The organism is Bradyrhizobium sp. 153, assembly GCF_023073835.1.
Taxonomy (GTDB): domain Bacteria; phylum Pseudomonadota; class Alphaproteobacteria; order Rhizobiales; family Xanthobacteraceae; genus Bradyrhizobium.
The window spans coordinates 1-54,304 of the sequence record NZ_JADPKH010000028.1 but is presented as its reverse complement, the minus strand read 5'-3'; the positions used below and the strand labels follow the sequence as shown (position 1 = coordinate 54,304).

General features: G+C 64.6%; 59 protein-coding genes and 3 pseudogenes (1 of these 62 cut by a window edge). 31 read left to right on the top strand and 31 right to left on the bottom strand.

Annotated elements, in window-relative coordinates:
• Positions 1-39 carry the 3' end of a hypothetical protein gene (locus tag IVA91_RS07440; protein ID WP_247417684.1) on the top strand. 699 nt of this gene lie to the left of the window's left edge, so only the last 39 of its 738 coding nucleotides appear in the window; its start codon lies beyond the left edge, outside the window; it ends in the stop codon at positions 37-39.
• Positions 40-276: 237 nt separating this feature from the next.
• Here the strand turns inward: IVA91_RS07440 and IVA91_RS07435 are convergent, their stop codons facing one another.
• A complete protein-coding gene (locus tag IVA91_RS07435; RefSeq protein WP_247417687.1) occupies positions 277-1,215 on the bottom strand; it encodes a GlxA family transcriptional regulator in 939 nt (312 codons plus the stop codon).
• Positions 1,216-1,306: 91 nt separating this feature from the next.
• On the opposite strand from IVA91_RS07435, the gene IVA91_RS07430 reads away from it, so the two are divergent.
• Positions 1,307-1,993: a DJ-1/PfpI family protein gene (locus IVA91_RS07430; protein WP_247417688.1), complete on the top strand. Its 687-nt coding sequence runs from the start codon at positions 1,307-1,309 to the stop codon at positions 1,991-1,993.
• 414 nt (positions 1,994-2,407) lie between these two features.
• Here IVA91_RS07430 and IVA91_RS07425 read toward each other — a convergent pair whose 3' ends face one another.
• Positions 2,408-2,818 carry an NADH:ubiquinone oxidoreductase subunit NDUFA12 gene (locus tag IVA91_RS07425; protein WP_247277255.1) on the bottom strand — a complete coding sequence of 137 codons (411 nt, stop codon included), beginning with the start codon at positions 2,816-2,818 and terminating at the stop codon, positions 2,408-2,410.
• A gap of 240 nt (positions 2,819-3,058) precedes the next feature.
• Between IVA91_RS07425 and IVA91_RS07420 the strand changes: the two genes are divergently transcribed.
• Positions 3,059-3,724 carry a BA14K family protein gene (locus IVA91_RS07420; protein ID WP_247417691.1) on the top strand — a complete coding sequence of 222 codons (666 nt, stop codon included), beginning with the start codon at positions 3,059-3,061 and terminating at the stop codon, positions 3,722-3,724.
• 226 nt (positions 3,725-3,950) lie between these two features.
• The gene (locus IVA91_RS07415) at positions 3,951-6,656 is read left to right on the top strand and encodes a response regulator (protein WP_247458501.1); all 2,706 of its coding nucleotides are present in this window, start codon (positions 3,951-3,953) and stop codon (positions 6,654-6,656) included.
• On the opposite strand, the gene IVA91_RS07410 is transcribed toward IVA91_RS07415, so the two are convergent.
• Positions 6,622-7,518, bottom strand: coding sequence for a DMT family transporter (locus IVA91_RS07410; RefSeq protein WP_247297152.1), 897 nt, complete (start codon positions 7,516-7,518; stop codon positions 6,622-6,624). The two genes, IVA91_RS07415 and IVA91_RS07410, sit on opposite strands and share 35 nt — an antisense overlap.
• A 758-nt stretch (positions 7,519-8,276) precedes the next feature.
• On the opposite strand from IVA91_RS07410, the gene IVA91_RS07405 reads away from it, so the two are divergent.
• The 4 genes from IVA91_RS07405 (at position 8,277) to IVA91_RS07390 (ending at position 13,761) form a co-directional block, all read left to right on the top strand.
• Entirely contained in the window at positions 8,277-12,050 is a 3,774-nt protein-coding gene (locus tag IVA91_RS07405) for a vitamin B12-dependent ribonucleotide reductase (protein WP_247417699.1), read from the top strand.
• 218 nt (positions 12,051-12,268) lie between these two features.
• Positions 12,269-12,637, top strand: a complete 369-nt coding sequence (locus IVA91_RS07400; protein WP_247417701.1) for a hypothetical protein — start codon at positions 12,269-12,271, stop codon at positions 12,635-12,637.
• A 37-nt stretch (positions 12,638-12,674) separates the two neighbouring features.
• Positions 12,675-13,109, top strand: coding sequence for a hypothetical protein (locus IVA91_RS07395; RefSeq protein ID WP_247458499.1), 435 nt, complete (start codon positions 12,675-12,677; stop codon positions 13,107-13,109).
• Between the two features lie 136 nt (positions 13,110-13,245).
• Positions 13,246-13,761, top strand: a complete 516-nt coding sequence (locus IVA91_RS07390) for a ParB N-terminal domain-containing protein (protein ID WP_247417705.1) — start codon at positions 13,246-13,248, stop codon at positions 13,759-13,761.
• A gap of 121 nt (positions 13,762-13,882) precedes the next feature.
• Here the strand turns inward: IVA91_RS07390 and IVA91_RS07385 are convergent, their stop codons facing one another.
• Positions 13,883-14,149, bottom strand: a complete 267-nt coding sequence (locus IVA91_RS07385) for a DUF2312 domain-containing protein (RefSeq protein ID WP_025575662.1) — start codon at positions 14,147-14,149, stop codon at positions 13,883-13,885.
• 111 nt (positions 14,150-14,260) lie between these two features.
• Between IVA91_RS07385 and IVA91_RS07380 the strand changes: the two genes are divergently transcribed.
• The 4 genes from IVA91_RS07380 to IVA91_RS07365 all read left to right on the top strand — a co-directional run bounded on the left by IVA91_RS07380 (position 14,261) and on the right by IVA91_RS07365 (position 17,421).
• A complete protein-coding gene (locus tag IVA91_RS07380; protein WP_346015469.1) occupies positions 14,261-14,911 on the top strand; it encodes a class I SAM-dependent methyltransferase in 651 nt (216 codons plus the stop codon).
• Positions 14,794-15,042: a hypothetical protein gene (locus IVA91_RS07375; protein WP_247417800.1), complete on the top strand. Its 249-nt coding sequence runs from the start codon at positions 14,794-14,796 to the stop codon at positions 15,040-15,042. Before IVA91_RS07380 ends, IVA91_RS07375 begins: the two co-directional genes overlap by 118 nt.
• 286 nt (positions 15,043-15,328) lie before the next feature.
• A complete protein-coding gene (locus tag IVA91_RS07370) occupies positions 15,329-16,297 on the top strand; it encodes a hypothetical protein (protein WP_247458530.1) in 969 nt (322 codons plus the stop codon).
• Positions 16,298-16,623: 326 nt separating this feature from the next.
• Entirely contained in the window at positions 16,624-17,421 is a 798-nt protein-coding gene (locus tag IVA91_RS07365; protein WP_247277263.1) for a transglycosylase SLT domain-containing protein, read from the top strand.
• 144 nt (positions 17,422-17,565) lie between these two features.
• Here the strand turns inward: IVA91_RS07365 and IVA91_RS07360 are convergent, their stop codons facing one another.
• The 4 genes from IVA91_RS07360 to IVA91_RS07345 form a co-directional block, all read right to left on the bottom strand.
• The gene (locus tag IVA91_RS07360; protein WP_247277264.1) at positions 17,566-18,072 is read right to left on the bottom strand and encodes a hypothetical protein; all 507 of its coding nucleotides are present in this window, start codon (positions 18,070-18,072) and stop codon (positions 17,566-17,568) included.
• Positions 18,073-18,870: 798 nt separating this feature from the next.
• Entirely contained in the window at positions 18,871-19,506 is a 636-nt protein-coding gene (locus IVA91_RS07355) for a cell envelope biogenesis protein TolA (RefSeq protein WP_247417707.1), read from the bottom strand.
• A gap of 252 nt (positions 19,507-19,758) precedes the next feature.
• Positions 19,759-20,160 (bottom strand): VOC family protein, encoded by a 402-nt coding sequence (locus IVA91_RS07350; RefSeq protein ID WP_247417709.1) that lies wholly within the window; start codon positions 20,158-20,160, stop codon positions 19,759-19,761.
• Positions 20,161-20,273: 113 nt separating this feature from the next.
• Positions 20,274-21,680, bottom strand: a complete 1,407-nt coding sequence (locus IVA91_RS07345; RefSeq protein WP_247417711.1) for an adenylate/guanylate cyclase domain-containing protein — start codon at positions 21,678-21,680, stop codon at positions 20,274-20,276.
• A gap of 289 nt (positions 21,681-21,969) precedes the next feature.
• Between IVA91_RS07345 and IVA91_RS07340 the strand changes: the two are divergent.
• Positions 21,970-22,179: pseudogene (locus IVA91_RS07340) on the top strand (helix-turn-helix domain-containing protein); the annotation flags it as partial.
• An 80-nt stretch (positions 22,180-22,259) separates the two neighbouring features.
• On the opposite strand, the gene IVA91_RS07335 reads toward IVA91_RS07340, so the two are convergent.
• The 3 genes from IVA91_RS07335 to IVA91_RS07325 form a co-directional block, all read right to left on the bottom strand.
• Positions 22,260-22,514, bottom strand: coding sequence for a hypothetical protein (locus tag IVA91_RS07335; protein WP_247417714.1), 255 nt, complete (start codon positions 22,512-22,514; stop codon positions 22,260-22,262).
• 169 nt (positions 22,515-22,683) lie between these two features.
• Positions 22,684-22,890, bottom strand: coding sequence for a hypothetical protein (locus IVA91_RS07330; protein WP_247297183.1), 207 nt, complete (start codon positions 22,888-22,890; stop codon positions 22,684-22,686).
• A gap of 87 nt (positions 22,891-22,977) precedes the next feature.
• Positions 22,978-23,148: a Flp family type IVb pilin gene (locus IVA91_RS07325; protein ID WP_247417717.1), complete on the bottom strand. Its 171-nt coding sequence runs from the start codon at positions 23,146-23,148 to the stop codon at positions 22,978-22,980.
• Positions 23,149-23,493: 345 nt separating this feature from the next.
• On the opposite strand from IVA91_RS07325, the gene IVA91_RS07320 reads away from it, so the two are divergent.
• Positions 23,494-24,795 carry a hypothetical protein gene (locus IVA91_RS07320; protein WP_247458497.1) on the top strand — a complete coding sequence of 434 codons (1,302 nt, stop codon included), beginning with the start codon at positions 23,494-23,496 and terminating at the stop codon, positions 24,793-24,795.
• A gap of 2 nt (positions 24,796-24,797) precedes the next feature.
• Here the strand turns inward: IVA91_RS07320 and pdxY are convergent, their stop codons facing one another.
• Positions 24,798-25,616 carry a pyridoxal kinase gene (gene pdxY / locus IVA91_RS07315; protein ID WP_247417721.1) on the bottom strand — a complete coding sequence of 273 codons (819 nt, stop codon included), beginning with the start codon at positions 25,614-25,616 and terminating at the stop codon, positions 24,798-24,800.
• 111 nt (positions 25,617-25,727) lie between these two features.
• On the bottom strand, positions 25,728-26,360 hold the full coding sequence (locus IVA91_RS07310) for a TetR family transcriptional regulator (RefSeq protein WP_247417724.1): 633 nt from the start codon (positions 26,358-26,360) through the stop codon (positions 25,728-25,730).
• A gap of 97 nt (positions 26,361-26,457) precedes the next feature.
• Here IVA91_RS07310 and IVA91_RS07305 point away from each other — a divergent pair, with 97 nt between their 5' ends.
• Both IVA91_RS07305 and IVA91_RS07300 read left to right on the top strand, forming a co-directional pair.
• Positions 26,458-27,123, top strand: a complete 666-nt coding sequence (locus IVA91_RS07305) for a class I SAM-dependent methyltransferase (RefSeq protein ID WP_247417726.1) — start codon at positions 26,458-26,460, stop codon at positions 27,121-27,123.
• A gap of 205 nt (positions 27,124-27,328) precedes the next feature.
• Positions 27,329-27,673, top strand: a complete 345-nt coding sequence (locus tag IVA91_RS07300; protein WP_247277275.1) for a multidrug efflux SMR transporter — start codon at positions 27,329-27,331, stop codon at positions 27,671-27,673.
• Positions 27,674-27,695: 22 nt separating this feature from the next.
• Here IVA91_RS07300 and IVA91_RS07295 read toward each other — a convergent pair whose 3' ends face one another.
• The 5 genes and pseudogenes from IVA91_RS07295 to IVA91_RS07275 all read right to left on the bottom strand — a co-directional run bounded on the left by IVA91_RS07295 (position 27,696) and on the right by IVA91_RS07275 (position 32,045).
• Positions 27,696-28,016, bottom strand: coding sequence for a hypothetical protein (locus tag IVA91_RS07295; RefSeq protein ID WP_247417797.1), 321 nt, complete (start codon positions 28,014-28,016; stop codon positions 27,696-27,698).
• A gap of 70 nt (positions 28,017-28,086) precedes the next feature.
• Entirely contained in the window at positions 28,087-28,293 is a 207-nt protein-coding gene (locus tag IVA91_RS07290; protein ID WP_346015468.1) for a hypothetical protein, read from the bottom strand.
• 262 nt (positions 28,294-28,555) lie between these two features.
• Positions 28,556-28,834 carry a hypothetical protein gene (locus tag IVA91_RS07285; RefSeq protein ID WP_247277277.1) on the bottom strand — a complete coding sequence of 93 codons (279 nt, stop codon included), beginning with the start codon at positions 28,832-28,834 and terminating at the stop codon, positions 28,556-28,558.
• Positions 28,835-29,003: 169 nt separating this feature from the next.
• Positions 29,004-29,968: pseudogene (locus tag IVA91_RS07280) on the bottom strand (SH3 domain-containing protein).
• Between the two features lie 154 nt (positions 29,969-30,122).
• On the bottom strand, positions 30,123-32,045 hold the full coding sequence (locus tag IVA91_RS07275) for an FAD-binding monooxygenase (RefSeq protein WP_247417730.1): 1,923 nt from the start codon (positions 32,043-32,045) through the stop codon (positions 30,123-30,125).
• Positions 32,046-32,146: 101 nt separating this feature from the next.
• Between IVA91_RS07275 and IVA91_RS07270 the strand changes: the two genes are divergently transcribed.
• Both IVA91_RS07270 and IVA91_RS07265 read left to right on the top strand, forming a co-directional pair.
• Complete coding sequence (locus tag IVA91_RS07270) at positions 32,147-32,611, top strand: MarR family transcriptional regulator (RefSeq protein WP_247277280.1); 465 nt, start codon at positions 32,147-32,149, stop codon at positions 32,609-32,611.
• Positions 32,612-32,729: 118 nt separating this feature from the next.
• Positions 32,730-33,158: a hypothetical protein gene (locus tag IVA91_RS07265; RefSeq protein WP_247417733.1), complete on the top strand. Its 429-nt coding sequence runs from the start codon at positions 32,730-32,732 to the stop codon at positions 33,156-33,158.
• Positions 33,159-33,227: 69 nt separating this feature from the next.
• Here IVA91_RS07265 and IVA91_RS07260 read toward each other — a convergent pair whose 3' ends face one another.
• Positions 33,228-33,881, bottom strand: coding sequence for a L,D-transpeptidase (locus IVA91_RS07260; protein WP_247277282.1), 654 nt, complete (start codon positions 33,879-33,881; stop codon positions 33,228-33,230).
• Between the two features lie 287 nt (positions 33,882-34,168).
• On the opposite strand from IVA91_RS07260, the gene IVA91_RS07255 reads away from it, so the two are divergent.
• Both IVA91_RS07255 and IVA91_RS07250 read left to right on the top strand, forming a co-directional pair.
• On the top strand, positions 34,169-35,191 hold the full coding sequence (locus IVA91_RS07255) for a hypothetical protein (RefSeq protein ID WP_247417739.1): 1,023 nt from the start codon (positions 34,169-34,171) through the stop codon (positions 35,189-35,191).
• A 371-nt stretch (positions 35,192-35,562) separates the two neighbouring features.
• On the top strand, positions 35,563-35,793 hold the full coding sequence (locus IVA91_RS07250; RefSeq protein ID WP_247277284.1) for a hypothetical protein: 231 nt from the start codon (positions 35,563-35,565) through the stop codon (positions 35,791-35,793).
• Here the strand turns inward: IVA91_RS07250 and IVA91_RS07245 are convergent, their stop codons facing one another.
• Positions 35,794-36,579 carry an SDR family oxidoreductase gene (locus IVA91_RS07245; RefSeq protein ID WP_247417741.1) on the bottom strand — a complete coding sequence of 262 codons (786 nt, stop codon included), beginning with the start codon at positions 36,577-36,579 and terminating at the stop codon, positions 35,794-35,796.
• Positions 36,580-36,707: 128 nt separating this feature from the next.
• Here IVA91_RS07245 and IVA91_RS07240 point away from each other — a divergent pair, with 128 nt between their 5' ends.
• Both IVA91_RS07240 and IVA91_RS07235 read left to right on the top strand, forming a co-directional pair.
• Positions 36,708-37,100, top strand: coding sequence for a hypothetical protein (locus IVA91_RS07240; protein WP_247417744.1), 393 nt, complete (start codon positions 36,708-36,710; stop codon positions 37,098-37,100).
• Between the two features lie 113 nt (positions 37,101-37,213).
• Positions 37,214-37,462 carry a hypothetical protein gene (locus tag IVA91_RS07235; protein WP_247417746.1) on the top strand — a complete coding sequence of 83 codons (249 nt, stop codon included), beginning with the start codon at positions 37,214-37,216 and terminating at the stop codon, positions 37,460-37,462.
• Positions 37,463-37,482: 20 nt separating this feature from the next.
• On the opposite strand, the gene IVA91_RS07230 is transcribed toward IVA91_RS07235, so the two are convergent.
• From IVA91_RS07230 to IVA91_RS07210, 5 genes are all read right to left on the bottom strand, one after another.
• Positions 37,483-37,668: a hypothetical protein gene (locus IVA91_RS07230; protein ID WP_247277288.1), complete on the bottom strand. Its 186-nt coding sequence runs from the start codon at positions 37,666-37,668 to the stop codon at positions 37,483-37,485.
• A 172-nt stretch (positions 37,669-37,840) separates the two neighbouring features.
• On the bottom strand, positions 37,841-38,125 hold the full coding sequence (gene minE / locus IVA91_RS07225) for a cell division topological specificity factor MinE (protein ID WP_247297221.1): 285 nt from the start codon (positions 38,123-38,125) through the stop codon (positions 37,841-37,843).
• Entirely contained in the window at positions 38,122-38,937 is an 816-nt protein-coding gene (gene minD / locus IVA91_RS07220; protein WP_247417748.1) for a septum site-determining protein MinD, read from the bottom strand. The genes minE and minD overlap by 4 nt, the downstream gene beginning before the upstream one ends.
• A gap of 19 nt (positions 38,938-38,956) precedes the next feature.
• Positions 38,957-39,655, bottom strand: coding sequence for a septum site-determining protein MinC (gene minC, locus IVA91_RS07215; protein WP_247417751.1), 699 nt, complete (start codon positions 39,653-39,655; stop codon positions 38,957-38,959).
• 265 nt (positions 39,656-39,920) lie between these two features.
• The gene (locus tag IVA91_RS07210; RefSeq protein ID WP_247297234.1) at positions 39,921-40,937 is read right to left on the bottom strand and encodes an ABC transporter substrate-binding protein; all 1,017 of its coding nucleotides are present in this window, start codon (positions 40,935-40,937) and stop codon (positions 39,921-39,923) included.
• Positions 40,938-41,037: 100 nt separating this feature from the next.
• On the opposite strand from IVA91_RS07210, the gene IVA91_RS07205 reads away from it, so the two are divergent.
• From IVA91_RS07205 to IVA91_RS07180, 6 genes are all read left to right on the top strand, one after another.
• Positions 41,038-41,685 (top strand): TetR/AcrR family transcriptional regulator, encoded by a 648-nt coding sequence (locus tag IVA91_RS07205; RefSeq protein ID WP_249797067.1) that lies wholly within the window; start codon positions 41,038-41,040, stop codon positions 41,683-41,685.
• Positions 41,686-41,766: 81 nt separating this feature from the next.
• Complete coding sequence (locus IVA91_RS07200; protein ID WP_247417753.1) at positions 41,767-42,537, top strand: ABC transporter permease; 771 nt, start codon at positions 41,767-41,769, stop codon at positions 42,535-42,537.
• 26 nt (positions 42,538-42,563) lie between these two features.
• The gene (locus IVA91_RS07195; protein ID WP_247417755.1) at positions 42,564-43,601 is read left to right on the top strand and encodes an NAD(P)-dependent oxidoreductase; all 1,038 of its coding nucleotides are present in this window, start codon (positions 42,564-42,566) and stop codon (positions 43,599-43,601) included.
• Positions 43,588-44,409 carry a GNAT family N-acetyltransferase gene (locus IVA91_RS07190; protein ID WP_247417757.1) on the top strand — a complete coding sequence of 274 codons (822 nt, stop codon included), beginning with the start codon at positions 43,588-43,590 and terminating at the stop codon, positions 44,407-44,409. Before IVA91_RS07195 ends, IVA91_RS07190 begins: the two co-directional genes overlap by 14 nt.
• Before the next feature lie 6 nt (positions 44,410-44,415).
• Positions 44,416-45,471, top strand: coding sequence for a dihydrodipicolinate synthase family protein (locus IVA91_RS07185; protein WP_247417759.1), 1,056 nt, complete (start codon positions 44,416-44,418; stop codon positions 45,469-45,471).
• On the top strand, positions 45,459-46,241 hold the full coding sequence (locus tag IVA91_RS07180; protein ID WP_247277298.1) for an ABC transporter ATP-binding protein: 783 nt from the start codon (positions 45,459-45,461) through the stop codon (positions 46,239-46,241). The genes IVA91_RS07185 and IVA91_RS07180 overlap by 13 nt, the downstream gene beginning before the upstream one ends.
• Before the next feature lie 123 nt (positions 46,242-46,364).
• Here the strand turns inward: IVA91_RS07180 and IVA91_RS07175 are convergent, their stop codons facing one another.
• From IVA91_RS07175 to IVA91_RS07165, 3 genes are all read right to left on the bottom strand, one after another.
• Complete coding sequence (locus IVA91_RS07175; RefSeq protein ID WP_247417761.1) at positions 46,365-47,456, bottom strand: substrate-binding domain-containing protein; 1,092 nt, start codon at positions 47,454-47,456, stop codon at positions 46,365-46,367.
• Positions 47,457-47,561: 105 nt separating this feature from the next.
• On the bottom strand, positions 47,562-47,819 hold the full coding sequence (locus IVA91_RS07170; RefSeq protein WP_247417763.1) for a hypothetical protein: 258 nt from the start codon (positions 47,817-47,819) through the stop codon (positions 47,562-47,564).
• A gap of 66 nt (positions 47,820-47,885) precedes the next feature.
• On the bottom strand, positions 47,886-48,836 hold the full coding sequence (locus IVA91_RS07165; RefSeq protein ID WP_247417765.1) for a DUF2778 domain-containing protein: 951 nt from the start codon (positions 48,834-48,836) through the stop codon (positions 47,886-47,888).
• Between the two features lie 212 nt (positions 48,837-49,048).
• Here IVA91_RS07165 and IVA91_RS07160 point away from each other — a divergent pair, with 212 nt between their 5' ends.
• Together IVA91_RS07160 and IVA91_RS07155 are read left to right on the top strand one after the other, a co-directional pair.
• A complete protein-coding gene (locus IVA91_RS07160) occupies positions 49,049-49,489 on the top strand; it encodes a DUF1810 domain-containing protein (protein WP_247277301.1) in 441 nt (146 codons plus the stop codon).
• Positions 49,490-49,582: 93 nt separating this feature from the next.
• Positions 49,583-51,664: a methyl-accepting chemotaxis protein gene (locus IVA91_RS07155; RefSeq protein WP_247417767.1), complete on the top strand. Its 2,082-nt coding sequence runs from the start codon at positions 49,583-49,585 to the stop codon at positions 51,662-51,664.
• A gap of 6 nt (positions 51,665-51,670) precedes the next feature.
• Here IVA91_RS07155 and IVA91_RS07150 read toward each other — a convergent pair whose 3' ends face one another.
• The 3 genes and pseudogenes from IVA91_RS07150 to IVA91_RS07140 all read right to left on the bottom strand — a co-directional run.
• Complete coding sequence (locus IVA91_RS07150) at positions 51,671-52,261, bottom strand: NAD(P)H-dependent oxidoreductase (protein ID WP_247417771.1); 591 nt, start codon at positions 52,259-52,261, stop codon at positions 51,671-51,673.
• Positions 52,262-52,367: 106 nt separating this feature from the next.
• A complete protein-coding gene (locus IVA91_RS07145; protein ID WP_247297264.1) occupies positions 52,368-52,526 on the bottom strand; it encodes a hypothetical protein in 159 nt (52 codons plus the stop codon).
• A 177-nt stretch (positions 52,527-52,703) separates the two neighbouring features.
• Positions 52,704-52,972, bottom strand: a pseudogene (locus IVA91_RS07140) (nitroreductase family protein); the annotation flags it as partial.
• Positions 52,973-53,156: 184 nt separating this feature from the next.
• Here IVA91_RS07140 and IVA91_RS07135 point away from each other — a divergent pair.
• A complete protein-coding gene (locus tag IVA91_RS07135) occupies positions 53,157-54,119 on the top strand; it encodes an alpha/beta hydrolase (protein WP_247417774.1) in 963 nt (320 codons plus the stop codon).
• The last annotated feature ends 185 nt before the right edge of the window (positions 54,120-54,304 follow it).

Here is a 54,304-nt window from a genome sequence, read left to right as displayed (position 1 = left end):
AGCCGCGTGCTGCGCGAAGCGGTGCTGTTGCGCAGTTAACGGAACGAAGCCCTGGCGCCACACCAGGCGGAGGAGCCCCAGTTCGGCGCGGACTGGCGGCTGGCGTGTCGCCTGATCGGCAACTCAATCTCGAGGTCGAGGCAGCGCCGGCGGCGTGACGGCCGCAAACTTTCCGCACGTCTTCGAGAACTCGCGCCGACGTCTCAGGCACGGTATCCGTCGCCTTTCAAATGCCGATGCGTTGGACCGCACGGCGAGGCCTCGTCCTCGCGCGCCCTAACCTGCCCGTGCCGCGCGCCGCAGCGCCTGTGGCGGCTGGCCGAAGGCGCGGATGAAGGCGCGGCGCATTCGCTCGGGGTCGCCGAATCCGGTCACTTCCGCGACGAGCTCGATCGCCTCACGCGAGGACTGCACGCGCTCGCGTGCCGCTTCGAGCCGCAACCGCTCGATCGCCTTGGACGGCGTCGTGCCGGTCTCGGCGGCAAAGGCACGGGCGAAATGTCGCGCGCTCATGCCGGCGCGATCGGCAAGGTCCTCCACCGTCAGCGGCGCGTCGAGATTTTCGCGCGCCCAGGACAACAGTGCGCCGAAGCGGCCGTTCGGCGCCTTCAGCTCCAGCAGCGAGGAGAATTGCGACTGGCCGCCGCTGCGGCGATGATAGAGCACGAGCTGGCGCGCGGTCTGCTGCGCGATCTCTTCGCCGTGGTCCTCGGTGACCATCGCGAGCGCGAGATCAATGCCCGCGGAGATGCCTGCCGAGGTCCAGACATTGCCGTCGCGGGTGAATATCTGGTCCGGCTCGAACTTCACCTTGGGATATCGCGCGACGAAATCGCGCGTCCGCCCCCAATGAGTGGTGGCGCGGCGCCCGTCGAGCAGGCCGGCTTCGGCCAGCACGTAGGCACCCGAGCAGACGCTGGCGACCCGCACGCCCCGCCGCGCCAGCCGCTGCACGAAGGCGCGCGTGACCTCACAGCGCGCGGCGTCCGCGACGCCCGCGCCGCCGGCCACGACCAGGGTCGTGATCGCATTCGCCGACTTGAAATCGCGCGTCATCATCTCGACCCCGGAGGAGCTGCGCACGAGGCCCGCTTTCGCCGCCAGCACGCGAATGCCCGGGGCCATGCCGGTGCAGCGCGCTGCGACCTCGAATGCCGAGATCGGGCCCGCCGCGTCGAGCAACTGAAAATCCGGGAAGATCAAGATGCCGATCATGGTCATGTCCGAAACTGAGGGAATTACGTCATTTCGGACGGAAGGGCACCATGCGATCCTGCCGGCGTCAAGCTCATTCTCGGAGGCTCCCATGTCGTCACCGCTCCAGATCGGACTCCTGGTGTTTCCGCGTGTCACCCAGCTCGACTTCACCGGGCCCTTGCAGGTGTTCGCCATGCTTCCGGGCGCGAGGCTGCACCTGATCTGGAAGCGGATCGAGCCCGTGCCGAGCGATTCCGTGCTGACGCTGACGCCGACCACGACCTTTGCCGACTGCCCGCAACTTGACGTCATCTGTGTGCCCGGCGGCGGCGGCACCAACGACCTGCTCAACGACGAGGAGGTGCTCGATTTCCTGCGCCGGCAGGCCGAAGGCGCCAAATACGTCACCTCGGTCTGCACGGGATCACTGGCGCTTGGCGCCGCCGGCCTGTTGAAGGGCTACCGCGCCGCCACCCATTGGAGCGCGATGGAGATGCTCAGCCAGTTCGGCGCAACGCCGACCAGGACACGCGTCTGCATCGACCGCAACCGCATCACCGGCGGCGGCGTCACCGCCGGCATTGATTTCGCGCTGACCCTGGTCTCGATCCTGGTCGACCGCACCACGGCGGAAGCAATCCAGCTCCAGATGGAATACAATCCCGCCCCGCCGTTCAATTCAGGCTCGCCCGACACCGCGCCTGCCGAGGTGCTGGCCCTGCTCCGCGAACGCGGCGCGCAAAACCAGGCGCGGCGGCTCGAGGCGGTGAAGCGCGCAGCGGAGCGGATGGCGTAGCCTGCGCTCTCGCGTCCCCGACGCGGCCAACATGTAGCGCTGCGCTGCGTCTGGGGCACGTGACCTTCGTGCTGGTCCCCCAAAGAAAAAGGCCGCTCGGTTTCCCAAGCGGCCTTTCCTGTCTTACGGCGGCTGCACATTCCATCGGGCGATTTCGAACTTCCAGACCGGGGGCCTATCTCCGCGATCGAGTCCTGGTCGGCGGCCGCTGCATCTCGGGACAGTCGCGAACTGTTGCCCGAACCGAACGCGATGGTCTCCCATCTCCGTAAGATGGGACCATTGAGCCGCATCGCTGGCGTGAGCGCAACGCCGGCGCAGGCGGCATCCCCGCTGTTCCCGTTGTCCCCAGCGGCGCGAAACGGATGCGCGTGCATCCAATGTCGCGATAAAGATTCGCGTCCGGGCAGACGCTCAGTTGGCCGGGGTCCAGGGCTGATAGTCGCCGGTCGCCTTCGGCCGCCGCCCGCTGGCAAGGGTCGAGCCCGAAGGACGGTAGGCCTTCGGCGTACCGGTGAGATTCGGCTGGTGCGGCTTTTCCCACTCGCGCGGCTGATAGTTGGTCTCGGTCGGCGGCACATCGACGACGTGATGGATCCAGCCGTGCCAGGACGGCGGGATGCGGCTCGCTTCGGCATAGCCGTTATAGACGACCCAGCGCCGCTCGAAGCCGAGCGTCGGATCAATCGCCCCGCCGCGAGTGCGATAATAGAGATTGCCCTGCTCGTCCTGGCCGACCAGCTCGCCGTACCGTTTGGTCCAGAGCTGGGTGCCAAACGTCTGGCCATTCCACCAGGTGAAGAACTTGAGAAAGAATTGTTTCATGCGGCAAGGCCCTGCTTCCTCGGGTCCTGATGCCATCCGAACGGCGAAATGTCCAGTTCGGAGGGTGCGTCGGTGCCTCCGCAGATCCGGCTACCGAGCAAGATCTGCCGCAAAGCGGCCGCGATCCATTCATCCCGGGTACAGCGGCAGCGGCTGAAGCTCTCTTTCGCACGCAAACCGGCGTGATCCCAGGAACCCCAACGCTTTCATAGGGTTTGCTTCCGGGAAAGGAGTTTGACCATGAACAGTCTGAAATACCTGAGTGCTGCCGCGGCGATGGCGTTGGTTCTTCCCTTGGCGAGCCCGAGTTTCGCGCAGAGTCGTGCCGCCGTGGTCGGAGCGGGCGGCGCCCATGTCGGCGGTGGCGGCGGTGGTGGCGGTGCTCATTTCGGCGGAGGCGGTGCACGTATGGGCGGCGGCGGCGCCGCGTTCCATGGCGGTGGCGGCAATTTCGGGGCCGGTGCAGCGGTTCGTCCGAGCGGCGGCAGTTTCGCGGCCGGCACTGCGATGCGTCCCAGCGGTGGCAGTTTCGCGGCCGGCACGGTGAGCCGCCCCGCGATGTCGCCGTCCTTCAGCGGCAGCCGCAGCGTCGCAACCGCGGGCAACTGGCAGGGCGGGAGCAACTGGAGCGGTCGCCACTGGCATCATCGGCGCGGCGGCTTCTGGCCCGGCTTCGCGGCAGGTGCGGCGATCGGCGGCCTCGGCTCGTACGCCTATTACGGCGGCGGCTATGGCTATTATGACGACCCCTATTACTACGACAGCTATTATGATGAGCCGACAGTGGCCGTGGTGCCAGACAGCGGCGGCGACTCGTACGCTTATTGCGCGCAGCGCTACAAGTCGTACGACCCGGCATCGGGTACGTATCTCGGCTATGACGGCCAGCGGCATCCCTGCCCGTAAGCCGATCTGTGGCATTTGAAGCAAAAGGCGTCGCAGCGATGCGGCGCTTTTCTCGTATTGGTCGTGCGCTTCACTTGCTTCGCGCCACTTTCGGATCACGCTTCATTCAAATGGACCTTTATTCACCGCGCCGTGCATATCAATTGCCATCCAATCCAAAATTGACCCGACCCACGATTCGCGGATATCACCATCACAGTGGGGACCTCGATTGCTGGGAAGTGTCATGCCGCGTATTCTCGTGGTTGATGACGATCCGATGGTCGGCGCGACCATCGAAGTCCTCCTCCAACGTCAGGGCTTCGACGTCACGCTGACCGACGGCGGAGAAACGGGATTGGCTGCGCTCGAAACACAGGCTTTCGACGTGATGCTGGTCGACATCTTCATGCCGCACATGCGCGGCTTCGAGTCCATCCGCATCTTTCACGAGCGCGCGCCGGCCACGCCGCTGATCGCGATGTCCGGCTACGCCTTCATCCGCCTCGCCTTCCCCCGACTTTCTCCGCATGGCGCTGGAGCTCGGCGCGACCCGCTGCCTGCGCAAGCCGTTCACCCCGGACGCGCTGCTGACCACGATCCGGGAATGCCTCGCCGGTGCCGCCGAGAGCGCACAGCCGAAGGACAAGAAAGAAGCCCCTTGATCCCAACGCAGCGCGTCATTCTCGGTGCTGGACTTGCCATCCTCCTGATCATCACCGCAGCCTCGATCGCCCTCGACTTCAAGTCGCGGTCCGATGCGGCCTGGGTCAACCACGCCGTCCAGGTGCAGAAGAAGATCTCCGACCTGCGCGTGCTGCTGCGCCGTGCCGAGAGCGCCGCGCGCGGCTACGAGCTCTATCGCAGCGCGGGTTTCAGCGATGAGTTCCAGGCAGTCCGCGCCCGGATCGCGCCGGCCCTCGCCGAGCTCAAGCGCGACGTGCGCGACCATCCGGATCAGGTCGCGCTGCTGGAGGGCACGGAGCCGCTGGCGCTGCGCCGGATCGAGATCGCCGCCGCGGCGATGCGCCTGCGCACTGAGAACGACCAGGCCGGCATTGCCGCACTTAACGGCAAGGCCGAGGGCCGCGGCCTCATGGACACGGTGATGCGCAATCTCGACCATCTGAGCGCCGAGGAAGAACGCCTGCTCACCGCGCGCTCCCAGGATTCGCGCCGCACCGGCATCGTGCTGCTCGGCATCGACGTTGCGGGCGCCGTGCTGATCCTGCTCCTTGTCGCGCTGGTGATGCGCGAGAGCCGGCGGACCACTGTCGCGCTCCAGAGCACGCTGACCGAGACCACGGCCGCCAAGGAGGCGCTCGAGGCAGCGGTGGCCGAGCGCACCGAGCATCTGGTCGCAGCCCATGACGAGCTGCGCCTGTCGGTCAACGTGCTCCAGAGCACGTTTCGCAGCATGGCGGAGGCGGTGCTGGTTATCGATGCCGAGGGCACCGTCCTGCTATCCAATCCGGCCGCCGAGCGCATGTTGTTGCATCGTGCCGGCATGAATTTGCGCAATCTGCGCGCGCTGTCCGATGTGTTTCACGGCGACGGCGTCACGCCGCTGAGGGCCGACGAGCTGCCGTCGACGCGCGTGCTGCGCGGCGAGCAGTTCGAAGAGCTGGAGATGATCGTCCGCCCGCACAGCGACAATTCTCCCCGCCATCTCATGATCAGCGGCCGGCCGATGCGGGATGGGCAAGGTAATATCTCCGGCGCTGTGCTGGTTTATCACGACGCCACCACCTCGCGCGAGACAGAGCGCCAACTCTATCAGTCGCAGAAGCTGGATGCCATCGGCAAGCTGACCGGCGGCGTCGCGCACGACTTCAACAACATGCTGACCGTGATCTCCGGCAACACGGAGACGCTGGTGGCGAGCCTGAAGGACCAGCCCGAGCTCCAGCGCACGGCGCGGCTGATCGACGATGCCGCCGAGCGCTGCGCCGACCTGATCCAGCATCTGCTGGCGTTCGCGCGCAGGCAGCCGCTGCAGCCGCGCAACGTCGAGATCAGCGCCGCGGTCGCGGATATCGCAAAGCTCCTGCGCCCCACTCTCGGGGAGCAGATCCAGATCGAGACCGTGCTGGAACAGGGGCCGATGACGGCGCATATCGATCCGTCCCGGCTCACCAATGCCGTGCTCAACATGGCGATCAACGCTCGTGACGCCATGCCGAACGGCGGCAAGTTGCTGTTCGAGGCCCACCGGGTCGAGCTCGACGAGGCCTATGCGCAGAACAATCCGGACGTCCGGCCCGGCCCTTACGTGATGCTCGCCGTCAGTGACACCGGCACCGGCATGCCGGCCGAGGTCCAGCAGAAGGCATTCGAGCCGTTCTTCACCACCAAGGAAGTCGGCAAGGGCTCGGGCCTTGGGCTGTCCATGGTCTACGGCTTCGTCAAGCAGTCCGGCGGCCATATCAAGATCTACAGCGAAGAAGGCTACGGCACCACGATCAAGCTCTATCTGCCGCCGGGTGAAGGCACGGTTGATGTGGCCACTCCCGTCGCGCCGCAGGCCCAAGGCGGCGCCGAGACCATCTTCGTGGTCGAGGACGACACCTTGGTGCGCAACTTCGTCACCGCGCAGCTGCAGAGCCTCGGCTACAAGACGGTGGCCGCGCCCGACAGCCGGGCCGCGCTGCAATTGATCGAGGCCGGCCAGCCGTTCGATCTGCTCTTCACCGACGTCGTCATTCCCGGCGGCATGAGCGGCCGCGAGCTCGCCGAGGAGGTGGCCAAGCGCCGGCCAGGGCTGAAGGTGCTCTACACCTCCGGCTATACCGACAACGCCATCGTCCACCACGGCAAGCTCGACGACGGCGTGTTGCTGCTGACGAAACCCTACCGCCGTAACCAGCTCGCGGAGATGATCCGGAAGGCGCTGGGCGGCGGGATCGCGGCAACCAAAATTAGCGCGTCGCCAGCACCACGGCGGCCAGCGTGAAGATCAGCGCGGCGATCTGGCCCGCGCCAAGCGGCTCGCCGAGCGCGATCGCCGAGGCGACGACGCCGATGACCGGCACGGCCATGGTGCCGATCGCGGCGACAGAGGCGGGCAGGCGCGCGAGCGCGGCGAACCAGCTGACATAGGCGATGCAGAACTGCACCACGGTCGAATAGACCAAGAGCCACCAGCCGAGCGGCGTCACCCGCGACAGATGCGTGGTCTCGACCAGGAGGCCGATGATCGAGATCGGCAGGCAGCCGATGCCGATCTGCCAGGCCGCCGCCGTGATCGGCGGCAGGCGGATCGGGTACTTTTTCGAGAACACCGTGCCGACGGCAAAGCCGAACGCGCCGCACAGCGCCATGATGATGCCCGGCAGCTTTTCCGCGCTGGCGGCAATGCCATTGCCGCCCATGATCGAGGCAAGACCGGCAAAGGCCATTGCCAGCCCCAGCGTGCGCAAGAGGGTCGGCCGCTCCCCCAGCACCGGCCAGGCGATGATCGAGGCCCAGACCGGCATGGTGTAGGCGATCAGCGCCGCCTCGCTCGCCGGCAGCCAGAGCAGCGCCAGACCCATCAGCACCATCCAGCCGGTGACGTTGAGCACCGCGGCGGTAAGTAAGCGCGGCCAGACCGCGCCCTCGACCCGCAGGCTCTGCCGTCGCACGACCGCGAGCAGCGCCAGCAGCACCGCGCCGAGCACGCCGGTGACCCCGCGCAGCGTCAGCGGCGGCAGCTCGGCGAGCAGGAATTTCGTCACCGGCCAGTTGAAGCCCCAGCCGATCGAGGTGATCGCGAGGAACATCAGTCCGGCCGGGGCGATGCGCGGCCGCGCATCCCGGCGGGTCGAATCATGCATGGGGTTGGTCCGGCAAAATCGAAGGTCAGCTTGGCGCGGATTCGCTGCGCAAACCACCACCTCGGGGGGCATGCCTGCCCTCACCTTCCGTAGGGCTACGTGAGTCCCGCTGACGCAATCCCATCGGCCAAAAATATACCTGCCCTGTGAACAGCGGGATGAAGAGTTGCGAACAGTGCGGCATGCAAATTTTTTTGGTTGGGAATCCCTGAGGACTCACTGATACTTGGCTCCACAGCAGGCGCGGCCGAGACCCCTGTTATCCCCCACAATCCACCATATTTAGTATTTGATTCAGGAACTCGCACTAGTTCTTGACGGGCGCAACGGAGAGTCCTAGCTTTCGGTCCGTTCGGCGCGAGTGAGTTTGCGTCCCGCCGGCACTCCCCCAAAGGGTCTCGCAAATCAACACTCCGCCCGCCAGCCAAAGGCAGCGGATGAGGGCTTGTCTGCCCTTTGATGGAGGACGTTTCGGGCGCCAGAACGGGCCGGCAACAGGCTCGCATGGCAACGGTTGAAGTGACGGCGGGGCGTTGAACGCATGTCGGGCTCATTCCCTTGGGGGCGGATGGGCCTGGACATGCCGGCGGATGTGAGGTGCGCGCACCGAACAATCGCGTCGGGAGAACAAGGGCCGGGTTCACCGGCTGAACTGCGATGCCCGAGGCCGAACGGCCAAAAGGACTCGCGAAGCGAAATGTCGACCGGAACGCCTGAACGGAGGCGGTTCGGTCAAAGATTAAGGACGGGGCAAGACCATGCGGATTGAGCGGCGCCACACCACTTCGGGACAGTCACCTTATGCGGGAATCGATTTCCGGCTGACCACGTCGGAGATTCGCAATCCCGACGGCTCGGTCGTGTTCAAGCTGGAGAACGTCGAGGTGCCGACCGAATGGTCGCAGGTCGCCTCCGACGTCCTCGCCCAGAAATATTTCCGCAAGGCCGGCGTCGCCGCGCGCCTGAAGAAGGTCGAAGAGGAATCCGTCCCCTCCTTCCTGTGGCGCTCCGTGCCCGACACCGAGGCGCTTTCTGTCCTGCCTGAGAAAGAGCGCTATGTCAGCGAGCTCAGCGCAAAACAGGTGTTCGATCGCCTCGCCGGCTGCTGGACCTATTGGGGCTGGAAGGGCAAGTATTTCTCGACCGAGGAAGATGCCCAGGCCTTCTTCGACGAGCTCCGCTACATGCTCGCCATGCAGATGGTCGCGCCGAACTCGCCGCAATGGTTCAACACCGGCCTGCACTGGGCCTATGGCATCGACGGCCCCGGCCAGGGCCATTATTACGTCGACCCCTTCACCGGCAAGCTGACCAAGTCCAAGTCGGCCTATGAGCACCCGCAGCCGCACGCCTGCTTCATCCAGGGCGTCGGTGACGACCTCGTCAACGAGGGCGGCATCATGGACCTCTGGGTCCGCGAGGCGCGCCTGTTCAAATACGGCTCCGGCACCGGCTCCAATTTTTCGCGCCTGCGCGGCGAAGGCGAAAAGCTCTCCGGCGGCGGCCGCTCGAGCGGCCTGATGAGCTTCCTCAAGATCGGCGACCGCGCCGCCGGCGCCATCAAGAGCGGCGGCACCACGCGCCGCGCCGCCAAGATGGTCGTGGTCGACGTCGATCACCCCGACATCGAGACCTATATCGACTGGAAGGTGAAGGAGGAGCAGAAGGTCGCCGCCCTCGTCACGGGATCCAAGATCAACCAGAAGCACCTGAAAGCGGTGCTGAAGGCCTGCGTCAATTGCGAAGGCTCGGGCGACGATTGCTTCGACCCCGAGAAGAACCCTGCCTTGCGCCGCGAGATCAAGCTCGCGCGCCGCAGCCTGGTGCCTGACAATTACATCAAGCGCGTCATCCAGTTTGCCAAGCAAGGCTACAAGGACATCCAGTTCGACACCTACGACACCGACTGGGATTCGGAAGCCTACCTCACCGTCTCCGGCCAGAACTCCAACAACTCGGTCTCGCTGAAGGACGATTTTCTGCGCGCCGTGGAAACTGACGGCGACTGGAATCTGACGGCTCGCACCTCCAAGAAGGTGACGAAGACGCTGAAGGCGCGCGACCTCTGGGAGAAGATCGGCCACGCCGCCTGGGCCTCGGCCGACCCGGGCCTGCACTTCAACACCACGATGAACGACTGGCACACCTGCAAGGCGTCCGGCGACATCCGCGCGTCCAATCCGTGCTCGGAATACATGTTCCTGGACGACACGGCGTGCAACCTCGCTTCCGCCAATCTGCTGACGTTCTACAACACCACGACGAAGCATTTCGACGTCGAGGGCTACGAGCATCTCTGCCGGCTCTGGACCCTCGTGCTCGAAATCTCGGTGATGATGGCGCAGTTCCCGTCCAAGGCGATCGCCGAGCTCTCCTATGAGTTCCGCACGCTCGGCCTCGGCTACGCCAATATCGGCGGCCTGCTGATGACCATGGGCCTGCCCTATGACAGCAAGGAAGGCCGCGCGCTCTGCGGCGCCCTGACTGCGGTGATGACCGGCATCACCTACAAGACCTCGGCCGAGATCGCCTCCGAGCTCGGCACGTTCCCCGGCTACAAGAAGAACGCCGCGCACATGCTGCGCGTGATCCGCAACCACCGCCGCGCCGCGCATGGCGAGTCCTCCGGCTATGAGGCGCTCAGCGTCAACCCGGTGCCGCTCGACCACGCCTCGTGCCCGCAGCAGGACCTGGTCGCGCATGCCAAGGCGGCCTGGGATGCGGCGCTTGCCCTCGGCGAGCAGCACGGTTATCGCAACGCCCAGACCACGGTGATCGCGCCGACCGGCACGATCGGCCTCGTCATGGATTGCGACACCACCGGCATCGAGCCCGACTTCGCGCTGGTGAAGTTCAAGAAGCTCGCCGGCGGCGGCTACTTCAAGATCATCAACCGCGCGGTCCCCGCAGCGCTGCGCGCGCTCGGCTATCGCGAGAGCGAGATCGCGGAGATCGAAGCCTACGCCGTCGGCCACGGCTCGCTCTCCAACGCGCCGGGCATCAACGCCTCGACCCTGAAGACCAAGGGCTTCACCGATGAAGCCATCGCCAAGGTCGAAAAAGCCCTGCCGACCGCCTTCGACATCAAGTTCGCCTTCAACAAGTGGACCTTTGGCGAAGACTTCATCCGCGACCAGCTCGGCATCGGCGCTGAAGCCATTGCAGCCCCCGGCTTCGACCTGCTCCAGGCCGTTGGCTTCACCAAGCGCGAGATCGAGGCGGCCAACGTCCACATCTGCGGCGCGATGACGGTGGAAGGTGCTCCGCACCTCAAGGCCGAGCACTATCCGGTGTTCGACTGCGCCAATCCCTGCGGCAAGATCGGCAAGCGCTATCTCTCGGTCGAGAGCCACATCCGCATGATGGCGGCGGCGCAGCCCTTCATCTCGGGTGCGATCTCCAAGACCATCAACATGCCGAACGACGCCACGGTGGAGGACTGCAAGTCCGCCTACATGTTGTCGTGGAAGCTCGCGCTGAAGGCCAACGCGCTCTATCGCGACGGCTCCAAGCTCTCCCAGCCGCTCAACTCGCAGCTCATTAGCGACGATGAGGACGAGGACGATGCGGTCGAGCAGCTCTACGAAAAGCCTATGGCGGCGCGCGCCGCCCAGGTGTCGGAGAAGATCGTCGAGAAGCTGGTCGAGCGCATCATCGTGATGCGCGAGCGCGAGAAGATGCCGGATCGGCGCAAGGGCTACACCCAGAAGGCCGTCGTCGGCGGGCATAAAGTCTACTTGCGCACCGGCGAGTATGACGACGGCCGTCTCGGCGAGATCTTCATCGACATGCACAAGGAAGGCGCCGCGCTCCGCTCCTTCATCAACAACTTCGCCATCGCGGTGTCGCTCGGCCTGCAATACGGCGTGCCGCTCGACGAATATGTGGATGCCTTCACCTTCACCCGCTTCGAGCCGGCGGGCCCCGTGCAGGGCAACGACAGCATCAAGTACGCGACCTCGATTCTCGACTACGTCTTCCGTGAGCTCGCGGTGAGCTACCTCAGCCGCTTCGATCTCGCCCATGTCGATCCCAACGAGACCGGCTTTGACGCGCTCGGCAAGGGCGTCGAGGAAGGCAAGGAGCCGGACGAGGACGGCGGCCACCACGCGACCAAGCTGGTCTCGCGCGGCCTTACCCGCTCGCGCACGGACAAGCTCGTCGTGATGCGCGGCGGCTCGACCGCGGTCTCGCAGGGCAACGACAGCGCGCCTGCCGGCGGCAGCCGCGTCACCTCGCTCGCCTCCCACGGCGCCACCGCCCGCAGCGCCGGCGACGCCCTCGAAGGCGCAGTCGCGCTGAAGCAGGAAGCGAGCCACGATCTATCGCCAACAGAGAAGCTCGAGCAGCTCCAGTGGAGCAAGGCCGGCACCGCCGCAACCGCCGCCCCCAGCAAGGCCGAGCGCCGCGCGGAAGCGAAGGCCAAGGGCTACGAGGGCGAGATGTGCTCCGAGTGCGGCAACTTCACCTTGGTGAGGAATGGCACCTGCATGAAGTGTGATACGTGCGGAAGTACTACGGGGTGTTCGTGAGTTGCAAGAGACCAGCGATCTCAGGCCCGGGCTCGTCCTGGACAACCAAAAAGGGCGGCCAAAAGGCCGCTCTTTGATACCCCACTCAAGCGCCACCTAATTGTTGATTGAGGCGTAAGCAACGTCAGACTTAGCTTATGAGCGTCAAGACTACTACTTAGGGTTTGCCGGATTGTGTTCCGGCTTTTTTTATGAGGCTTCCATTGGCGGCAGATAACATGGAAAAGCTCAGAGAAATTTATATCTTCGTGGCCTTTTTAGTGGGTGTCGGCTGTCTCCTGCTGGCAGCTTTCCAAGCCTGGTCAGGCAACATGAAGTCGGCGGCCGGTTTGGGAACGGCTTTTGTGGTGTGCGGGATCTTCCTATTCTGGTCGCAGATAAAAACGTTCAAGGTCTGGGAGGTTCAAGTCGAGCTTCGTGAGACGTTGGATCGAGCCGAAGAAATTATCGGAAGGGTGCGAAAGCTCGCAGCGATAAGCGCCCGTGCAAGCTATTTGACGATCGCATGGGCAACCGCTTGGGCACGCCCACCGCGGCGGAGAAGCAGGCCGTACTTGATGACATCGATGACCAGCTTGCTGAGCTGAAGGTTACGCCGGACGAGCGGGCGGTCATCATTCGCCCTTGGCTGAAGATGATCAAAGCAGATTTCTTCTTTCTCTATACGAGGGTAATTCGCGGAATCGCCACCCTCAAAAACAAGGAACTCGTCGCTGCGATACACGCCACAAATGGCCAAAAAGCCAACGAGGCAGCAATGGCTCATTCGAACTTGATCACGCCGTGGTCAAAGAAGACCAACGCCGACTTCAGGGCTATGGACCGGTTGGGAACAAGACTTTGGTGGAAGTCATCGACGAATGGATGCCGGAGAAGGGAGGGTGGTTGTCGGACAAAGAACTCGCGGCGGTCGCTGTATTCAAGGCTGAGCTTCTAAAACAGGCCGCAGATAGCGAGAAGAAGGGTGGCTACACCCGCGAGGCTGCGAACTACTTCGACGCTTTGTCGAAACTTGAGACCGAGAAGTCTCAAGAGATTTGGAACGCATCGAAGAAGTAACGGATAATTTTCGCATGCGCCCCTCATTTCACACGGCATCTCGCCGAAATTGTCTTTGCCGTCGAGCCCTTCCCCCCTAAACTCCCGACCCCACCGGCACAGGTTCCGACGGGCCCGGTAGCAGCGGAGTCAAGTTATGCCCAAACCGGAAAGCTTCCCGATCGAGAAGATCTTCGTTCCCACGAAGCAGAAGAAAGCCATCAAGCCCGAGGTCGTCGGGGAGATCGCCGAAAGTATTCTGGACATCGGACAGCAGGCTCCCATTTCCGTTTGGCGCGACGGAGACCGCCTCGTTCTAGTCGAGGGACTGCATCGGCTCGAAGCCTGCAAGGCGCTCGGCGAGACGACCATTCTCGGCGTGGTCGTCACAGTGGAGTTTGCTGAGCACAAGCCCCTGCTCGCCGAGCGACCCGAAGTCGAGGCAGAGCGTATCAAGATGGCGCGATTGAAACAGTTGCGCCTGGAGAAAGAAGCCGCGGGGGCATCGACGGCTGCCTTGAAGGGCGCTGGCGCAACGGAAGCGCCGCGCAGCCGTCCGACGAAAGGCGACCGCGACAATTCGAGGGCATCGCAGGGCCGGACTGCGAAAGCGAAACCCAAGACATTGTCGGACTGGATCACGCAGCAAAAGGGCAGCGGCGGCCGCTATTGATGGCCGGGATTACAGCGAGATTGAACCAAATGCCCCATTATAAATCGATCAGTTCGTCGTCGTTCTGGGGCATCGATAGCCGCAAGCCGCGGCTATCTCTCCTTGCATTACCGCGATCCTCTCACGCCGCTTTCGCCTGCTCCGGCGACGCCGTCTCCATCGCGCGCATGTAGAGATCGAGCAGGCTTTCGCGCTCATCGCGCTCGTTCTTATCTTCCTTGCGCAGCTTGATGATCTCCTTGAGGATTTTCACGTCGAAGCCTTCGCCCTTGGCTTCCGCGAAGACTTCCTTCTTCTGTTCGCTCAACTCCTGCATTTCGCTGTCGAGGTTCTCGATCCGCTCGACGAAGGAACGGATCTTGCCGCCGGGAATGGTGATGTCGGACATGGTGCCTCCTCGCTGACTGAGGTCGCGAAAATGACCGCAAAGAAATAACCAATGTGTTAACCTCGCCGCCGCCCACATTGCCCTGTGGAAAAACGCCGAGAGAGCCGTTCCATGGCCGAGCTTCGCTTCGATGACGGCGCCGCCTATGAGCAGGTGATGGGAGTCTGGAGCCGTTCGGTCGGCGAGATCTTTCTCGCCTGGCTTAGGCCACCACAAGGGCTGCGCTGGATCGATGTCGGCTGCGGCAATGGCGCGTTCACTGAGCTCATTCTTGCACGCTGCGCGCCCAGCACCGTGCAGGGCATCGATCCGTCCGAGGGACAGCTCGCGTTTGCCCGCACGCGACCCGGCGCGCGCGGGGCCGTGTTTCAAACGGGCGGTGCCATGGCACTGCCCTTTGAGGCGGAAAGTTTCGATGCCGCAGTCATGGCATTGGTTCTCGTGTTCGTGCGGATCCCCTCGAAAGGTGTCGCGGAATTGGCGCGCATCGTTCGTCCCGGCGGCCTCGTTGCGACCTACATGTGGGACATGCTGGGCGGCGGATTTCCGCTCGATCCGATCCTCGATGAGATGTACGCGATGGGGCTGTCGCCGACGCGTCCGCCGCATATGGAAGTGTCCACTCTAGCGGCGCTTCAGGGCCTTTGGAGCGCGGCGGGCTGCAGCAGATCGAGGCCCGCGAGATCACCGTGCAGCGGACGTTTGCGGATTTTGACGAGTTCTGGAATGTCGAGACGAAGGCCCCCTCCACCGCACCCGTGATCGCGGTCATGCCGGCGGCCGACGTCGCCGCACTCATGCAGCGCGTGAGGGCGCGCCTGCCCACTGATGCGGACGGCCGCATCACCTGCAGCGCCCGCGCGCACGCGATCAGCGGACGTAAGCCGCGCTGAACATGTGGGGAAGCAGGAATTCCTGTGACAACCCGCAGGAATCGCGGTGACAGTGCACTAAATTCGTCCGCCATCGCCGCCCTGCCGAATCTGCGGCTCGATTCACGCTTGGTCGGTGTCAATTAAGTGCACTGTCACCGTAATTCATGCGCCGGAGACGCTAGCGGCCTCGCTCCGCCCGGCTCCCGAGCCCGCCATAATTTTTCCTTTGCACACGCGTTGTGTTGGACAGCGGCGAGACCTATCCTTCCAGTGATCGGACCGCCTCCCATTGACGCCCGACCGGATGGAGAGCGAAACGAGCGACCCCAACCCTGATACCCACAAGCCTGATGCCGACAAGCCTGACACCGCCAAGCCGGACGAGGCGCGCGCCGACGGCGGGCTGGCGCGAGCCTATGACCGGATCAAGAGCGCAGAGGAAGACCTTGCGCGGCTGGACCGGCTGGTTTCCGGAATGGAACGCAACAGCGAAGGCCAGCGGGCCTCGCACGCCAGGGCCGGTGCGACGGCAGCCGCAACTTCCGAAAGCAAGGCGCTCGCGCCTGATGCCAAGGTTCGCGATCACGGCTTGAAGGGAGACCGGACCATGGTGCGCGCTTTGGTCGGCCTGGTGCTGGCAATCGGCCTTCTCGGTGCCGCCTTCGCGTCGCAATATCGCGATGAGGCCAAATCGATCAGCACGTCGATCATGGCACGATGGGTTCCGTCGGCCGCGAGCAAGCCCCCGCCCGCGGTGGAAAGTCCGGCGCAGCCGCCGGCAGTGCAACTGGCTGCTGCGGATGAGTCGAGCCCGATGCCCGCGCCGCCGACAGCTAAGGAAACGGAAAGCGCCCCAAAGCCTGGCGCCACAGCGCCTGACCCGTCATCGTCTGATCTTGCGCAATCGCTCAAGGCCATCACGAGCGAGCTTGCGAGCATCAACGGGAAGCTTGAACAACTGAAAAGCCGCAACGAGCAGACCCAGCGTGAGCAGGCCGACACCATTCAACAGCTCAAGGCGGCGCAGGAGAAGGATGCCGCGGACAATGCGCGCCTCGCCGCGCAGGTCCAGGCGCTGCAAACGCAACTCACCGCTTCGTCCGCGTCTGCAGCCGCGAAGCCCGTCGTGCGAAGCGTGACGAACAACGATGCGGCTGCGCATGCCCGGCCGCACGTATCAGCGGCCGAACCCCGACGGCCCAGACCGCCGCGAGGCCCCTGGATGCCTCCGCCGCCCTACATGGTCGAACCTTACGGCTATCCGGATTGGTGAGCCCGCAGGGCGGGCTTTTTTCCCGAAGGCGCGATTGGATTTGAAGGTCCAGAACACCTTGTATGACACGCTGTGCCGGCGATCGTCGTCCTCGATCGCGATGCCGGAGTACCTGTGCTGCGCTTCATGATCCGGTAGCTTCGACCGTGGATGTCAGAGAGGATGCGATTCCGAATCCGTTGACGGTCTCCGCCTTGCTGATGTTGACGCCATGGAGCCGCGAGCGAAAGTGCGCAGCGGTTTTCCGCAAAGATCATGCTCAAACAAATAGCCTAGATTGCATTAACCAAGTCCATCATCTGCGCTGGTCGCACTCCCGAAACGGCATGCCAAAGAAAAGCAAGCGCCTCCTCTCTCGCCTTCGCAAGCTCCGGCGAGGCGCCCGGTGGATGCGCAAGACGTTCGTGCGATCACCGCGGATGGTTCGGATCGCGGCTGGCGTCGCAATCCTGCTTGCGGCCATCGCGCTTCTGAACATGGCCTATCAGTTGATCCGCAAGCCGACCGAGTTGTTCGTCCTTCTCGGACATGCCCTCGACAAGGAGCCGGCGGAGACGTGGGCGAATTACGGGTCGCTCTTCCGCACCTATTCCACGGCTGTCGTCACGCCGGAATTGCTGGCTGCGCTGGCGCAGGTCGAAAGTTCCGGCAATCCCGTCGCGCGCACCTATTGGCGCTGGCGATGGAGCTTCAATCCGCTCGCGATCTACCGGCCGGCCTCCAGCGCCGTCGGTCTCTACCAGATGACCGATCCCGCCTTCGCTGAAGCGGCCCGGTTCTGTGTCCGCGGCAACGCAGTCACGGAGACGGCTTGCGGGTTCAACAGCTTCTACATCCGCGCGATCCCGAGCCATGCCGTCGAGCTGGCATCGGTGTATCTGGACCGCCAAGTGGCCTTGGTTCTCACCCTCGCGGGCGATCTCAAGGCAGGCGCGCAACAGAAGCAGGATCTGGCCGCCTTCATCCATCTCTGCGGCGCAGGTCCCGCCACAGCCTATGCGCGCCGCAAGTTTCAGATGCTGGCCGGCGAGCGCTGCGGCGATCACCTCGTCGCAAGCTACGTCGCCAGGGTCAACGCGATGAAGCGGCAGTTTCAGCGCCTTGCGGCGGATGACGGCGATTAGATGATGCGTTTCGCAGACCGTAGGATGGGCGGAGCGACTTGTCCGCCGTAACTCGACGAGCGGAAGCGATACTAACGACGCTGCGCGCGACGACGGGTTTCGCAAGAGCTCGACCCATCCTACGAACTACGCTCTACGCGCGCCTCACCGTATCTCGCTCATCGTCACCTGTCCGGCGATCCCGCTCAACTCGGGCTCTTGCGGCGCAAGCTCCTCGTCGGAAGACGGGCCTACCGAGACTTCGGCCATTCTACGCTTGACCTGTTCGCAAGTCTTGCGGACGTCCTCGGTGAACAGCGCGCATTCTTCGATGCGCTTGAAGATCCTCCGTCCCTCTTCACGATACCCCGCCGCCGTCTCTCGCATGAACGCGATCGCATCATGGACCTGGGCTGTCAGCGCCTCGCATTTGTGCGCGGCGTCGATCAACTCGGTGCCCATGGCCTCGATCTCTTTTGCAGCAGACTCGTAGTCGCGGATGACCGCCTCTGCACTGAGCGCGCCGACGCGCGACACGCCCGCGGTGTGCTCGACGTAATCAGGCAGAGCAATGGAAGTAATAGAGCTTCCCGAGCGTACCGACGCAATGTCCGCTTCGAGTTGGACCAGATTCACTCCGTCCCGTCTGCGCAATTGTTCAACACTTGCCATGATTGATCCTCCCAATACGCACCCCGAACCCTTAACAGCATTGGGTTTATTACGGGGATAAATGTCATTCTACCTCAATGAATCCTTGACAGTCTCAGGTTTGCCATTTTCCTAATCGCTGACGTCGCACGCAGCGATGTTGAACCTGGACGTGCTCAACCTGTTCTGATCGCGGGTGGCGGAGATGGGAGGTGCGCAGGGACTCGAGCTGTCGAGCGAGAAATAAGCGGTTGTGTGAGCGTGGCCCGGAGCGCGCGTGGCGAAATCCGGGTGTTGTGCCCGCGCATGCGGCGCGCGGCCTATCATCGGCCGGCGTTTTCCGCCGACCGCAAGCCGGTCAGTTCTGCGTCCGTCGATGGCCGATCACCACATGCCGCAGAATCTGATGGTTGTTCACCACCAGTATGGCCACCGCCATCCCTCATAGCGGACCCACGACGAAACCAGTGGCGGGCCGTATGGATCGACCCGGTCGTCTTCAGGACGATAGCGATATCGTGGAACGATATAGTAATCCCACGGCGTTGGCCTGAGCACGGGCGCCGTGACGATAAGTCTCTGCTGGGGTTCACGAACGACTTGCGCCTTCCGCGCCCGGGCTTCAGCACCTGACGTTCCAAGGCTGCACAGCACCAGGGCCGTTCCGAGCGCACACGCGGCGGTCATTGTCTTCATGCGTTGGCCTCCTTCCCGCCAGAGTGCGCAAGGACGCAAAGCAAGGCAAGCCTAATTCGTTTTCGACCTGCTCGAACGCCCGCTGCCGGCTTTGGCGAATCCGGCCGCTCCGCCACCAGCCGCCTACTCCCGCGCCCGACGCACCGCCTCCTCCAGCTTCATCCTCTGCTTGTCCCACCGGCTCTGCTCCGCCTCCGCACGTTCATCGAGGGCAGCCCGCTCGGCTTCGATCTCTTCGGTGCGAGCCTCGTGCTCGCGCCTCGCCTTGTCCAGCGCCGCCTGCGTGCTCGCGACCGCCTTGTCGCGGCGTGCGCGCTCCTCGGCGCGGGCGGTCTCCTCTTTCCTGCGCTCGGCTTCGCGCCGCCGCTCTTCCTTCTCGAACGCCGCGGCGGCCTCGCGCGCCTGTCGATCGTCAATCTTGCGGGACGGTGTCTTTGCCGTCTTGGCCGGACGCTTGCTTGGCTTGGGTTTACGTTTCGGCCTGGCCTCGCCGTCGCCGAGGTCAGTCGGCAGTTCGGCGCTTTCGGTGAACGGGCCGTCCGAGCCGACCGGACGCCTGAGCACAACCCCGGGGCTTGCCATGGTCGCGGCGACGATGTCGGGGTCGTCGGTCTCTTTCGCCACACCTTGATGGAACAGGTTGGAGCTGGCGCCCCACGCCTCCAGCGCTGCCTTCATCGAGGGCGCGGCGACCGCCTGGTCGTAGAAGCCGAGCGAAGTCTGATAGGACTTCAGTTTTCTTTTGAGTTTTTTTGGCATCTCGCCCCACGGCCTGGCGACGCACCAGCTTCCGTCGCACCGGCGCCATCATGCCAGTCTGCCCCTGTTTTGCCCGACGAGTCAAACTCTATTCGGGATCGCCGAAGTCGGTCCGGAGCATCGGTGGCACGTGCCCTGCTCGCCCGATGGGAAAAATATTCGGACTCGCAGAACTCTGAAATCCCTCATGTTTTCTACTGTGCATGGGGTTGTTTTCACAACTTTGCTTTGACCGGCCCCGCCCCGCTCGACCTAAGCCCCGAGCAGCGCGTCATATCCGCGCTCACTGAAAGCCAGCAAACAGAAGCCGTGCCCGAACGGATCGGCCAGCATCGCGATCCGCCCATAGGGCGCATCGCTTGCGACAACCTCGAGAATCGCGCCGGCGCGCAGCGCGCGTTCGACGGCGGCATCGACATCATCGACGACGACGTCGATATGCACGGGCGTCCAGTGCCGCGCGTAGCGGCGGCGATCGCCGCCGGCGCCCATTGTGCCGGCCTGCTTGGTGAGCAGATACACCGGCGCCGGCCAGCCCAAGAGCTCGACGAAGTCGGCGCCGAAGCGGCGGCCGACCGTCAGGCCGAATGCTTCGGTGTAGAAGGTCGTCGCTTGCGCGACGTCGGGGACGTCGATGTTGAGGAGGAAGGTCATGATGGACTCGTTGCGCGGTTGCGCAGCGAGCGTAGCCCGAATGGAGCGTCGCGCAATCCGGGATGGCGCCGCAGGTGCAGTCCCGGATTTCGCTTGCGCGCCGGGCGACGGTCTTACGGGATTTCGTACACCGACACCTTGTCCGCGATCCCGCTCAGCGCGACGCTGCGACGCGTCGGGTTGAGGCCGCCGGCCTCCAGCAGCGTCCGCGCCTCGGCGTTGTCGACCACCGCCTCCGTGACTACGATCGCGCGCGAGGCGGCGAGGCTCTGGATGCGGGAGGCGATGTTCACGGTCTGGCCGAAATAATCCTGCTGGCCGTTGAGGGTGACGGCGAGGCACGAGCCCTCGTGAATGCCCATCTTGAGCAGCAGGCCTTGGTGCTGACGCTGGGCGCCGAGCTCGCTCATGGCCTCGCGCATGCGGATCGCGGCGGCGATGGCGCGATCGGGGGTCTCGAAGGTCGCCATCACGGCATCGCCAATGGTCTTGACCACCGCGCCCTGCTCGGAGGCGATGATCTCCTGCAGCAGGCGGAAATGCTCGTTGACGAGATCGAAGGCAACGAGGTCGCCGACATGCTCGTAAAGCCCGGTGGAGTCCTTCAGGTCCGAGAACAGGAAGGTCAGGCTGAGAATCTTGAGGCGCTGGCCGATCGCGAGCGTATCGGTGCGATAGAGATCGCGAAAGGTCTGGTTGGTGAGCAGGCGCTTTGCGGTGAGGCTCGGCTTGCGCCGGGTCAGGAGATCGTCGAGCCGCTGGTTCATCACCCACACCGCCGGCAGCACGCGGCCGTCGGTGCGGTTCTCCAGCGTCAGCCGCAGCGGTCCCGGGCGCAGGATCACGGCGTCGACCGGGACCTCGGTCCTGTTCAAGATCAACGACAGGGTCTGGCGCTCGGCCGTCTCCTCGCCCTTCACCTCGATGTACTGCGCGGTGTGGGTCACGGGATCGAACACGATCAGCATGCCCGGCTGCACTTGCAGCGAGAGAATGGCGCGCTCGCCCGGCGGCAGGTCGACGGATTCCAGCGTCAGCTCGCGAAGCAAGCCGTCGAGGTCGGGCGGAAGCTCGATCGCCGAGCTCCAGAACACCTGGCGGTAATATTCGGCAAGCGGCAAGTCCTCAGCATTGTGCGCGGCGATCCTGCGCACGCGCGGGCTGACCGCGAAGGTCACCTCGACCAGATTGTCGAGCGTCGTCTCATAGCCGGCGGCGCAGAAGGCGCAGTGATATTGCGGGCTGTTGACCGTCTTCAGGCTCTTGTTGGCCGAGAGCACGCCGGCGCAGCTCGGGCACATCACGCTCCAGGTCATCTCGAGGATGCCGAGCCCGACCGCATGCAGCAGCCCCGCGATCACCTGCTCTTCGCCGAGATTGGCCATCCTTGCCAGATGCAGCGCATTGATCTTGCACAGGGCATGGTCCGGCCCCTCCCGCACCATGCGCTCGAGCATGTCGACGACGGGCGCGTCGGCCGACTGGCGCAGGACACCGAACAGGATTTCGATCTCGCTCATGCCGTGATGTTACATGGAAGGGGGTGACGCGGACATCCGCTTTCCGATTACCTATGCCGGGTAAGGAGGAGCGCAAGCCATCGTCGTCAATTGCTGCGTCACGATGATGGGAGTTTGCCGAGCCCGGCAAAGGCCGGATTTCCCTTGTTTTCCCCATCCCCGCCGCTATCGCTTCGCGCGCCCACCAAGTGGTCGGTGTGACCGAGCGCGATTGCGGTGGCGTTGCCCTGCGGCGCGATCCATTCGGCGTCATCGGTGAACAGCGCCGCGATGCGTGCTGCGTCGCGGCCATCTGGCGCGGCTGTTCGAGCGCAAGGTCGGCGCCACGCCGCATCCGCTTGCCAAGACGCTACGCGTGCAACGCGCCAAGCGCCTGCTCGATGCCGGTGATCACACTATAACTGAGATCGCGTTCCAGGCCGGCTTCGGCAGCCTGCGCCGCTTCAACCCCGCGTTCGCCGAGCTCTACGGCCGCTCGCCGTCGAGCCTGCGCGCGCGTCCAGTTTCGTCGTTCATGGTCGCACGAGGGGGCGGATGGCGCGCGCGGCGAGACCCGCCTGCCCTTCATGCGATGTCAACTCAGCGGGCTGCGCCCGTCGTGACGTCCGCGGTCTTGACCTTGCGGGGGCTGAGCACCTTCACTTGGTGCGCTGAAGCAACCGTCGTGGGCGCCGCGACCTGCTGCTCGACATGGGCCGCACCGAGGACGCGCACCTGCAAGGGCGAGACCGGAAATCCGTTGGCCTCATAGGTCGGCAGCTCAGCGGCGAAAGCCGAAGTCGCGCCCGCGATCGTCAGGACGGTGGCGGCGATCGTCAAAGTCTTCTTGTTCATTGGTGATGCTCCTGATGGAAGATTCAGAGCACATTTAAGCGCGTCATGCTGCATTGCGACATCCGCTGTTGCATTGCAACAGCGCACGCAGCGCATGGCGATATGCTTAATGCGTACAAAGCCTTGGCCGAATCACGCCGGCCGGGCCATCGCGCTTTGCGGGCGGAGGTCAGCCGCCGAGCACGTTGCCCCAACCATCGAAGAGGTAGGCCTTCCAAGCTACGGTTCCATCCTCACGTGGCCGGCTGGCCTTCCGGTAGTCATCGGCCTGTTCGGCGGTCCAGGTGATGATCGTGTCGGACAAACGATCGTGCAGGATGGCGGGCTCGGTGGGATCGAAGTCGTCCATGGGACGAAGCGAGGAATGCGTGCTCATGGGCCGATCAACGCACGGCCGTGCGCAAAGTTGCCGCGAAGCGTCAGGGCGTCTTGTCAACAGCCGATCGCGAAAGCCCCTCACCGCCTATTTCAGCGCGGTCGCGAGCGATTGCAGTTTTGCGACAAGGTTGGTGCCGAGCGCATAGATGACCTCGATAATCGCGAATGCGATGCCGGCCGCGATCAGACAGTACTCGATCGCAGTGGCGCCGGATTCATCGGCGACGAATTCGGCCCATTTGCATTTCAACTTCACTGACGTGCCTTCCTATTGCTACCAGAAATTGCGGGCGCGCGAAAAGTGCCTTACGGCAATCCAAGATTGAGTAAATACGGATCACTCAATTTGAAGACAAACCGGCTGGTTGTGGATTTTCCGGCGAAGCCGCACATGGAACCGCCAGGGAACCCGCGTTGCAACTTCGCAACACCTCTTCGAAAAGCCCGTTTTCGTTGATTTACGCCATTGCGCCGCCACACCCTCTTCCGAACAATTGACGCGCTGCGTGCCTTTCCGTGCAAGACTGTTTGCATCAAGTCTGTTTGCATCATGACTGTTCGAACAAGACTGGTTCGAACAGAACGTTTGGAGGCAGGGATCATGAATGATCGGCGGTCTCTTCTTGTGGCGGTCTCATGCCCCTCGGCCGTTCTCGCTGCTTGGCTGGTGCTCTCCCTGTCGGCCTACGCGCCAGCGCTTATCGAGAACAGCGGCGCCAATGCGGCTGCCGTCTCGCGCGCGAAGGATCTCGGTCGAATCGACCTCGCCGACGTCCCGCGCGCTGCGACCATCGAGAACGGTGTCGCCTTGACCGCCGACATTGCGGCGGCTGCGGCGAGCCTCGTAACGGTCGAAGCGGCAGCCACGCCGGAGGCGGAGGTACCTGCCCCCGCCGTCCAGCTCGCGTCGGCCGATCCCGCGCTGATATTGTCGGCGGAGCCGCCCGCGCCTCAAATTTCGCTTGAACCAGCACCGAGCGTCAGCGAGGCTCCGCCTGCGCCGGCGCCAGAGCCCTTCAAACTCGCATCTGCCGATCCGACCGAGATCGTGACCACGGACGCATTGTCCCCCGCCACGATCGCGAGCGGATCCGCCCCCGTTGCAAGCAAGGCGTCGCCAACCGCGGACACCGTCGCCGTGCTCGACGAATGCTTCGTCGTGGACGCCTGCATCGATCGCTATCTCTGGGCGCTCTACCAGCGCACGCCTAAGGAGGATTCGATCAAGGTGCAGGAACGCCGCGCCGTCACCGTCAAGCGCAAGGGCAAGACGGTGACCGTGATGCGCAGCTTCACCAAGCTGGTCGACGAGGATTTCGGCTGGAAGGATCCCAAGGCGGCCGAGCATGCCGGCATGTCGATGATGGATTACGTCATCGGCGGCATGGACAAGAGCTTCAAGCGAAAGCTGTTTCGGACGCTGCTCGCCGCCGAAGCCGCCGGCCTCTCGCCGGGCATCACCAGCGCGTTCCGTGACGATTATCGCCAGTCGATCGCGAGCGGCCTGAAGGCCGCCTCCGACCGCTCCTATCACGGCGGCAGCACGCGTGGTGGTTACGGGCACGGCATGGCCGCCGACATCGTCAGCACCCAGGGTAGCAATCGCGCGCAGCGCTGGGTCTCGACTGAAATCCTGTGGAAGTGGGTCGATGCCAACGGCAAGGCATTCGGCATCGGCCGGCCCTATCTCGGCCGCGATCCGCCGCATGTCGGCCCGATCGACGGCCAGGAATACATCTCGCGCCGGGGCACGGCGGAGCGCAAGGAAGCCGCCAACGCGAAGCCCAGCAAAGTGCGCGCTGCGGCCCACGCAAAGCCGCCCAAAGCACAGGCCATGCGTGAGCAGAAGAGCCCGGCAAAATCGCAGAAGGCGGCGCAATCGGCCGGCAAACGCGCGACCTGAAGCTACGGCTTGCGGGCCGGCGTGGGCAGCGGCACGAGACGCATCTCGGCTGTGCCGGCCTCCTGCGTGCGCACCAGCACCGCAAAGATGGTTTCGACTGCCAGCCGCACTGCCACCTCCGTCGTCAGCCCCTTGGCGAGATGCGCCGCGATCAGGCCGGTGAGAAGGTCGCCCGTGCCATAGGGCCGGATCGGCAGACGCAGCGTGGCAAAGCGCGACAAATGGCCCTCGGCGCAGAGGATCGTCTCCAACTGTCCTTCGGGCGTGTCCGCCAGCGTGCAGCCGGTGGCGACGACGTCGAGGCCGGCCTGTCCCGCGAGTGCCGCGCAGGCCGCGCGCAGGTCCTGCGCATCGGCAATCGTGAGGCCCGCAAGCAGCTCGAGCTCGAACCGGTTTGGCGTGGTCAGGTTCGCGGCCGGCAGCAGCCGGCGCCGGAGCACGTCCAAAATTCCATCGGCGACATAGACGCGACCATCGTCTCCGATCACGGGATCACAGAGATAGACGAGATTCGAATTGCGCACCAAGGCCCGCTCGACGAAATCGGCAACGACGGCGGCATTGCCGGGCGAGCCGAGATAGCCGGTGACGACCACGGCCGCCTCGTCGACGAGATCGCGCTCTTCTACGCCCCTGAGAAGATCGGCGACCAGCTCGGTCTCCAGCACCCGCCCGCGCAGGCTCGGATAGCGTGGATGGTTCGACAGCAGCGTCGTCGGCACCGCCGCGACATTCACACCTTCCGCCTGCACGGCGTAGGCAGCCGCGCTGTTGCCGACGTGGCCGTGGACCACCTGACTTTGAATGGAGATGACGAGCATCAGAGGTCCGTAGGGGCAAATACTACGCAAGGCAAGTGCAGCAATCATAGCCGAGATAGAGCGCACCACCATCCTAGCTACAGGATTGCGGCACCACGTGCCGGCAATGCCTCAGCGCCGCGCCAGCCTTGTAAGATAGGCGCAGAACATGTCGGCCATGGCATCAGCATAGGCTGCGATCTCCGCCTCGCTCCGCGTCTCTTCTGAAAAACTCCTACCGACCTCGCTGAGCGTCATCGTGATCAGCTCGCCGGCGAGGGTGCGCGTCGCATCCGAGGCTTTGGGCAGCGCCTCCCGCATGAAGGCCGCGACGATGCCCTCGCCGGCCGCCCGTGCGTCCTGCGCCTCCGGCGCGTCGCGATAGAGCGGTGCGGCATCGCTGAGCGCGACGCGGATCGCAGCCTCCTCGCATTCGGAGCGGATGAAGGCATGGACCAATGCGCGCAGCCGCGCCAGCGGGGGCCTCGCCCGGTTCGCCAGGATGCCGCGCAGGAGCTCGCTGGTGCGCCGCCACTCGTCGCTCTGGAGGCGGAACAGGATCGCCGCCTTGTTCGGAAAATATTGGTAGAGCGATCCAACGCTCACCCCGGCCCGCTCCGCCACCCGCGCCGTCGTGAAACGCTGCGCCCCCTCCTTCGCCAAGACCTGAACAGCGGCATCTAGGATGGCCGCCACCAGCCCGGTGGAGCGGGCCTGTTGCGGCTGTTTTCGCGAGGAAATTGAACGGCTTCGACGGTCGGCCACGGTGCCTGCGAGCAATGCGAATAGGAAATGCGACGAATTAGTCGTATTTCGGTCTCCGCGCAAGCACGCACTTCGCCGCGAACTCTGGAGACGCCAAATGACCACCCCAACCATCACATCGCTTACGCCGCTGCTGGATCGACTGTTCGACGAGGCCGAAGCTGCAAGCGGCGCAACGCTAGCCGCTATCGCCGACTTGTCCGATGCCGACCGGGCGCGGATGATGCGCAGCAAGACCGCTTATCGCGACCTCTATGGACGCCTGAGGGACGCTCCGCTCGCGGTCTCGCGCGAGACCGGCAGCCTGCTCTACATGCTGGCCCGCAGCTCCCGCGCCAGGGCAATCGTCGAGTTCGGCACCTCGTTCGGCATCTCGACCCTGCATCTTGCCGCAGCTCTGCGTGACAATGGCGGCGGCCGCCTCATCACCAGTGAGTTCGAGCCGTCCAAGGCAGCGCGGGCGCGGGACAACCTGTCGGCCGCCGGTGTAATCGACCTCGTGGAAATCCGCGAGGGCGATGCGCTGAAGACGCTCAGTGCCGATCTGCCCGATACGATCGACCTCGTGCTGCTCGATGGTGCCAAGGCGCTCTACTCGGATATCCTGGATCTGCTCGAAGGCCATCTCAGGCCGGGCGCGATCATCGTCGCCGACAACGCCGATGACAGCCCCGACTATCTGGGGCGTGTGCGCAAGCCCGGAAACGGCTACATGTCCACCGCCTTTTCCGAAGACGTCGAGCTGTCGGTGCGGATCAACTGACGCCGTGTCGACGCACCGCGGCATCTCGAGCCGCCACGCGAGGGACCGCGCGGCGGCTTCGTTGCCTCGGCGGCGTCATCGTCCTGTCCGCATTCCAATCGGTGTCGCAGGTTCGTCACTCACGCGTGTTACCTGCTCACGGCAAAAGCCCGTTCCAGGGGGCTCGACGTATACCGCGCAGAATCTTTCTTACGCCGAGAGGCTCATGACCTCCGCCTTCAATGCTTACGCGGCGCTCGCACTTGCCATCGTGTTCGAAGTCACGGCGTCCGCCTTCCTGCAGCAATCCGCTCAGTTCACGCGGCCCTGGCCGACCTTGGCGATGGTGCTGTTCTATGTCGCCTCGTTCTATGCGCTGTCGGCGGCAATCCGCATCATCCCCCTGAGCATCGCCTATGCGATCTGGGGCGGGGCCGGCATCATCCTGACCGCCACGGTGTCCTTCGTGCTATTCCGCCAGATGCTCGATGGCGCCGCCTTCGTCGGCATCGCCCTGATCGTGTCCGGCGTCGTGGTGATCAACCTGTTCTCGGAGACGACGGTGCATTGACGCCCGGCAGTCCCGGCACGCGCTACTGGCCCTGCACCGGTTTGGGCGGACGCTGCGCGGATCGCGGCGGTTTTGCGCCAGGCTTGGCCGCATTACGGGGTGGCGGCCCATCGACCGACTCCAGATAGGCGGCGAGCGCCTTGGCGGAATCGGAACTGGTTGCGTAGTGGTCCTTCAAGAACCAGGACAACGTCAGGCTGAAGCGTCCCTTGGCAAGGCCCCGTGGGGTGCGGTGACAGCTCGCGCAACCGTCGGCAAAGAGCCTTGCGGGTGACTTCCCGGCGTCAAGATTCTGCGCGGCTGCAACCGTCGCCGTCAGGACGGCGCCGGCGGCAAGAGTCATCAAGGGCGCGATCAAGCCGCGCCCCGGTCGAAACAGCGAAATCAACGTTGTCCCCTGGACCGCCTTGCGGTCACGCCGCCGACAGCTGATCGAATTCGGGCGGCGCATAGGCCTTGCCGTCCTGATCAGTGATGACGACCTGCCACCCCTCGCTGGCCCACACCCTGGCCTTGGCCACGATGAGCAGCCGGCTCTCGCGGGCGAAGCTATACTTCTCGTTGTCGCGTTCTGCGACCATTTTGTAGGCCAATGCATATCCCCTGGCGTTGCCCTGCACCCACCCCTCTCGTGGCAGCGGGCTTTGGCGGCAATTCGCCAGGAGCGTGGCAATTTGGTGCCATCCGCAGACAGTACGGCGCCGGCGCGCTCACAGCCCGGTAACAAGATGAGCGCGCGCCGCATCAGCGATGCGCTTCTGCTGTTGCGGGTTTGCTTGCCGCCAAGCGTGCAGCGCCGCAGGAGCGTCGTCACATCGTGCCGAATCGTCCCCCGGCGCCGTCACGACTGTCACGGAACCGATAGCGCCTGCGCGAGCGTCGCTAGTGCACCCGGATGATGTGCGGCCGGCCAAGATTGATCAGCCCCTGCACCGCCGACAGGCGATCGTCGAGGGCTGCGATCGTGAGCTGCAGATTGTTGCGGCGCTCGTCGAGCATGCCCATCTCGGCGCCGGTGAGCTTTGCGCTCGCCCGTTCCTTGTGGATCGCTTCGAGAGATTTGCGCAGTCCGGCAATCAGGCTGGACAGCTGCTTGGCCTCCTTGGTCATCGACCGCTTCGCGACATTTTGGCGGCGCGTCTCCGCCTGACTCTGTCTCATCGTCATCCTCCCGTGCCCCGCTGCCCCGAGTGGATGCTTACAGCTTTGAGTACACATATTACGATCGATGAAATCTGCTCGCGAAAAACTTCCTTAAATTGTATGCGCAGAGAACCTGGGTCCGACAAGCAGAAAGCCCGGCGCAAGGGCCGGGCTTTCCTAAGCAACGTCAGTGCTTCTGATGGCCGCCACCGGGGCCGCCCGCTGGCGGGCCACCACGCGGCGCCGCATTGATGTGCGGAGCGCCGCCGCCGGGGTGCGGCATCGCAGGTGCCGCCGCGCGCGGCGCCGGCATCTGCGCTCGGGCATTCATCGGCGAGCCGTGGCTGACGTTCGGCTGGGCGACGTGCGGCATCGCGGGCCGGGCTGCAGGCGCGGCCGACACGCGCGGCACTTCATGGGCGCGCGCCATCGGCTGCGCGCGCGCGGCGGCACGGCTCGCAGCATGGTCGTGCATCATGCGCGCCTGCGCGTCGCGCGGGCTCCGGCTCTGCACGACGGTTCGCTCATTCGCGATGCGCTCACTCCGCGTGGCGCGGGTCCGGTCGATCGTAACCGCGGCGTCGCGCTTGGCGATTGCATTGGGCCGCCCGACGGCGGCATCCCGTCCGGTGACCGCGACATTGCCCCTGGCGTGCACGCCGCTGCGCTCGAGTGCGACCGCCGCATCGCGCGTTGCCGCGCGGCCGATACGGGCCGCACGTGGATCAAGCGTCATCCGCGTCGCGAAACGCTGATGCGAAGTCCAGTAATTATTCCAATAGGCGTGGCGGCGATACCAGGGACGTCCCGCATAGTAGCTCGACCAATACGAGGTCAACACGAAGGGGACGACGGGCACGTCGATCTCCTCGACATAGTCGGGGAGATAGACGTAGTGATTGCGATAGAGGTATTCGAGATATTGCGACGATACCCAGCCGCGATCGTCGGAGAAGCTCACGTCGCACCAGGCATTGCCGCGCAGGCAGCCATGGATGTTGACGCGGGCACCACCGGGGATGCGGTCGACCAAGGGAAAGCCCGTGCCCGGTCCGGCACGCAGGCCGGTCGAGACGGTGACGATGCCCGGCGCGGCCAGCGCGGCCGTCGGGGCGAGCAGCATGCGGCAAGTAAAACGCTTTTGAGTCTCATGGCGTGTTCCTCCTCTGCCAGTCGGAACGCGCAAGCGGAACGGGCGTTCCGCATACGGTGGTCGCACGGGTCGAAAGATCGAAATGCACACCGCGCGCGGTTCAATATTCACTCGCCGTTCATCGCCACAGCGCTCCGGCGCGCAGCCGGGCCGTCAATTCGCTGGCAACATGACGGCGTCGAAGTACGACGCAAGCGCAGCAAAGCCGTCGAGCGGCAGCACATGCGCGACATACTGGTCCGGCCGCACCACGACCATGCAGCCGGCTTTCCGGTCGACGCTGCGCATGGCGAAGACGTCGTTGCCGCTCTTGAGATCGGGACAGAACATCTTCTCGTAGTCGATCAAGCCGTAGCGGCCTTTGCGCGGGAGCAGTAGCGACGGCATCGCCTCGAGGGCAAGCTCGCGATGATCTTGCTGGAAGATAGCGCGCAGGTCGATCACGCTGTCGATGTCGGCGCCGACCCGCGTGTATCGCCTGATCGGCGACGCCCTGGCTTCGGCGAGGAAATTGCACAGGGCGCGAATGGCCGAGCCCGCTGCGGCGGGATCTTCCGCAGGCGAAAACGCGTAGATGCGGAAGCGGCCGTCGGCCTGCGCCGCATGACCGAGATGCACCGGCTTGGCGTCCGCCAGCCGGATCACCGGCGCGGAGTGGAAGCGCTTTCCGATCACAAGACCTGCCGCGAGATGCTGATGCGCGGCCGTGCCGGTGAGAAGCGAGGGACGGTAATGCGTCGCGGTCCCGGCCGTGTAACGGCCGTGCCGGACGAAATAGTCCTGCGTCCTCGCCGCATCGGCACCGCCGGCCTTCGCGGCGGAGGCGAGAATCCCCGCCCATTCACGATCGAAGTCGATCAGCTCCTTGGCAACCGCCTGGCGCTCGGCCGAATAGGAATGCAGCAGGCCTGGGGCGCACTGCCTGCGCAGGACGGCGGCGAGCTTCCAGCCGAGATTGAAGGCGTCCTGCATCGAGACGTTCATGCCCTGCCCCGCTTTCGGGCTGTGGGTATGGCAGGCATCGCCGGCGATGAAGATACGTGGCTGGCGGGTTTCGATCTCGGCGTCCGGCACGTCATCGAACTTGTCGGTGAGGCGCTGGCCGATCTCGTAGACCGACCACCAGGCGATCTCCTTCACCTCGAGCGTATGCGGCCTCAAGATCCGCTGCGCCTTGGCGATGACGTCGTCGGCACTGATGTTGCGATTGGCGACGCGCTCACCGATCTCGAGCTTGGCGAGCTCGACATAGAGGCGGACCATGTAACCGCCTTCACGCGGGATGATCAGCAAGCTGCCGTCCTTCGCGGACTGGATCAGCGACTTGAAGCGGATATCCGGGAAGTCTGTCACCGCCAGCACGTCCATCACGCCCCAGGCGTGATTGGCGGAATCGCCGTGCAGCTCCCGGCCGATCGACTTTCGTACCGTGCTGCGCGCGCCGTCGCAGCCGACGACATAGCGCGTCTTGATCGTTTCGATCTTGCCCTCGCTTCCGGCATCGACGCGGGCGAGGCGCACCGTCACGGCATAATCGCCGGCACCGGCGGCCGGATCGACATCGAGATCGAGCACGCGCCGGCTGTAATACGGCTCGAGCTTGGCCGGCGATTTCCGCATGACGTCGAGAAAGCCATCATGGATGCGGGCCTGGTTGAGGATGACGTGCGGAAATTCCGACAGCCCGTCCTCGACGTCCTGGACCCGGCCGCTGCGGACGATCGTCTTGGGCTGCCGCTCGTCCGGCTTCCAGAACGTCGTCTCGTTGACCCAATAGGCCTCCTTCAGCACGCGCGCGCTGAAACCAAAGGCGTGAAACATCTCCATGGTGCGGCAGGCGATGCCGTCGGCCTGGCCGACCAGCAGGCGGTCTGCTTTCTGCTCGACGATGCAGGTCCTGATATCCGGAAATTGCGCGAGCTGGGCGGCGAGCGTGAGGCCGGCGGGCCCGCAGCCGACGATGAGGACATCGACCTCTTCAGGCACCGCGCCCGCTGCACCCGAGGCTTGAACGCGCTCGGCGGGATCCGCAATCTCGGGATCGCCCGGCTGAAATCCATTCAGATGGAATTGCATGAGCACCTCTCCCGCCAGCTTCTTTGGATATTGCTCAGTATGCTGACTATCAGTATACTTGTCAAATGACCGGACCCCGTCCCTGCCAAACGGAGAATTCAGTGAAAGACAACAACCACATGCCCGGGCATCTGGCGCGCCGGTTCCAGCAGATCGCGGTCGCGGTATTCCTGGCTGAAGTCGCAGATGCCGGCTTCGATCTCACTCCGGTGCAATATGCCGCGCTCGCGACCATCAAGGCCAATCCGGGGCTCGATCAAGTGACGCTCGCGGGTTTGATCGCCTACGACCGCACCACCATCACCGGCGTGATCGATCGCCTGGTGCAGAAGGGCCTTGCCGAGCGCCGCCCCTCCAGCCGCGACCGCCGCGCGCGCGAGCTCGAGATCACCGACGAAGGCCGGCGCACGCTGCGCAAGATCACGCCTGCCGTCGAGTCTGCGCAGCGCATCATGCTGCGCGGCCTCACCGCGAAGGAAGGCGAGGAGCTGATGCGGCTCTTGCGCAAGGCGATTGCCGCCGGCAACGAGCTCAGTCGCGCGCCGCTGCGCGATGTGGAGGTATAAGCCCGTCGTTTTGTACGTATTGTCGCAGCGCCGCGAAACTTGGAACTAACGTTCGGCTGCTACGGTCGGCCCGTTCGGCGTTTAACGCGCGGTTAACTTTGCGGCTCGGGGGTTTCGGATGTTCAGGTTCGTTGTTGCGGCCGCGGCGATCGCGCTCTCGGCAGGTCATGCGCTCGCAAACGGCCATGGCGGCGACTCTCCGCCTCCGCCGAAACCTGAGGCGACGATCGCGCCGGCGAAGGTGGTCCTGACCAAGCAAGGTCCCAAGCTGGTCGATCTCAGGGGCATGACGCTCTACTATTACGAGCGCGACACCACCGGCAAGACATCGAACTGCAACGGCAAGTGCACCGAGAGCTGGGTTCCGCTCGCCGCGACCGCCGACGCCAAGGCCGTCGGCGATTTCACCGTGATCAACCGCAACGACGGCAGCAAGATGTGGGCCTACCGTTATCGCCCGCTCTACACCTCGCCCGCCGACAAGGCGCCGGGCGATGCCAACGGCAATGCCACGACGCTGCAATGGCGGATCGCCAGGCCGGAATAGCGCGACGCCCCATGTCGCCGGATTGCTGGCAATGATCGCGAGCGACAGAAGCGACCGATCGGTCAGCCCTCAGCTGCGCCAGCGCGTGCCCGTCTCGGCCTGCGCGTTCTGCCCGGGCGGCAGCACCACCACCATCGAATTGAGCTTCACCCGCTCATAGAGATCGATGACGTCCTCGTTGCGCATCCGGATGCAACCCGAAGAGATCGCCTGCCCGATATATTCGGGCTGATTGGTACCGTGGATGCGGTAGAGCGTGTCCTTGTTGCCGACATAGAGGTAGATTCCCCGCGCCCCCAGCGGATTGGCCGGACCACCGGGAACGCGCGCCGGATATGGCCCGAGCCGCGCCTGGATATCCGCCGTCGGAACCCAGTCCGGCCATTCCGCCAGGCGGCCGACGCGGGCGACGCCTGAGAACGCCATGGCTTCCTCGCCGACCGCGACGCCGTAGCGGATCGCCTTGCCCTCGGGCAGCACGAAATACAAATAGCGCGCATCGGTATCGACCAGGATGGTCCCCGGTTGCTCCTTGCGATGGTAGTCGACGATGTGGCGCAGATATTGCTCGGGCACGCTCGCCTTCGCGTAAGGCACATGCGCGAGCAGCTGCCGGTCGCGCGGTGTCATGCTCGCGTCGGTCGACGGGGAGAGAGTCGTCTGCATGCAGCCGCCGAGCGGCAGCAGAGCAGCAACGAATAGAACGATTAAAGATCTTGGCACCGCTGGCCCCCGATAGCGGATAGCACCCCCAGCGCCACTACATGCTGTCAAAATCGTGCAAAAAACAAGGCGAACGCGGAACAATTACACGTGTTCGACAAGGCGGGTTCCATCACCACAAACGGCAGGAGAGCGTCGCATCATCTCCATCTCCTTGCCTTGCTTTGGTCAAACCCGGCTGGACTCGTGCTCCCTGGGACTTGGGATGGGCCCACCACAACAGATGATCGGCTCGCGCCAATGCGGACGACCAAGGCTTTAAACATCTGGGCTTCAAAGGAGCTGCGATGCTGGCGACGCTGAACAGCAAGCAAATCGTCGATGAGATCGTGAAGGACACGGTCAAGGACAACGATCCGCACGACTCGGTTCAGATTTCTCCCGAGATGGTGCTGGCCTCGCGCCCGGGGAGCGCGGCACCGGCGCTGGCGCCGGAGATCGCGCCCCGTCCGGAGCCGAAGTTCGCTCCGAGTCCGGCGCGTGCGCCGGAGCCCACCATCAACGTCGTCTACGGAAAACCCGCCGCGGCACCTTCAGTCGACACGGCGGTTCGCGTGACGGCCAGCGATGGTGCCGGCCATCGGAAGCGATCCGCGGTCGGCAAGTGGCTGCGCGGTGCGTTCGTCACGTTCCTGTTCGCGGGAGGCAGCGCGGCTGCCGCGATTGCCTGGGAGAAGCATGGCGACACAGCAAAGCAAATGTTCGCCGAATGGACGCCGGTATTGGCGTCGCTGATGCCTTCGACGTCGCTGATGTCTTCGACGTCGCAGACGACGCCCGTCGCCGCGGCGCAGGCCGCCCCGCTCGCAGCACCAGCGGCAGCCGAACAAACGGCGGAGCAATCTGCGACGCCGCCTGCAACCCAGCTTGCCGCCGCGCCTGCGACAGCGCAGCCCGACACCGCGCAATCGATGCAGTCGATGCAGTCGATGCAGTCGATGACGAACGATCTCGCCGCGATGGCGCAGCAGATCGAGCAGCTCAAGGCCAACATCGCCGAGCTGAAGGCCGGACAGGAGCAGATGGCGCGCGAGATGGCGAAGCCGCCTGCGCCCAGACCCGTCGCTGTTGAAACCAAGCCGGCCGATCCGCGCGCCCGCACCTCTGCGCTGCCGCCGCGGCCTGCGACGCCGCCAGTTCGCAAGCCCAAGCCGGCCGTAAGCCAGACCTACATGCCGGCCTATACGCCAGCACCGCTTGCACCTCCGCCGCCATCGCAAGCTGCCGCAGTCCCGCCGCCGGTTGCGACGTCGCAAGCCGTAGCCGATGACGATGGACCTGTCGTGCGTCCGCCAATGCCGCTGCGCTAGCGCGACACCACAGCGTCGCAACGTCGCCTACGCTATCCGAGTCGACGAGTCCGGACGATTACGGGAAGCGATGCTTTGCGTGTCTTCCGCTGAAGAGAAAAGGCCGTCGGGATCTATGCCGGCGGCCTTCTCTTGCAACTGCCGGTTCCCGGAGCCCGGTTCTGTTGCAATTCCATGCTTTATGATCACGCCGCATATTTAATAAATTCTTAATGAACCCGCTTGCTGCACATCATTTCTGCGCCATAAGCACAGAGATTGCGCGGCCGGTTCATTCGAAACGATCGACTCAGTGGTACCATGCCGGATGTGTCGAGACTTCCGTTGAAGACTTGCTTTTCAAACTTGAGTCGTCACACCGGGGAATTCGGATGCCTTACTACTCCTTCGATCTTGTGGTTGGTGAAGAGTTCAAGAACCAGGGTGGAATCATTCTCGAAGACATCGAGGTCGCCTCCGATCGGGCCGATCAATTGGCGACCGAGCTTTCGCAGGTGAAGCCGGAGCTCCAGCAGAAGGGTTGCTCGGTGCGCGTCACGGACCGCGATCACAACGAGGTCTATCGCACGCCGCTCGATCCCGTCCCTGCGTGGCAGCGCTAGCTATACGTCAACCACTGGCGCTTCGAACCAGTTCGTCAGCGACAATCCGCCGTCGACGACGAAGGCTGCGCCGGTGACGTAACCGGACAGCTTGTTCGACAAGACGGTCAGCGCCATCGGTGCGAGGTCATCGGCCTCGCCGAGGCGCCCGAGCGGAATGTGCCGCGCCAGCGAGGCATCCGCGACGAACCCGCCGGCTGCGATCGCGCCGGGCACCAGCGCGTTGACACGGATGTTGTGGCGGCCGAACGTCTTGGCGAGCTCCTTCACCAGCATCGCCATTGCCGCCTTCGCCGTCGAATAGTGCGGCAGGTTGCGCGGCGTGCCGGCATGCAGCGAGGTGAGAAACAGGAAAGAGCCCGGCCGCTTCGCCGCGATCAGCCGTGTCGCGATCTCGCGCGCCAGATGGAAGCCGGCATCGAGATTGACGGCATGCATCTGCTGCCAGGTCTGGCGATCGACCGCGAGCGCATGGTCCGCCTCTCGCCGCGGCGGAGACGCGCTGTGGATGAAATGCGTGATGTCCCCGAGCGCTGCCTGCGCCGCGGCCAGCAGCTCATCGCATGCCTCGAGCCTGGCGAGATCGCCGATCCAGGGCACCGCCAGTTCGGGTCTCTTGCTCGCGCTGATCGCGACCCTCACCCGCTCGGCATTGATATCGGCAAACACGGTGCGGACGCCCTCGCCGACCAGAGCCTGCGCGATCGCGCGGCCGATGCCGTTGCCGGCGCCGGTGACGAGCGCGGTGTCGCGTGCGGGATCGAATGGCGTGCTGAACAGGGTCATGTCGCGGTCCGGGGGTGGGGGACGACCAATCTAGCGCGCCGCGCCGAGGAACGACAATGGCCTCCCGGCACCATTGCGGAGCAGCGCGGCGGACGCTAGCCTCTCAAAAAACGGAGGAGGTACCAAGGATGCGCACCGGTTTTCTGATAACGGGCTTCTTGCTGCTGGCCGCGCCGGCGCAGGCGGCCGACGCGCCGCCGCGGTCGACCTATGTGACGATGGTGTTGCAGGCCTTCGCCGCCAAGGTCGAGTGCCCCAACACGGATCTCGTCTATCAGGACCTCGTGCAGAAGGCGCAGCAGATGCACCTGCCTGATGGCACCACCGAGAAGGTGCGCAAGGCGATCGCCTGGATGCACACCGGCGGCAAGATGGGCGAGAAGCAGGACGACGATTTGATGGCGGAGGTCGCAGTCGCCACCCAGGCGACCGACATGGACCAGCGCCGCCTCGGCATGCCCGGCTGGTGCGAGGCCCAGAAGACCAACCTCGCCGGATTGATCCGCAGCAAGGGCGGCTGACAAGGCGGCTGTTGCAGCGTTAAGCACGCTCCCAACAGCCGACGCTCCCGACCAAAAATCGTCACAATTCTCCACAGCATGCGGCCTCTTCGAATTCGAACCGGAGAGCCCTCATGCGGAGTATCCATTTCGTTTTCGCCGGCGCGATTGCGGCCGCCACGGTGTTGACTGCGCCCGTGCTGGCGAAGAATTCCGACGCCCAGAGAAGCGAGGAAAAATCCACTTCGTCGCCCTGTACTGCCTATCAGCAGGCGCCGGACGGCTCGTGGGAACCCCTTCCCTGCAAAGCCACAGGCGAGCGGGCGCAGCCCCAGACGCAGAATCGACGTTCGACGCAAGCCACCAATCACGGCGAGCGTTGAGTACGTCCGCGCTTAAGTCGTCAGCTCTGGTGCGGACCGCGCATGATCTTCATGGCGTCGGCGATGTGACGCCATTCCTTGGCCTCTTCGGCCTCGCCGCGGCCCTCGCAGGCCTGGGCCTGCTCGGCGGCCTTCGCAATCGCAGCGAATCCATGCTGTTCCAGCATCTGCCGCGCGACGGTGTGGACCTGGAGCTCGGACATCATGGGCGCTCTCCCGTTTGAAGGAAACCGCGGCGCCCGGCTCGGCGGCGCTGCGCGGGTCTCCCACAACGATCTCGCCGTGCGACCCGTTCCGCTTACCTCACGACAAAGGCGGCCCGCCATGCCCGGCGGACCGCCTTCACCCACCCCAATTGAAAGTCTTCGGCCGCGTCCCCTACGCGACCGCCACGCGCTTGCGCTCGAAATCGTTGGGTACCTCGATATCGACCTCCAGGGTCGACACGTCGTCGCCGCGCTCGAGCCGAACGATGACCTTGGTCGGGTCCAGCTTGACGTGCTTGGACACGACGGCGAGTATTTCCTCACGCAGCACCCCGAGCAGATCGGGTTGGCCGCGCATCCCTCGTTCATGCGCGAGCAGGATCTGCAACCGTTCGCGAGCGACGGGAGCAGACGAGGCCTTGTTGCCGCGCAGAAGCCGGAGCAGACCCATGCTCATGCAGCCCTCCGTCGCAGCAGACGATCCATGAAGCCCTTGCGCTCGGTCGGAACCTGCATCGGCACGGTGTCGCCGCACAGCCGCCGCGCCGCGTCGATATAGGCCCGCGCGGGTGCGCCGTCCGCGTTCGACAGCGTCACGGGGGTACCGACGTTCGAGGCGCGCAACACGTCCTGGCTCTCGGGGATGATGCCGAGCAAAGGCGTGGCGAGGATCTCGAGAATGTCGTCGATGGTCAGCATCTCGCCGCGCGCGGCGCGGGAGGGATCGTAGCGGGTGATGAGAATGTGCTTCTCGACGCGCTCGCCCTGCTCGGCCCGCACCGTCTTGGAATCGAGCATGCCGATGATGCGATCGGAATCGCGTACCGAGGAGACTTCCGGATTGGTGACGATCACGGCCTCGTCGGCAAAGCGCATGGCCATCGATGCGCCGCGCTCGATGCCGGCCGGGCTATCGCAGATCACCCAGTCGAACCGGCTGCGCAGATCGGCGATGACCTTGCCCACGCCCTCCTCCGTCAGCGCATCCTTGTCGCGGGTTTGCGAGGCCGGCAGCAGCCAGAGATTCTCGAGCCGCTTGTCTTTGATCAGCGCCTGGGGCAGCTTGGCTACGCCCTGCACTACGTTGATGAGGTCGAACACCACGCGGCGTTCGGCGCCCATCACGAGGTCGAGATTGCGCAGGCCGACGTCGAAATCGACGACGACGACCTTGTCGCCGCGCTGCGCGAGCGCGGCCCCCAGTGCGGCAGTGGTCGTGGTCTTGCCGACCCCGCCCTTGCCTGATGTCACGACCAGTACCTTAGCCATCTCAAAAATCTCCTTCTGGTCAGTTCAGCGCGGTAATTCGCATGGTGTTGCCTTGCAGAAAGGCTTGGGCAGGCTGGCCGCGCAGGGCGGCGTCGATATCGTCGGCAGTCTGATAAAACCCATCGATTGCAAGCAGTTCGGCTTCGATCTTCTGGCAGTAGATGCGCGCACTGGTGTGACCGTTGACCCCGGCCATGGCGCGGCCGCGCAACGCGCCGTAAATGTGAATTGAGCCGCCGGCGACGACCTCGGCGCCGGAGCCGACGGAGCCGAGAATGGTGATGTCGCCCTCGGGGAAGATCACGGTCTGGCCCGAGCGCACGGGAGCCTCGAGCAGCAGCGAGGTCGGCTTGGTCTCGGCCTTCGTCTCGGTCTTCTTGGGCACGTTCGGCTCGACCACACAGCTGCGTCCGCCCGACAGCAGCGGTGGCATCGTCGGGGTCAGCCTTGCCTCCTCCACGCCTTCAATGCCGAGCACGCGGATGTTGCGGTCCTGCAGGCTGGTCAAGAGATGGCCGATGCCGGCTTGGCTCAGATCGACCGAGGACAGGTCGATCACTACGGGCCGACCGGCAAAGAAGCCCGGCGAGCGGGCGATCGTCGCATCGATCTCCTGGAGCCAGTCCAGGATCGGAACGGTCGGCACGAACACGAAGGCCACATAGGAGCGCCCCCGCAGGCGCACCATTTGGCGTTGAGTTTTTACTGCAGCCTCCATATCGGCCGACTCGTTCCCAATTATTGAATGGTTAACGATGCGGCGGATATGGTTAATGGCCGGTTAATTTCTCCGCGGAGCTACGTGGAATCCGTCGGGCTCGCGGCCGCGCGTCCGACGGGCGCTCTCGTCCAGCCCACCGCTGTCATCACCCGCGGCGGCAGGTGATCGAGTACTCCGAGATGGTTGTGGGTGCTAGACAGGCCGCGGCATATTGGATGCCCCGCCTGCGCGGGGGCATGACCGCGGCATGTGGGGACAGCCCCTACTTCTTCACCTTGCTTGCATCCATCTTGATGGAGGGATCGAGCATCTTGGTCGTGAACGCCGTCGACACGTCGAACGGCTTCTCCATACCGAGATAGGTTTGGACCAACTCGTAGTCTTTCTTCATCCGCTCGCCGTCGATCCAGCCGAGCGACTTCGTCGTCGTGAATTCGTCGGTCATCAGGGACTTGATGCGTTCCCACTGGCGCTCCTGGTTCTCCCTGTCGAGACCGGAGACCTGATCGAGCAGCGCCTTCAGGCATGGCGTGACGTCGGCGACGCAAGCTGCAAAGGCCTTCTGCGTGACGCGCACGAATTCCTCGACCACCTTGGGATTCTTCTGCAGATAAGCGCCGTTGACGATCAGCGAATTGCCATAAGGATTGAGCCCGATGTCCTTCCAGTTGATGTAGCCGAGATCGGGTCCGAACTCGATCACTTTCAGATCGTGCTCGTTGTAGAAGTCGCTGATGATGTCGACGGTGTGGCTCTTCAGCGCCGCGATCTTCGCGGTCGGCCCGACATTGACGAAGCCGACTGAATCTGGCGCAAGACCTGCGGCCTTGGCGAAGGCCGGCCACATCACGCGCGAGGCATCGCCAGGCGGGTTGCCGATCTTGTGCCCGGCAAAGTCCTTCACGCCGTTCACGCCATAGCTCTTCAGCCAGTAGAAGGTCTGGCCGGTATTGGCATAGACGCTCATCACCGCAACCGTGTCAGCGCCCTTGCTCTTGGCCACCAGCATGGTCGCGAGATCGGCGACGCCGAAGGGCGAGCCGCCGGAGCCGACCTTGGCCGCGGAGACGCCGGAGCCTTTGCCGGTCTCGATCGTCAGGTCGATGCCCGCCTTCTCGTACCAGCCTTGAGCCTTGGCGTAATAATACGGCGAGTGATCGGCCGTCGGCGTCCAGTTCAGGATCAGATTGACCGCCTCGCCCGCGCGCGCAGGCATCGCCGACACACCGAGCGTCAGCGCCAATACCAGGGCAGAGCCCGCCGCCTGCAAATGCTTCATCGCACCTCTCCTCATTGCCGCGACCCGGCTTGTCGCTCTCCCCATGTGAGGATACCAATGCAACAAGCCCGCCCTCAACTTGTCAACTGTTTGGTTGGAAATGCCTGCAAAACGATCTGGCGACACCGTGCCGCAGCGCCGTGATCCCGTCGCCACCCGCAACAAGCTGCTCACCGCGGCGCGGCTGGAATTCGCCCGGCACGGCTTTGCGGGGGCCCGCGTTGACGAGATCGCCGAGCGTGCCGGCGTAAACAAGCAGCTCGTCTATCACTATTTCGGCGACAAGGACGCGCTCTACCTCGCCGTGCTCGAATGGGTCTATGAGGACATCCGCGAGCAGGAGCGCAAGCTCAAGCTCGAAGGCCTGCCGCCGGAAAAGGCCATCCGCAGGCTGATCGAAGCCTCATTCGACCATCTGGCGGCAAACCCCGATTTCATCGTGCTTCTGAACGACGAGAACCGCGGCGGCGCTCGCCACGTCCGCGGCTCGACTCGGCTGGAGGCGATGCACTCCCCGCTGGTGAGAAGCGTCTCCCACATCCTCAACGAGGGGGTGCGCGCCGGCGTGTTCCGCAAGGGGATCGATCCCGTTCAGCTCTATATCTCGATTGCGGGCCTCAGCTATTTCTTCTTCTCCAACACGCCGACGCTGTCGGCGATCTTCGGTAAGGACCTGTCGAGCCGCACCCAGCGCCGCGCCCGCCGCAGGCACGTCGCCGATTTGGTGCTGCAGTCGTTGCGGCCTTAATCAACCAGCTGGTTGAAACTTCGCTCAAGGCCGGTTAGGCTCGTCGTAACGGCAAGTGACCGTCGCAACAGGGAGCAATCGGTGACAGGAGACGCGGCCCGCACCTCGCGCAGCTTTGCGATCATCCTGATCGTGCATCTTGCTGTGCTCGTGCTCTGGCAGGTCGCGGTGGATGCTTTCCACGTGCCGAAATTCATCCTGCCCTCGCCGCTTGCCACCGTGCAGACGCTGGCAACCACAGGCTATGCCTGGGGTGCCAACACGCTGGTGACGTTGATCGAGATCCTCGGCGGCTTCGCGCTTGGCGCCTTCGTCGGTGTCGCGCTGGCCGTGATCTTCAGCTGGGCGCCGCTGCTCAGCCTCGCGCTGCTGCCGCTGTTCGTGACGCTGAACATGATCCCGAAGGTCGCGCTCGGCCCGCTCTTCATCGTCTGGTTCTCCTACGGCATCGTGCCGAACATTTTGATCGCCTTCAGCATCTGCTTCTTTCCGATCCTGCTCACCACTGCGCGGGGCCTGCGCGAGGTCGAGCCCGATCTGCTCGATCTCGTCAAATCGTTGCGCGGCTCGCGCTGGACGCTGTTCCGCAAGATCCAGCTGCCGGGATCGCTGCCTTACATCTTCTCCGGCATGAAGGTCGGGGCCATCCTCGCGGTGGCCGGCGCCATCGTCGGCGAGTTCATCGCCTCCGAGCGCGGGCTGGGCTACCTCATGATCCAGGTGCAATCGTCGCTCGACACGCCCGCGATGGTGATGGCCGTCGTGCTGCTGACGCTGCTCGGGGTCGCTCTCTACGGCCTGGTGCTCGCCCTCGAACGCATGTTCGTGGTTGGCGACGCGAGACGGACCTGACAACGGCAGAACTAAGGACCAAATCCATGTTGCTCACCCGCCAGACCCTGCCGAAGACCATCCCTGACGTCGCTGCGCTCGACGAGCTCCTGTGCCGGCCGACGCAGGCACTGATCGACGACCTCGGGAAGGTCGAGGGCGACATCATGATCCTTGGCGTCGCCGGCAAGATGGGCCCGACGCTGGCGGGGCTCGCAAAAGCTGCCGCGCCGGATCGCCGCGTCATCGGTGTCGCGCGCTTCACCGACGCCAGCGTCAAGGACTGGCTGCACGCGCGCGGCATCGAGACGATCAATTGCGATTTGATGGACGAAAGCGCCATTCACGCGCTGCCGAAGGCGCCCAACATCATCTTCATGGCCGGCCGCAAGTTCGGCGCGGAGGGCGATCTGTCGCTGACCTGGGCGATGAACGCGCATGTGCCGGCCCTGGTCGCGCAGGCCTTCCCCGCGTCCCGGATCGTGGCGTTCTCGACCGGCTGCATCTATCCTTTTGTCCCCGTCGACGGTAAGGGCTCGACCGAGGACATGGCGCCGAACCCGCCCGGCGAGTATGCCCAGTCCTGCGTCGGACGCGAGCGCATGTTCGAATATTTCTCGCGCAAATTCGGAACACCGGGCCGCCTGTTCCGCCTCAACTACGCGATCGACATGCGCTATGGCGTGTTGCACGACATCGCCATGAAAGTGCTGACGGGCACGCCAATCGACGTCAGCCTCGGCCACGTCAACTTCATCTGGCAGGGCGATGCGTCCGCCCAGGCGCTGCGCTGCCTCGCCCATTGCACGACACCGACCTCCCCGATCAATGTCAGCGGCCACGAGATCCTCGCGGTGCGCGATCTCGCGCAGAAGTTCGGTGCGAGGTTCGGCCGCGCACCGGTGCTGACAGGCAAGGAAGAGCCAACGGCATGGCTGACCGACACGTCGAAAGCGGTCGAGCTGTTCGGTTTGCCCGTCGTCGACACCGAGCAATTGATCGCCTGGACCGCGGACTGGGTCTCTCGCGCCATGCCGACGCTCGGCAAGCCCACCAAATACGAGGTGCGCGATGGACGCTACTGACGGTCTGTCCGTCATCAAGCTCGGCGTCGCCGATGCGAACGCCGGGCTGGCGCTGTCGACGGAAGCGCACTGGAACCAGACCGAAGAGGATTGGCGCGTTTTCCTGCGCGATGGTGTCGTGTTCGGCATCCGCGAGGGCGCGCGACTGGTGGCGACCGCAGCACTGCTGCCGTATTCCGGCAACAACGCCTGGATCAGCATGGTGCTGGTGTCGGCAACGCATCGCCGCCGTGGTCTGGCGACACGCCTCGTCGATGCCTGCCTGGAAGCGGCGCGCAAGAACGGTCTCACGAGCTGGCTCGATGCTTCGCCCGACGGAGCCGCCGTCTACGGGCGCCTCGGCTTCACACCGACCCTGCAATTGCGGCGGCTGAAGCTGATGAAACCTACGCCGACATCTGCGGAGGCGTCGTCGGCCGCAACGCTCGAGGCCCTTTCTGCCCGCGACCGGCGCGCCACAGGTTTCGACCGGACCGCTCTGCTGACCGCCCTCGCACAGCGCGCCGGGTCGCGTATCGTCGCAGCCAATAGCAGCATTGCGCTCGTCCGCGATGGCAGAACCGCGCGCCATATCGGCCCCCTGTTCGCGGATCATGCCGTCGAAGCGCTGGCTCTGGTTCGCGTGATTGCGGGATCCGAGAATGGCCCGCTCCTGCTCGACGCTGTCGCCTCGCAACCCGCGTTCCTCGACGGATTGACCGCCTCGGGCTGGACCATCGAGCGGCCGTTTCAGCGCATGCGGTTCGGCCCACCCACCGCCGCCGCCGAAGAAACGCCATTCGCCGTCGCCGGCCCCGAATTCGGATAGGACATCATGCACCACAGCCAGATCAACAGCGACATCCGCAAGCTGATCGCCAAGGGCACCGTGCTGCCGGCGCATCCCCTCGCCCTCACCGCCGAGCGCCAGCTCGACAAGACGCATCAGCGCGCGCTGACGCGCTATTACGTCGATGCCGGCGCAGGCGGCCTTGCTGTCGGCGTGCACACGACGCAGTTCGCGATCCGCGACGTCGGCCTTTACCGTCCCGTGCTCGAGCTCGCCGCCGAGACAGCCGCGAGCTGGACCAAGCGTCCATTGGCGATGGTCGCAGGCCTTGTCGGCCCAACCAGCCAGGCAACCGCCGAGGCCCGCACCGCACGCGACATCGGCTATCACGCCGGCCTGCTCAGCCTCGCCGCGATGAAGAGCGCCTCCGAAGATGAGATCATCGCGCATTGCACGGCCGTGGCCGCGGAGATCCCGCTGGTCGGCTTCTACCTCCAGCCGGCCGTGGGCGGTGTCATCCTGTCCAGCCAGTTCTGGCAGCGCTTCGCCTCGATCGACAATGTCATCGCGATCAAGATCGCGCCGTTTAACCGCTATAGGACTCTCGACGTGCTCCGCGGTGTCGCAGCCGCAGCCGCACTCGACCGCGTCGCGCTCTACACCGGCAATGACGACCACATCCTGCTCGACCTCACCCTGCCATTCGACCTGCGCGACAAGGGCATCACCACGCGAACCTACTTCAAGGGCGGCCTGCTCGGCCATTGGTCGGTGTGGACCGCGAGCGCCATACAACAGTTCGAGCGCTGCAAGGCCGCGCGGCACAAGGACAGCGTTCCGGCCGACCTGCTCGCACTCGATGCCCGCGTCACCGACTGCAACAGCGCGTTCTTCGACGTCGCCAACAACTTTCACGGCTGCATCGCCGGCTGCCACGAGGTGCTGCGGCGTCAGGGCCTGATGCAGGGCCTGTGGTGCCTCGATCCGAACGAGGGCCTCAGCCCCGGCCAGGAGCAGGAGATCGACCGCGTCTGTCGCGAGCACGCCGATCTCAGCGACGATGCCTTCGTCGCCGCCCATCTGAACAAATGGCTGGCATGAGCTCCGAGCCCTTCATCAGCCTGCGCGGCGTCCGGAAAGTCTACCGCAGCGGCGGCGCCGAATTCCTGGCAGTCTCCGACGTCACCATGGACGTGCAGGAAGGTGAACTGGTTTCGCTGGTCGGCCCTTCCGGCTGCGGCAAGACCACGGTGATGAAGATCCTGGCCGGGCTGCACGGCGCCGACGGCGGCACAGTGACAATCGGCAACGCCAAGAGCCCGTTCGATCCGACCCGCGACATCGGCATGGTGTTCCAGCAGGCGCTGCTCTTGAAGTGGCGCACCATTCTGGACAACGTGCTGCTGCCGGCCGAGATCGTCGGCCTGCCGATGAAGGCCGCGCGCGCGCGGGCGCACGATCTGCTCAATCTGGTCGGGCTTGCCGGCTACGAGCACAAATATCCGCAGCAGCTCTCCGGCGGTATGCAGCAGCGCACCGCGATCGCGCGCGCCTTCATTCACGATCCAAAGCTGATCCTGATGGACGAGCCGTTCGGTGCGCTGGATGCGCTGACGCGCGAGCAGATGAATCTCGAGATGCTGCGGATCTGGCGTGAGAGCGGCAAGACCATCATCTTCGTCACGCACTCGATCCAGGAAGCCGTCTTCCTGTCCTCGCACTGCGCCGTGCTGACGGCGGGTCCGGCGAAGATGGCCGATTATTTCCCGATCGACCTGCCCTTCCCGCGCGACCTGCCGCTGAAGACCACGGATGCGTTCGGCGTCTATGCGCGAAGGATCTATGCGAAGCTGGGGCTGGGCGCGGCGTAGCTCGCCACACGAAAATTCTCGTAGGGTGGGCAGAGCGAAAGCGTGCCCACCCTGGCAAAGTGGAGCAAGGTATGGCGGGCACGGCGCAAATGCGCCTTTGCCCACGCAACGAAAGTTGCGCGCTCAGCTCTTGTTGCGTGTCTTGCTGAGCAGATAATTGTCGTAGAAGTTCTCCGCGATCTGCGTGTAGAACAGCAGCTCCTTCATATAGGCGTCGTGGCTGTCCTTCGTCCGCCTGAACAAGTCGCTCTTGGCGGCGAGCTCGGTCAGATGATCATGAGTCGCGTTGTAGCAGGCCTCCAGCACCGGCTGCGGGAATGCCCTCAGCTCCGCGCCATTGGCGATCAGCCGCTTCAGCGCCGCCGGATTCACGCTGTCGTACTTCTCGAGCATCCAGGCGCCGGCCGCAGATCCCGCCTGGTTGACGATGGCCTGATATTGCTTGGGCAGCGAAGCCCATTTCTCATCGTTGACGATGATGTGGAGCATGGCGCCGCCTTCCCACCAGCCCGGGAAATAATAGTATTTGGCGACCTTCTGGAAACCGAGCTTCTCGTCATCATAGGGACCGACGAATTCGGCGGCATCGATCGTGCCCTTCTCGAGGGCCGGATAGACATCGCCACCGGCGATCTGTTGCGGGACGACGCCGAGCCGCGCCAGCACATGGCCGCCCATGCCCGCGATGCGGAATTTGAGTCCTTTGAGGTCGTCGACCGTCTTGATCTCCTTGCGGAACCAGCCGCCCATCTGGGTGCCGGAATTGCCGCACAGGATGGCGTGGGCCTTGAAGGGTTTGAGCGCTTCGTTGGTGAGGTCGGCGCCACCACCGAAGTGCCACCATGATTCCTGATGGCGATGGTTCATGCCGAACGGCGCGCCGGTGGCGTAGGCCAGCGCCGGCTCCTTGCCGATGTAGAAATAGAGCGGCGTCTGCGCCATCTCCACCGAGGCGGTGCTGACGGCATCGAGCGCCTGCAGGCCGGGCACGAGCTCGCCGGCGGCGAAGGTCTGGATCTGGAATTTGTTGTCGGTCGCTTCCGCGACGTATTTCGCGAACGTCTGCGCCGTACCGTAGATGGTGTCGAGCGACTTCGGGAAGCTCGAGGTTAGGCGCCATTTGATCTCGGGCGCGCCTTGCGCGAGTGCAGGGGCCGCAACCAGCGTCGTTGCGCCGGCGACTGCGCCGCCCTTGAGGAATGTACGGCGTTTCATGGGGGTCTCTCCCTAAAAGTAAATCTCAAGCATATCGGCGTTCGGCCACGATGTCCGTCCGCGAATTGCGCTGGGGTCTATCGGACCTGCGGGACTGTGAGCCCCTCAGAGCAGCTTCGCACTGACGAACAGCGCGCGCACGGCGTTGGTTGCCTGCACTGCCAACATGGCGTTACCGGCAGCGCCCTCCAGCGCCTCGACAGCATGCTCATGCAGGGAGCGGAATTCCATCCATTCCACAGACTTGAAATTGGTCAGGAACTGATAGGCCTGGCCGACGGTCGCAATCGCCAGCGTGTCACCGTTCAGCTTGATCTTGAACGTCGTCCGCAGCGGGGTCTCGGAGTTTGATGGATCACTCATGGGCTGCTTCTGGACGAGGACGACTTAACGAAGGGGAAACGGCAGCCCCGCCGCGGCAGGCAAGTATCAGGAATCAGTGCTCGCGCGCTGCGAGGCGGTCGCAGACCCGCGCAGGCTCGGCACCACGACCAGACGGTTGAACTCGCCATTGTCGTAGGCCTTGATGAAACGGTCATAGTCCTTGATCGAGACGCAACCGTTGGAATCGCCGCGCGGTCCGAGCATGTAATTGTGGGTCAGCAGGCCGACGCGCCCGAGCGCGTTGGTGCCTTCGACGGGCGTCATGCGCAGCGCGCGGACGCCATGGAACGGCTTTTCGCGCGGCTTCAGCTCGTAGGTCGCCGGCGGCGTCGCGCCGACCATGCGCCGATCGACATGGTCGGGGTTGTCCATCAGCGGGCCTAAGCCGGAATGGGCCTCGAGCGCCACGCCGCTTGGCAGGTAAACCGCCTTGGCCGAGATGTCATAGACCGCTGTCCGCGAATCGTAGCCGAGGGCCGCAAGATCGGGCGCCTTGCCGAACAGGCCGCTGTCGGGCGTCAGCGAGGCCAGCTTGATCTTGTCGGTGAATTTTTCGAAGAAATTGCGGTTATCGACCCGTGAACCAGTGTCGGCATACGCTTGGCTGGATGCGATCTGGGAGGCGAGATCGGCCTGGACCGGGCGCGAGCGCGGCATCGGGATGGTGTCGGCGCGCTGCGAGGGCCTCGCCTCCTCGGCCGCAGGCCGATCCTCCTCGGTCAGGATCGAGCGCCAGTCGTCGCCCTGGAGCCTCTCAGCCAGCATGGCCTTGGCATCGCGAAGCTTGAGCTGGACCGCGTTCAGGGCGGAGCGCTCCAGCGTCCGGAGGCCGAGTTCGCGGGCCGGCGGATTGCCGGAGGCCGAAGCGAAACGATCCTCGAATGAAGGGGCATTGGCCGGCGGCAACGCGGCGGAGACCAGTGGAGACGAATCGCCCATATCCGCGACCCACGCGGCGGCGCCAAGCGCCAGCGCGATCGCTGCCAGAGACAGCAAAATCGCTTCGGCTCGCCCGACACGGCGGCGCGACAACAGCCTCCCGGCATGTGCTGCGTCGGAAACCATCAGATCCCCAAATCGACCCCCGGGGGTGCCCAACCCCCACCCGGAGACTCTATACCAGCTACCACATTGGGAGCCAAAAGTTAGGCATAATCGCGGCCGGCAGGGGCCTGGCAAGGGGTCCGGCAAGGCTTTCAAGGTATCCAATGACCGATCCTTTCGATCTCGAGCGCTTTATCCGGGCCCAGGACCCGGTCTATCGCGACGTGCAGGGCGAGCTGGCCCGGGGCCGGAAGCAGACTCACTGGATGTGGTTCATCTTCCCGCAAGTCGCCGGCCTCGGCGTCAGCGCCATGTCGCAGCGCTACGCGATCGGCTCCCGCGCGGAGGCCCAGGCCTATCTCGCCCATCCCGTCCTCGGGGGGCGCCTGATCGAATGTACCAGGCTCGTGCTCGCCGTTCAGGGGCGGACCATCAACGCGATCCTGGGCGCGCCGGATGATACGAAATTCCGCTCGTCGATGACGCTGTTCGGTGCGGTTTCCGATGAGCCCGTTTTCGATCAGGCCCTCGCCCGCTACTTCGCCGGCGAGCGCGACCGCGCCACGCTGGAGATCCTGGCGAAGCTCGATCGAGCATCCGGCTGAGTTGACGCGAGCGGCAGCGTAAACCCGAGATTAATACCGGCTGCCTATCTTCCGAGCAAAATAATTCTCCCCGCGCCAATTGCCGGACAGATCATGAAAATCGGTACGCTCCTGACCACCGCCATCGTCTCGCTCTCGACCGTCGGCGGCGGCCTCGCCGTCTACGTCGCCGTGACCAAATACCAGATGATGGAGCGGATCGGCGAGGCGCAAGGCCGCCTGGCGATCGTCCGCGCGGCCAGCGACATCCCGCGCTATCTCAACCCCGAGCGCGGCTTTTCCACCAACATCCTCTACGGCCCCGCCACGATCGACCCTGCGCTGCTCGCCGAACAGGACAAGCTGCGCAAGCAGACCGACGGTGCCCGCGACAGGATGAACGCGCTGCGCAAGGAGCTGCCCGGCTCCTTCGACGACGGCAACATCATCGGCAGCAACATCGACGGCATCAATGCGAAATTCACGGCGCTGCGGGAGGCCATCGACAAGGCGCTCGCAGGGCCCGCAGAGGCCCGCAAGGACGCGGCCAAGAAGATCGTCGCCGACAATGCCGTGCTCAACAGCGGCGTGACCGCGCTGCTCAACGAGCAGGTCCGCCGCATGGCGATTCTCAACGGCGACGCCTACCGGCAGGCCAGCTACGCCAACATCGCGATGACGCTGCGCGACGTCGGCGGCTTCAACTCCAGCCTGCACAAGAATCTCGTCGGCGGCAAGAAACCGGCGACTGACGCCGAGAAGGCCGAGATCAGCCGCTCGCAGGGCCGCAACGATCAGATCGTGATGACGCTACAGGAACTGCGGGGCAACCCGGCGACTCCGGCGAACGTCGCCGCTGCGCTGGAGAAGTTCAACGCGGTCTATGTCGAGGAGTTCGGCCGCGAGCTCAAGCTGGTGAAGGACGGTGCGGTCAGCGGCAAGTACGAACACGACGTGGACACCTATTACGCCGCCACGCAGCGCGGTCTCGGCACCATCATCGACGTTCGCGACGCCTTTTATGATAACGCCGAGCAGATCCTTGCCGGCGCCTCCTCGGCCGCACGCACCAGCTTCACCGTCGCCCTCGTCGGCCTCCTTGCCGTGCTGATCGCCAGCGTCGGCCTCATTGTGGTGGTTCGCCGCCGCGTCTGCGCCCCGATCGTCAGCCTGACGACGCGGATGTCACGGCTTGCCGATGGCGAGGTTGCCGACGGCATCCCCGGTGCCGAGCGCTCCGACGAGATCGGCGCGATGGCCGCGGCGGTTCAGGTGTTCAAGGACAACATGATCCGGGCCGACCGGCTCGCCGCCGAGAAGCAGGCCGAGAACGACGGCAAGATGCGCCGTGCCCAGGCGCTCGACGACCTCACCCGCGCCTTCGAGGCCAAGGTCACCGAGCTGGTCGGCGGTCTGTCCCGGGCCTCCGCGACGATGGAAAGCACGGCGCAGTCGATGACCTCAACCGCGGCCCAGACCAACAGCCAGGCCGCAATCGTCGCCGCCGCCTCCGAACAGACCTCGACCAACGTGCAGACGGTCGCCAGCGCCACCGAGGAGCTGACCTCCTCGATCGCGGAGATCGGCCGTCAGGTCGCGCAATCCACCGAGATCGCCGCCCGCGCCGTCGACAATGCCCGCCGCACCGGCGATACCGCGCGCACGCTCGCCGAAGGCGCGCAGAAGATCGGCGACGTCGTCACGCTGATCCAGAGCATCGCCGAGCAGACCAACCTGCTGGCGCTGAACGCGACCATCGAGGCCGCCCGCGCCGGCGATGCCGGCCGCGGCTTTGCGGTGGTTGCTTCCGAAGTGAAGTCGCTGGCGGGCCAGACTGCCAAGGCCACCACCGAAATCTCCGAGCAGATCACCGCGATCCAGAGCGCGAGCGACGAGACCGTGGCCGCGATCCGCAACGTCGCCGACGTCATCGCCGAGATCGACCAGATTGGCGCTGCGATTGCCGCCGCGATCGAGGAGCAGGGCTCGGCCACCAAGGAGATCGCCCGCAGCGTCCAGGACGCCGCCCGCGGCACCCAGGAAGTCAACAGCAACATCTCCGGCGTGCAACGCGCCGCGGATGACTCGGGAGCCGCCGCCCGGGAGGTGCTGGGCGCCGCCGAGCAGCTCTCGACCCAGTCGCGCGATCTCGCCGGACAGTTCGACCGCTTCCTTGGCGAGGTCAGGGCGGCGTAAGACGTCTCAATAAGGCGGCGCCTTGCGCGCCCGCTGCGCTTTGGCCGCCTCGATCCACCACGCAAGATCGTCGGCAAAGCGCGGGAACGAGCGTTCCAGCGCCTTGCCGCCGTCGCCGATCGGCTCTCCGTCGTCCGACAGCGTTTGCGCGATCGGGCCGACGCCGATCGTGCTCGACACCACCACCATGCCCATCTCCGACAGCGTGCCGTGCCAGGCGGTCGCGGCGCGCGCGCCCGAGAGCCGGCCGGCCGAGTAGCTCACGATCGCAGCCGGACGCCAGAACCATTCTTCGAGGAAATGGTCGGTGAGGTTCTTCAGGCCGGGCTGAATGCCCCAATTGTATTCGCCGGTGACAAAAACAAAACCGTCGGCGCCGCGGATCTGTCCGGCCAGCCTTTCCAGCGCCTCCGGCGCGGTGCCTTTGGGATATTCCTTGTACATGCGGTCCAGCATCGGCAGGCCGATCGTCTTGGCGTCGATGAATTCGACCTCCTGGCCGCGGCCGCGCAGACGATTGATGACGAAATTCGCGAGGCGGATGCCCATGCGGTCGGAACGATAGGAACCGTAGAGGACGAGGATGCGATTGCTCATGATGGCCGCATCCTAGCATGTCGCCGGGGCGCGCAGAGATTCTCTTTGTCGCGGCGCTGGAGTGTCGCGGCACTTGAGTGTCGCGATGATCGAGCCTCGCGGCGCTTCAGTGCGTCGCGCGATATCTGGCGCGGTGCGGAATGGACCGGCAGGCCAGGCCGTCGGCCAGCAGCTTCATATCCTCGTGCTTGCCACTGCGGATCAGCCGGCCGAGCTCCTCGGGTGTGAAAGGAAGACTTGGATCATCATCGATCGGGCGCCGCATTCGCGGACCAAATAACCGTCGAACCAGGCTAGCCAGCCGCCGCATGTGAATTCCCTCGCGCCAGCAACAAACCTCTCAGTCTGCATATTGTTCCTCCCGCACCTTCGAGATTGCAAGAGGGCGCTAACGACTCCGCGCCAAAAATTTCCGCCGGAGAATAATCTCCTTCACGTCGTGCTATTCGGCAAAACCCACGTAGCGCACGAACTCGTCGTTATGTTCGCGGTCCGAGCGAACTGCATTCGCGGCAAAGCGTCGTCGGGATAGCCCAGCGCGACGCAGGTCATGATCACCTCATCCTCCGGAATCTTCGCGATCTCGCGCACGATGTCCGAGCGCATGATGCCCTGTCCGTTGATCACCGAACCGAGGCCGCGATCCCACGCCGCGAGCACGATGCCGTAGCAGAGCGCACCGAGATCGAAATGGCAGACCGCGCCGGGATCGCGCGCGGCACCGGCTCCTTCTTGAAGCCACGCACGCTGCGGCGCGACTGCACCAACGTTTCGAATTCCACCTCTTGAACCTCCCTGCCCGTTCTACCTGCGTTGCAGCGCCGGTTGCCGATGCGGCGCGCAAAATCTATGCTGACCCGCAAGCAAGACCAAGAACCCCGCGAGGAGATACGCCATGGCCGCGCCGCTAGATTCCGTCATCGCCCAGATCATTCCGCTCATGCCGATGCGCGATCCCACCACGATGACGCCACAGAGCGCCCGCGATTCCTTGCGCGCACTGGCTGCCTCGCGCGCGGCCATTCCGCCACCGCGCGTCGATAGCGTGCAGGATATCAAGGTGAAAGGCGGCGCTGGCCCGCTCGATGCACGCGTCTATCGGGTCGGCTCCACGCCTGCAACGACGGTGGTGTTCTTCCATGGCGGCGGCTGGGTTGCGGGCGATCTCGAAACCCACGACCGGCAGGCGCGCAACCTCGCGATCGAGACCGGTGCGGTCGTCGTCTCCGTCGACTATCGCCGTCCGCCCGAGACGCGCTTTCCCGGCGCCTTCGAGGATGCCTTCGCCGCCGTCAGTGACATCTTCAACCGCGTCGCGGAATTTGGCGGCGATGCGAAGCGCGTTGGCGTCGCCGGCGACAGCGCCGGCGGCAATCTCGCGGCGACCACCGCGATCGCTTGCCGCGATGCCGGCATCAAGCTTGCCGCGCAATTATTGGTCTATCCCGTGACCGACGTCCTCGGCGCTTATGCCGATGCGCGCGAGAACGCGCGCTATCCCTCGCGCGCCGAGAATGCCGATGGTTACTTCCTGACGCGTGCCACGATGGAATGGTTTTGCGGCCATTATCTCGCCGATCCCCGCCATGCTTCGGACTGGCGGGTCTCACCCCTGCGCGCGGCATCTCTCGCCGGTGTCGCACCCGCGGTCGTGACCACCGCCTGGTTCGATCCCCTGCGCGACGAGGGCGCGGCCTATGCGCGGGCACTGGAGGCGGCCGGCGTCCGCGTCAAGCACCATGAGGGCCCCGGCCTGATCCATGGCTATTTCGGCATGGGCGATGCCTCGGACGTCGCGCGCGCCGAGGCGCAGCGTGCACGCGCCGACTTCAAGGCCCTGCTCGTGCGCGGCGTCTGAGAGCGCTAGATGCTCCGCGCCCGCTGCGCGACAGTGTGCCCCCATATGTGGAACGGCCCGCGTGGCAAGAGCTTTTGCAGTCGATCTCACACATTGGAACGGTGCGGTCATATGTCCGGCCTTTGCGCGCGGCACATGGCCGCTGGCCTCGATGAGATCCGCGGAACGAGGAGCTAAATCAAGTT

What these genes read in the sequence shown, in the direction of transcription:
- IVA91_RS07410 (WP_247297152.1), bottom strand. Translation starts at nt 7,518, where the DNA reads ATGCATGATTCGACCCGCCGGGATGCGCGGCCGCGCATCGCCCCGGCC.
- IVA91_RS07240 (WP_247417744.1), top strand. Translation starts at nt 36,708, where the DNA reads ATGCGCACCGGTTTTCTGATAACGGGCTTCTTGCTGCTGGCCGCGCCG.
- pdxY (WP_247417721.1), bottom strand. Translation starts at nt 25,616, where the DNA reads ATGCTCGTCATCTCCATTCAAAGTCAGGTGGTCCACGGCCACGTCGGC.
- IVA91_RS07350 (WP_247417709.1), bottom strand. Translation starts at nt 20,160, where the DNA reads ATGACCTTCCTCCTCAACATCGACGTCCCCGACGTCGCGCAAGCGACG.
- IVA91_RS07145 (WP_247297264.1), bottom strand. Translation starts at nt 52,526, where the DNA reads ATGCGGCGCCCGATCGATGATGATCCAAGTCTTCCTTTCACACCCGAG.
- IVA91_RS07430 (WP_247417688.1), top strand. Translation starts at nt 1,307, where the DNA reads ATGTCGTCACCGCTCCAGATCGGACTCCTGGTGTTTCCGCGTGTCACC.
- minC (WP_247417751.1), bottom strand. Translation starts at nt 39,655, where the DNA reads ATGGAGGCTGCAGTAAAAACTCAACGCCAAATGGTGCGCCTGCGGGGG.
- IVA91_RS07365 (WP_247277263.1), top strand. Translation starts at nt 16,624, where the DNA reads ATGCCAAAGAAAAGCAAGCGCCTCCTCTCTCGCCTTCGCAAGCTCCGG.
- IVA91_RS07250 (WP_247277284.1), top strand. Translation starts at nt 35,563, where the DNA reads ATGCCTTACTACTCCTTCGATCTTGTGGTTGGTGAAGAGTTCAAGAAC.
- IVA91_RS07155 (WP_247417767.1), top strand. Translation starts at nt 49,583, where the DNA reads ATGAAAATCGGTACGCTCCTGACCACCGCCATCGTCTCGCTCTCGACC.
- IVA91_RS07285 (WP_247277277.1), bottom strand. Translation starts at nt 28,834, where the DNA reads ATGAGACAGAGTCAGGCGGAGACGCGCCGCCAAAATGTCGCGAAGCGG.
- IVA91_RS07195 (WP_247417755.1), top strand. Translation starts at nt 42,564, where the DNA reads ATGTTGCTCACCCGCCAGACCCTGCCGAAGACCATCCCTGACGTCGCT.
- IVA91_RS07370 (WP_247458530.1), top strand. Translation starts at nt 15,329, where the DNA reads ATGGAGAGCGAAACGAGCGACCCCAACCCTGATACCCACAAGCCTGAT.
- IVA91_RS07245 (WP_247417741.1), bottom strand. Translation starts at nt 36,579, where the DNA reads ATGACCCTGTTCAGCACGCCATTCGATCCCGCACGCGACACCGCGCTC.
- IVA91_RS07295 (WP_247417797.1), bottom strand. Translation starts at nt 28,016, where the DNA reads ATGACTCTTGCCGCCGGCGCCGTCCTGACGGCGACGGTTGCAGCCGCG.
- IVA91_RS07335 (WP_247417714.1), bottom strand. Translation starts at nt 22,514, where the DNA reads ATGAACAAGAAGACTTTGACGATCGCCGCCACCGTCCTGACGATCGCG.
- IVA91_RS07135 (WP_247417774.1), top strand. Translation starts at nt 53,157, where the DNA reads ATGGCCGCGCCGCTAGATTCCGTCATCGCCCAGATCATTCCGCTCATG.
- IVA91_RS07230 (WP_247277288.1), bottom strand. Translation starts at nt 37,668, where the DNA reads ATGATGTCCGAGCTCCAGGTCCACACCGTCGCGCGGCAGATGCTGGAA.
- IVA91_RS07400 (WP_247417701.1), top strand. Translation starts at nt 12,269, where the DNA reads ATGGAAAAGCTCAGAGAAATTTATATCTTCGTGGCCTTTTTAGTGGGT.
- IVA91_RS07390 (WP_247417705.1), top strand. Translation starts at nt 13,246, where the DNA reads ATGCCCAAACCGGAAAGCTTCCCGATCGAGAAGATCTTCGTTCCCACG.
- IVA91_RS07190 (WP_247417757.1), top strand. Translation starts at nt 43,588, where the DNA reads ATGGACGCTACTGACGGTCTGTCCGTCATCAAGCTCGGCGTCGCCGAT.
- IVA91_RS07255 (WP_247417739.1), top strand. Translation starts at nt 34,169, where the DNA reads ATGCTGGCGACGCTGAACAGCAAGCAAATCGTCGATGAGATCGTGAAG.
- IVA91_RS07150 (WP_247417771.1), bottom strand. Translation starts at nt 52,261, where the DNA reads ATGAGCAATCGCATCCTCGTCCTCTACGGTTCCTATCGTTCCGACCGC.
- minD (WP_247417748.1), bottom strand. Translation starts at nt 38,937, where the DNA reads ATGGCTAAGGTACTGGTCGTGACATCAGGCAAGGGCGGGGTCGGCAAG.
- IVA91_RS07235 (WP_247417746.1), top strand. Translation starts at nt 37,214, where the DNA reads ATGCGGAGTATCCATTTCGTTTTCGCCGGCGCGATTGCGGCCGCCACG.
- IVA91_RS07175 (WP_247417761.1), bottom strand. Translation starts at nt 47,456, where the DNA reads ATGAAACGCCGTACATTCCTCAAGGGCGGCGCAGTCGCCGGCGCAACG.
- IVA91_RS07355 (WP_247417707.1), bottom strand. Translation starts at nt 19,506, where the DNA reads ATGCCAAAAAAACTCAAAAGAAAACTGAAGTCCTATCAGACTTCGCTC.
- IVA91_RS07345 (WP_247417711.1), bottom strand. Translation starts at nt 21,680, where the DNA reads ATGAGCGAGATCGAAATCCTGTTCGGTGTCCTGCGCCAGTCGGCCGAC.
- IVA91_RS07205 (WP_249797067.1), top strand. Translation starts at nt 41,038, where the DNA reads ATGCCTGCAAAACGATCTGGCGACACCGTGCCGCAGCGCCGTGATCCC.
- IVA91_RS07210 (WP_247297234.1), bottom strand. Translation starts at nt 40,937, where the DNA reads ATGAAGCATTTGCAGGCGGCGGGCTCTGCCCTGGTATTGGCGCTGACG.
- IVA91_RS07170 (WP_247417763.1), bottom strand. Translation starts at nt 47,819, where the DNA reads ATGAGTGATCCATCAAACTCCGAGACCCCGCTGCGGACGACGTTCAAG.
- IVA91_RS07435 (WP_247417687.1), bottom strand. Translation starts at nt 1,215, where the DNA reads ATGATCGGCATCTTGATCTTCCCGGATTTTCAGTTGCTCGACGCGGCG.
- IVA91_RS07265 (WP_247417733.1), top strand. Translation starts at nt 32,730, where the DNA reads ATGTTCAGGTTCGTTGTTGCGGCCGCGGCGATCGCGCTCTCGGCAGGT.
- IVA91_RS07305 (WP_247417726.1), top strand. Translation starts at nt 26,458, where the DNA reads ATGACCACCCCAACCATCACATCGCTTACGCCGCTGCTGGATCGACTG.
- IVA91_RS07180 (WP_247277298.1), top strand. Translation starts at nt 45,459, where the DNA reads ATGGCTGGCATGAGCTCCGAGCCCTTCATCAGCCTGCGCGGCGTCCGG.
- IVA91_RS07415 (WP_247458501.1), top strand. Translation starts at nt 3,951, where the DNA reads ATGCCGCGTATTCTCGTGGTTGATGACGATCCGATGGTCGGCGCGACC.
- IVA91_RS07420 (WP_247417691.1), top strand. Translation starts at nt 3,059, where the DNA reads ATGAACAGTCTGAAATACCTGAGTGCTGCCGCGGCGATGGCGTTGGTT.
- IVA91_RS07300 (WP_247277275.1), top strand. Translation starts at nt 27,329, where the DNA reads ATGACCTCCGCCTTCAATGCTTACGCGGCGCTCGCACTTGCCATCGTG.
- minE (WP_247297221.1), bottom strand. Translation starts at nt 38,125, where the DNA reads ATGAGCATGGGTCTGCTCCGGCTTCTGCGCGGCAACAAGGCCTCGTCT.
- IVA91_RS07275 (WP_247417730.1), bottom strand. Translation starts at nt 32,045, where the DNA reads ATGCAATTCCATCTGAATGGATTTCAGCCGGGCGATCCCGAGATTGCG.
- IVA91_RS07360 (WP_247277264.1), bottom strand. Translation starts at nt 18,072, where the DNA reads ATGGCAAGTGTTGAACAATTGCGCAGACGGGACGGAGTGAATCTGGTC.
- IVA91_RS07160 (WP_247277301.1), top strand. Translation starts at nt 49,049, where the DNA reads ATGACCGATCCTTTCGATCTCGAGCGCTTTATCCGGGCCCAGGACCCG.
- IVA91_RS07330 (WP_247297183.1), bottom strand. Translation starts at nt 22,890, where the DNA reads ATGAGCACGCATTCCTCGCTTCGTCCCATGGACGACTTCGATCCCACC.
- IVA91_RS07425 (WP_247277255.1), bottom strand. Translation starts at nt 2,818, where the DNA reads ATGAAACAATTCTTTCTCAAGTTCTTCACCTGGTGGAATGGCCAGACG.
- IVA91_RS07320 (WP_247458497.1), top strand. Translation starts at nt 23,494, where the DNA reads ATGAATGATCGGCGGTCTCTTCTTGTGGCGGTCTCATGCCCCTCGGCC.
- IVA91_RS07405 (WP_247417699.1), top strand. Translation starts at nt 8,277, where the DNA reads ATGCGGATTGAGCGGCGCCACACCACTTCGGGACAGTCACCTTATGCG.
- IVA91_RS07380 (WP_346015469.1), top strand. Translation starts at nt 14,261, where the DNA reads ATGGCCGAGCTTCGCTTCGATGACGGCGCCGCCTATGAGCAGGTGATG.
- IVA91_RS07185 (WP_247417759.1), top strand. Translation starts at nt 44,416, where the DNA reads ATGCACCACAGCCAGATCAACAGCGACATCCGCAAGCTGATCGCCAAG.
- IVA91_RS07385 (WP_025575662.1), bottom strand. Translation starts at nt 14,149, where the DNA reads ATGTCCGACATCACCATTCCCGGCGGCAAGATCCGTTCCTTCGTCGAG.